Raw genomic sequence first — 56,282 nt, 5'->3', positions numbered from 1 at the left:
CCGGCACATCGAAGAGCGCTTCGCCGATCGCCCCAAATCCTGGCGCCCGCTGATATGCTGCTGGCGCGGCGGCCAGCGCTCCGGCTCCATGGCGCTGATTTTCGCACAGATAGGCTGGCCAGCGCATCAGTTGGAGGGCGGCTACAAAGCCTACCGCCGCCAAGCGCTGCAATGGCTGGATGAGCTCCCGGGACAGCTCAAACTGCGCGTGATCTGCGGCCCCACCGGCTCCGGCAAAAGCCGCTTGCTGCATGCCTTGGCGCGCGCCGGCCACCAAGTGTTGGATCTGGAGCAGTTGGCCAATCACCGCGGCTCGGTGCTCGGCCGCCTGCCGGACTTGCCGCAGCCGTCGCAAAAATGGTTCGACACCTTGCTGCTGCAACAGATTCGCGGCCTGGACCTCATGCGGCCCGTCTTCATCGAGTCGGAAAGCAAGAAAGTGGGCTTCGTCACCCTGCCCGACGCGCTGTATCGTCAGATGCACCAAGGCGACTGCCTGCTGATCGACGTGCCCTTGGCCGAGCGCGTGCGCTTTCTGCTTGAGGATTACGCCTTCTACCTGCAAGACCCAGAGACCTTGATCCGCCAGTTGGGTTTTTTGAAGGGTTTGCACTCAGGGGAGCAAATGGAGGCCTGGAACCAGATGATCCTAGCCGGCCGCTTTGATGCGCTGGTAGCGGATTTGCTGGCCAAACACTACGATCCGCTCTACTACCGTTCGCTGGGCAAGCATTACCCGCAGCTGGCCGAAGCCGTGCCTCTACGGCTGGACAGCCTGGCACCGGAACAGCTGGACCTGGCCGCCTCTCGCATCGCCTGAGGCACAACGCTCCACGAAGCGCAGCAGGCTTTGAACAGGCTCTGAGAGCCGGCTCAGCCGCTGTCTCGAGGAGCGGCGCTGATCGCAGCGCGAAACTACGGTATCATCAGAACATCCTAATTCATCAGCGGCGCCGCGCCGCGCCCCGACTCCGCGCGCATGACCCCACACGCTCAACTTGACTGGCAAGACGGTCAACCGGTTTCCCTCGCATTCGGCGATGTCTATTTCTCCCGCGCCTCCGGCCTGGACGAAACCCGCCATGTTTTCCTGCGGCACAACCGCTTGGCCGAACGTTTCGCCGAACTGCCCTCCGGCGGCCACTTCACCATTGCGGAAACCGGCTTCGGCACCGGACTGAATTTCTTGTGCGCGTGGGAATGTTTCCTGCAATACGCGCCGGTCGACACGCGCCTGCACTTCATCAGCGCGGAGAAATTTCCACTGACCCCGCGCGATCTGACCCAGGCGTTGGCGCTCTGGCCCCAGCTCGCCGGCCTGGCCCAACAATTGCTGGCCCAATACCAGGCCCTGCCCCCTGGCTGGCACCGCCTGCTGCTGAATCAGGGACGCGTCACGCTGACCTTGCTGATCGGCGACGTTCTGGAAGTGCTGCCGGAGGTGGACGCTCGCGTCGACGCCTGGTTCCTTGATGGCTTCGCTCCGTCCAAGAACCCGGACATGTGGCAAGCGGAGCTGTTCCAGGCCATGGCGCGGCTCTCGGCGCCCGGCGCCACCTTCGCCACATTCACCAGCGCAGGTTTTGTGCGCCGCGGTTTGAGCGAAGCCGGCTTCGCCGTCAGCAAAACCGCCGGTTTCGGCCATAAGCGGGAAATGAGCCACGGTCATTTGCAAACCCTGCCCGCCGGAGAGTGGTCGCCGCCGTGGTTCGCGCGCCCGGCGCGGCGTCATGGCGAACGCAGCGCCATTGTCATCGGCGGCGGCATCGCCGGGGCCGCCAGCGCCTACAGCCTGGCTTGCCGCGGCTGGCAAGTCACCGTGGTGGAACGCCTGCCCGAACTGGCCCGCGGCGCCTCCGGCAACCCGCAAGGCGTGCTGTACACCAAGCTGTCTCCACACTTCACCCCGCTGACCCGCCTGATCCTGTCCGGCTACGGCTACAGTCTCCGCACGCTGAAAACCCAGTTGCCGGAAGACGACGCGAACTGGCGCGGATGCGGCGTATTGCAATTGGCCTATGACGCGGCCGAGGCGGAACGCCAGCAAGGCCTGGCCTCAGCCGGTTTTGGCGCCGATTTCCTGCGCCCGGTCGATGCCAGCGAGGCCAGCGAGCTGGCCGGCGTCGAACTGCAGCACGGCGGCCTGTTCTTTCCGGAGGGCGGCTGGATCAACCCGCCCGCCCTGGTGCGCAAACTGGTGGAACATCCCAATATCCAGGTTCGCACCAGCCGCACCATCGTGGAGCTGGATTACAACCCGTTGGACAAAAGCTGGGTCGCCATCGGCGATGAAGGCTCCGTGGCCATCGGCTCCGTGGTCATTCTGGCCGGTGCGGCGGAAACCGGCTCCTTCGACGCCACCCAGCACCTGCCCTTGAAAAAGATTCGCGGCCAAGTCACCGTGGCGCGCGCAACCGAACACAGCGAAGCGCTGCGCACCGTACTGTGCGGCGAGGGCTATATTTCCCCGGCCCGATTTGGCGAGCACTGCCTGGGCGCCACCTTCAAATTCAATACCGAAGATCTCGGCGTCAATCTGTTCGAGCATCAGGAAAATCTGCAAATGCTGGCGGGGCTAGCCCCCAGCCTGTACCAGGCTTTGGGCGGAGAAGGCCTGCTGGACAAAGCCCTGGCCGGGCGCGCCGCGCTGCGCTGCACCAGCCCGGACTACCTGCCCATCGTCGGCCCCGTCGCCCACGCGCAAAGCCTGATCGACGCCTATTTGCCCCTGAGCAAGGACGCCTCGCTGAAACTCAGCGCATCAGCGCCCTGGATAGATGGTCTCTACGTCAATACCGCCCATGGTTCGCGCGGCATGATCACCGCGCCGCTGTCCGGCGAAATCCTCGCCGCTCTGCTGGAGGACGAACCCGCCCCGGTGGCCCGCAGTCTGATGCAGGCCACCCACCCCAGCCGATTCCTGATCCGCGACCTGATGCGCAACAAAGTCCCCTAGCAGGGCTGACGCGGGTCACCAGGCAAAAGCCCCCGACGCATCAGAGCGCCGGGGGCCAAGAACAACGGCGGGAGTCTCAGAGCTTGTTCAAAGTCTGCTGCGCTTCGTGAAGCGTTGTGCGGTGAGTACAAGCTCAAAATGCTCATATACCCCTCGACCATTCCGATTTCTCAGCCGTTTTCGCCGTGTCTCGCCCTTGCTCGCGAGACTTTGAACAGGGACTCAAACGGCGGATTTGGCCGCCGTCTCCACCGCTTCGCGGATGTCGTCGGGAATGGAGACCGACTTGCCCGCCTGGTAGTCCACCCACACCAATGTTACCTCGCCGCTGGCGTACACTACGCCGGGATCGTCGCGCCGATAAAAATGATGGCGCAGCTTCAAACTGCTGCGTCCCAGCTTTTCCAGTTCAATGGTAATGTCGAGCGTGGCCGGATAGGTGATCTCCTTGCGAAACACGCAGGAAGTGCCCGCCAGCACCGGCCCGCAGCCGGAAGGATCGATCCCGTGCCCCAGGCTCTCCAGCCAATCCAGGCGGATCTGTTCCAGATAACGGAAATAATAGGTATTGTTCAAATGCCCGACGGCATCCATATCGCCCCAGCGCATCACGATGCTGCGAGTGTCGATTACCGGGTAATGCTTGTCCACGCTGTTCCCCTTGAAAGACGAGCCGGCGCGGCGTCCATCAAGCGCCGTTCACGGCCGGCGCGCCATGATTGTTTGCACTGCGTCATGATAACGGCCAATCCCTTCCGGGTCACATAGCGTCACATAAAACACAACAAATCCAAATATCCGCCTTCGAAACAAAACGGCATACTGGTTTCCGTCAGCAGCCAGGGCTCGCGAGAGTCCTGATCTGGCATGATCAACGCGCGGGTTCTGTTGGAAATTACCTACCCCTTCTGGCCAGCGCGTTGGTCTCCTGAGCGAAGGTGCAAATTGGGGCCCCATCCGGGGCTCTTTTTTTATGCGCCGCAGCCCCGCATCAATACAAAAGCGCAAATTCATTGCGCAATTGTTAAGCCTACCCCGATTTCATCACAGCCCGTCACACAAGCCCCCAATAATCACTCTATTTGACCCGTTCCGGCAGGCGCATACTGCCTCCATCGAATTCGCTCTCCCCCGAGGGCGGTTTGATACGATCGAAGCGCTGTTCGCTGTGGATACACGCCCTCCGGCAGCTGCGTAGATCACCTGAGCGAAGGTGCAATTCAGAGCCCCCTTACCGGGGCTCTTTTTTTTTACCTTTCCTCCACGGCGGAGTGAACCCACCTCCCCCATGCTTTTGTGATAGACTCCCGGAAGCGAAGCAAAAAAAGAGGCCGCACGAAGGCGGCCCAAACGGGGATCTCAATTCACTAAAGTGTCCAAATACAAGCTTGGCGCGTCAAAACTAAAGCACAGACGGACGACGTCTACATAACACAAGCTCAATCGAAGGTCCTACAAGCGGCTTGAAGCAAGAAGTAAAAACCCGCCTGCCGAACCTTCATGCCAGCCTTGAAGCTGCATGGCTCGTATACTAGCGGCTACGCCGCCGGACAAATATAAGATTTTTCTTAAAATTTCCGTGTTTTATTCCAAAGCCCAGAAGGCGGCCCGCAGCCTTTCTTGACAAGCGCGGCGAACGCTTTTCTAATCGCAAATTTCCCGCCTTTAGGCGCCCCCTCGTTCACTATCACAGGAAACCTCCATGACCATTCGAGTCAACGGCATCGAAATCACCGAAGACATGGTGCAAACGGAACAAGCCCACTACGCTGACGCGCCGAACCCGCACGATGCCGCCGTTCAGGAGCTGATCCTGCGCGAACTGCTGCTGCAGAAAGCCAAATCCATCGGCATCGACACCGCCGATCAAGGCACCGCCATCGGCGCCCTGCTGGAACAGGAGCTGCAGGTTGACGCTGTCGACGAAGCGGCATGCCTGGCGTTCTACAATCAATACCCCGAGCGTTTCAGCAGCGGCGAATCCGCCGTGGCCAGCCACATTCTGTTCCCGCTGGGCGAAGGCCTGGCCGGCAGCCTGGCCAAGGCCAAGGCGGAAGGCGTACTGGAGGAAATCAAAGCCAACCCGGCCCGTTTCTCCGACCTGGCTCGCGAACACTCCACTTGCCCGTCCGGCCAACAAGGCGGCAGCCTGGGCCAGTTCGGCCGCGGCCAGATGGTGCCGGAATTCGAACAGGCGGTATTCAGCACCGACGCCGGCCAGATCGCGCCGGACCTGGTGCAGACCCAGTTCGGCTACCACATCATCCAGGTACAGGAACGCCACGAAGGCGGCAAAGTGAGCTTTGAAGAAATCAAGGACCGCTTGCAGCAATATCTGAACGACATGGCCGGCAACAAGGCGATGCAGGCCTATCTGGGCCAATTGGTAGCCGCCGCCCAAATCGAAGGCTATTCGATGCCCGCGCTGTAACAACCCTCTCGATCCAAGACTTTGAACAGGCTCTCAAGCCCGGCCCAAGTCCATCAAAAACCGAGGCGCAGTCGCGCCTCGGTTTTTTTTCTGCGCCTCAGTTGCGACCACGCAGAGACGCCGCCACCGGCCGCGAGAATGGGAAGCCGTCCTTGCGGTCCCAATTGATCGACTAGCTCATCACCCCACGGAACATCGGGTAGGCCTGATTTGGTTTGACTACGCCGCAGTTCTTCAAGGCCATCAGGCAATCCAGTGATTTGACGACGGTATCCGCGCTGACAAAACCAGAGTTGGCGGAACTACGTCCGGAAGGCACGCCAAAAGCCACTTGATCGGGCCTCAAGCCCTTGAAACTGCCCGAAGCGCCGTAAGCCAGGGGAAAGCCTTCAATCAACATCTTGCTGCCTCCCACCAGCATGTCCACGCTACCTTCCGCCAAGGCGGCGGTGGAATACGGCGTGTTCAGCCCGCCGTTGTTGTAGTACTGGACATGAATCACGCTCAAATCGTCGCGCAAGGCGTCAATGATGGGCAGATAAGCACCCCAGATGCTGCCGTAGGCTACGTAGCCGCCCTGAACATAGGGATGTTCCGGCGCCATAGACAGGTAGAAACCCGCACCCACCTTGGTTTTCAACTGTTTCACGGCGCTGATCAAGTTGCCGATGATGGGCGCACCCTGCGACACCCCGCTTTCCAGATCCAGATCGATGCCGTCGAAACCGTATTTGACGATGATGGCGTGGAGGCTATTGACGAAATTCTGCGCCTGCGCCGAAGTGTTCAGCGTGACCGAGCCATTTTGTCCGCCCAGCGACAGCACCACCTTCTTGCCTTTGGCCTGCTTGGCGCGAACATCCTGGATGAACTGCGCCTCGGACCCGGCCTTGGGATCCAGCGTGAAGCTGAGATTGCCGTTGCCGGCATCGTCGGCAAAGGCGACGACGATCACATCCCAATCGTCGCTAACCTGGCTGAGCGGATAAGTGTCGCCGCTGGGATTGGCGAAATTGTGCCAATACCCGACCAGCGCATGCTTGGCGAACGGCGCGGACGGGCCCGGGGATGGAGATGGCCCTGGGGACGGAGTCGGCTCCGGCGCCGCGCCGCAGCTTCCCCCAGCCTGCCACAGCGTGGGCGTGGTCGGCGGATTCCAATTGGCGCCCACATAGGCGGTATGCGCCGCGCGCGCTGTGTAATTGGCCGCCGCATAGGCCGCCACATCGCCCGCCTGGTAAGTTGAACCCTCTCTCCAATCCGGACACGCGGCGGCCAAGACCGGCCCTGCGCCCAACACCATTGCGCATACCGGCGCCAACAGCACGGCTTTCCCCTTCGAGTACATGCGGCATCCTCCTTTGCGATACGACAACACGCGCTGCCGGCGGGATGCCGGACTGGGCGCAAACTGGTATTTGATTGGTATTACATAAAACACGTAATGTCAAAGGCATTTTTGAAACCGCTCCGGCAGCCGGGTCAATTTTCTACAATACGCCCCTCCCCGGCCCAGCTACTTTGTCCGGGACAGCCAAAGGCGGATATCCGGCCGCCGCGCTGCCCACCGTCAGGAGACATCATGAATCAGACTCTCGCCATGGCCGGCTTCGCTCTGGCCGCCTCCATCACGCCGGGCCCGGTCAACCTCGTCGCGCTCAGTTGCGGCGCCCGCTACGGCGCGCGCGCAGGCATGCGCCATGTCGGCGGCGCCACCGCCGGCTTCACCCTGCTTCTATTGCTGACCGGCCTGGGCCTGGAGCAGACCTTGCGGCAATGGCCGGCGCTCACCCAGGCTTTGCAATGGGCCGGCGTGACCTTCTTGCTCTATATGGCGTATCAATTGGCTCGCAGCGACGGCTCGCTGGATATGGACAAGAACGGCGCCCGGCCAAGCTGGTGGCGCGGCGCGGCGATTCAATGGCTGAACCCCAAGGCCTGGATCGCGGCGCTGGCGGGCTGCGCGGCCTTCACCTCCGGCCAAGACGCGACGGCGTTATGGCGCTTCGCCGGGCTCTACTTTCTGATTTGCTACGCCTCAGTCGGAGCTTGGGTGGTGACCGGAGCCTGGCTAGGGCAAAAGCTGGAGTCGCCCAAGCGGCTTCGGCTCTTTAACCAGACAATGGCTTTATTGCTGGGGCTAAGCGCGCTGGGCTTGCTGAACTGAGCCGGCGCGGTACTGCCCCGGCGTGGCGGCAACGTACTGTTTGAAGATTTTCTGCAAATGGGCCTGGTCGGAAAAACCGGCGGCCTGCGCCACTTGCGCCAAGGGCAGCCCGCCGCGCACCAGCCGACGCGCCAGCTGCACTCGCTGATTCAGTAAAAAGTCGTGAGGCGTGACCCCGTAACGCCGTTTGAACGCGCGAATCAGATAGGAGGCCGACAAGTCGGCCGCAGCGCAGATCTCCTCCAGGCGCAAAGCCTGGTCGCAATGCGCCGCAATATACTCCGCCGCGCGCGCCAAACGCTGGCTAGACTCCGCCGCCGGCTCTACGGCCAAGCCCAAGACTCGGTGCGCGCCTCCGAAAAAGGCCGTAGCCGCCGTGTCCTTCTCCAGAGACTCCCGTCCCTCCGAGCACAGCAAGTCGAACAAAGCGTTGAAACCGGCAAACAAGCGCGGATCCTGGCTCGCCGTGTCGCCAAAAGGACGAAAGCCGCCGCCCTGATCCAGGCCAAGCGTTTGCTGCAAACCCCCGAGCCAGGCTACATCCACATACAACATGCGATAAGACCAAGCCTGTGCCGCCACGGGGTTGCAGGCATGGGTGTCGCCCGGGTTCATCAACACGAGGGAGCCTTGCTCGCTACGGCGCACTTTGCCGTTGAAGTAGTCGCAGGCGCCCGCGGTGATGACGCCAATGGAAAACGTCTCGTGCGCGTGTCTGGCGTAACAGACGCGGCGGCCGTCGGCCACCGAGCGAGCCTCGAACTGCGGCAAAGCCGCATCTCGCCAGAAGCGATGATCCACCTTATGTCTCCCGGCCGGGAATAGGGACGCGGCGAATGGTTCCGGCATCGCTCTACTCTCCTTTCATCCGGTAAAACAAGATGCCCAGCCACTCCCGCAGCGCGGCGTGACATTCCTGCATCGACCGTCCGCTGGGCAGAAACCAGGCCACGCCGCCTCCATCGTAACGGATGAAGGCGGTTGGGGCGGCCGTCACGTCCAGAGCCTGGCGCTGGAAAAACGGCAAGGCCCGGCGCAAATGCCAGCCCTGGCTGACCAACGCAATCCGCTTGATCCCGGCGGCATGCAATAGGCCGGCGGAATATCGAGCGTTTTCCAGCGTGGTGTTGGAGCGCGCCTCCACCCAACGCGGGGCAATGCCGTACTCCTCGCGCAGAACCCTAGCCATCACCTCGGCCTCCGCTTCCCCGCCCATCGGCGCGCCGCCGGTCAGCAGGATCGGCTTGCCGCTTTGTCGCGCCAACCGCGCGGCGTAACGCAGCCGCGCCAACGAATCCGCGCCGGGCTCCATCCCGCCGTACTCGGGCGCCGGCTTCTTGCCGCCGGACAACACCACAATAGCTTCCACCCGGTTCAGTTGCTCGGTGCTGATCACCGGATAACGTTCCAGGCTGCGGTTCAGCCACATCGCGGTTATCGGCGTGCTCAAGGCGTACAGGCCGGCCATGCCCAAAATCAGCAGGCAGGCCCCCAAGCGCCGCCAGCGGCGGCGCAGCCACAGTCCTAGCGACATCAGCAGCAACATGTTCAGCGGCGGCAATAGCAAGGAGCCCAAGACCAAGTGGACCAATACTTGCGTGGAAATCGAGGAAACCATGGGAAATGACAATGCGTTGACTTGGCGCCAGTTAAACATGCGATGCCCGGCAAATCAATGCCGCGGAAACCAGATGGCCGCATAGGCGCGGCGGTAACCGTTGTCCGGGTCGTAACCAATGCTCAGATAACTATCGCGTATCGTCCGTTTGACCAGCAAATGCGGCTGGGTGATGTAAAGACTGGGCGGCTGCCCGGCAAAGGCCCGGTTCAGCTCGTCGGCCATCTGCCAACCATGCAGATGCAGGGGTTCGGCAATGGTCGCCTCCTGCATCAAGCCCGCTCGAATCCGTCTCATCGCACTCAGCGAGCCGTCCCCCAGCGAGATATTCACGACGGAGGCGTTAAGCTTCCCCAGCGGATGGCCGATGGAATCGTAATACAAGTCGTTGATGCCTATGCTGTGGGTCCAGGCCTTGCCGTGGCGCTGATACAGCTCCGCCACCTTATCCGGCAGCAGCAGCTGGACCTGGGCCAGCGAAATGTCCTCCACCGCCAAAACCTTGCAGCGCTGGCACGCTTGCAGTTGCCTCACCGCTTGCCTGGTTTTGGCGGTGGCGATGGCGAAACGGCTATCGGTGAACAACACCACCCCGACCGGACCGCGGCTGCTGGCCACGATGTAGTCGGCGGCGGCTTGCGCCGCGGCCAAGGGGCTGGTTGAGATATTGGTGAACAACACACCGGGCAAGGGGCCGGGCTTCTCGCCGGCATGCCAGCCAAGCACAATCACGCCTTGCGCATGCAAGCGTTGGATCTGCGGCAAAAACTCCTGAGCGTCGAAGCCCCCCAAGGCCACGGCGGCCGGCCGTTCCCGTTGCGCGCTTTCCAGAAACTGGAGCAGCGAACTCCGCTGCCCCTGACCATCCAACAGCGTCAAGCGCCAGCCCAATAAACGTCCGGCCTCGGCCAACCCCCGGTACACCCCAACCACGCCGCCGTTGCGCAGATCCGAGGCCAAAAACCAGACGCTGCGGCCAGGCTCTGCCGCCGGGCCGCTGACCGGACCATCCCACTCGATCCACTCCCGCGCCGGATTTTCCCTCGCTTGTGGAGCGTCAACGCCGGCATCCGTAGAGCCGCCGACGGCGAAGTCCACGCTAAGCAGACACAGAAGCAGCATGAGAAGGCGCAACATGGACCCACTATAGACCACAGCCGGGTCAAAACGGCACGCCATTCCCCGCCAGCAATTGACCGGCCACTTCCGCCGCCACGGCAAACAGCAGCGGCGACAGACGCTGCGCCTGCAAACCCGTCGCGCCATGCCGGCTGATCGCCAACCCGCTCCATGGCATGCGCTCGCCGATCAGGCAGGCGGTTAGCTTGCCGCCCCCTCGCTCAACCGCGGCCTCAATCTCCGGCAGACGCCGACGCAAGGCGCGACACACCTCCCCCTCCGCCACAAAGGCTAGAGCCACCCCGGCCACCACACGCCGGATGCGCAGGCAGAATGCGCCGATTCCCGGCACCGTCAGCCATAGCAGCAGGTCCAATTCGTCCAGCTCCGGCTCGGACTCGCGCTCCAGCGCATCCTCCACGCTCAGCGTCAGCGCCGGTCCGCCCCATAGCCAGAACGGCAGCGTCAACGGCAGGGGCGGCTCGCCGGCGGCATTGCGCACTCCGGCCAAGGCCAGCTCCGGCAATTGTTGCAGCAAGACTCCGGGCAGATGGCTGCCGCCTGCCTGCTGGAATTGCGCCGCCGCCTGCGTCAGCCGTCCCAGCAAAGCCTGCCGCCAGGCCTGGGCCAGCTCCGCGGCGGCCGGCTGCGGCTTCTCCAGCCTGGGCATGGCGGCCTGCTCCAGCTGCCAGGCGCGCGCCGGCGTTTCGCCTTCAGGCGCCGCGCCCTGACGCTCCAACTGCAGCGACAGCTTCAGCTGCGGCTGGGTGGCCAGCACCAGCACTTTCAGCACCGCGCCGGGCGTCAGTTCGGCCGCGCCTTGCGGCCAGGCCGGCAGCGCCAACTGGATGCCGTCGCCGCTCAACAGCGGCCGGCCGTCAGCGGCTCGGCTTAGCACCGCCTGCCACTGCCGGCCCGGCGCAAGCTCCGCGCCCGGCTGCGCGCCGTTCGAAATCGGCGCGCTCGGCGTGACCGGAGCCGCCGCCGTGATCGCTCGGATTGAAATAGCCTTGCTCCTTCAAAAAAACCGCTCACATGACGCAAAAAAGCCAGCCGCATACGCAGCTGGCTTTGGATACGCGCCGGATAATCGACGCGGAGTCGCGATTACTGCAGCAGGGACATGGCCAGGCTGCTCATGCTGCCGCTTTGCTTCAGCATGGAAGTGCCGGCTTGCATCAGCATTTGCTTGGAGGTCATGCTGGCGCTTTCGTTGGCGTAGTCGGTGTCCATGATACGACCCTTGGCGGCCAGAGTGTTGTTGTTCACGTTGGCCAGGTTGTTGTTCACGTGGTCCAGACGGTTGGCGTTGGCGCCCAGGGAGGAGCGAACCGAGCCTACCGAATCCAGAGCGGCCTGGATGGTGTTGATGGTGTCGGCTTTACCGATTTCATCGCCCTTGGCGGCTTTGTCCAGAGCGGCTTGGCCGTCTTGCTGAGCCTTCAGCGCGGTTTCGTAAGCGGTTTTCTTGGCGCCATCGGTCGGATCGGCATCGTAAGCCGTTTTAGCGGTGTCGGTCGCGGTAACCAGAGCCGGCATCGCGTCGGTAGCGGTCTTGACTGCTGCTGCGTAGGCGGTACCTGCGGCGTCATCCTTGAAGAAGGTTTTGGAAACGCTGCCCAGCGCGTTGTTCAACGCGGTCATGCCATCCTTCATGTTCACCGTCATGGACTCGTCGGCCGACGCGCCGATCTGGAACTTCATCTCTTCGGTCAGCTTGCCGCCTTGCAGCAGTTTTTCACCGCCGAAGGACGTGTTCTTCATGATGTTGGTCAGTTCCTTGCCCAGTTCGGCAAATTCGGACTGCATCGCGCTCTTGTCGGCCTTGGTGGAGGTGGCGTTGGCGCCTTCGGTGGACAGGTCCTTCATGCGCTGCAGAATGTTTGACACTTCGTTCAGCGCGCCTTCTGCGGTTTGCAGCATGGAGATGCCGTTCTGGGCGTTCTTCATCGCCACTTGCATGCCGCGGCTTTGCGCGTCCAGACGGGTAGCAATCTGCAGGCCGGCGGCATCGTCCATGGCGGAGTTGATGCGGAAGCCGGTGCCCAGACGGGTCATCGAAGTGGACAGCGCGGTTTGGGTGCCGGTCAGGTTGGACTTGGTATTCAGTGCGGCGATATTGGTGTGCAGGCTCAGCATAGCTTTGTGCTCCAGAAGTCAGGTTGGTTGGTCCGGCATCGCTGCCGTCACCCTCACAAGGCGGCCGCCGCGCGCCAAACTTAAACACACGGCCAGCGTGAAAAATCACATTGCTTGACGAAGGGGCGCGGGCTGTTGAAAGATCAATGTCATAAGCACAGCCTCCACACCGCCATGACCACACTCAACGGCCAACAGGCCCTGGCCCAGCTCTGGGCCGCCGCCGCCCTCGACCCCTCCGCGCTGGAACGCGCCCAGTTGCCGACTGGCCCGGCGCCGTTGCCTTCCTCTTTCGCGGTCGGCGCCTTGGCCCAGGCCAGCATTGCCGCCAGCGCGCTGATGGCGGCGGAGTTCTGGCGTCTGCGCGGCGGCGCGGCTCAAACCGTCACAGTCGACCTGGCTCACGCCGCCGCCGAATTCCGCAGCGAACGCTATCTGCGCGTCGATGGCGCGCCGGCGCCTGAACTATGGGACGCCATTGCCGGCCCCTATCGTTGCGGCGATGGCCGCTGGGTGCGCATCCATACGAATTTCCCTCATCATCGCGATGGGATCCTGCGCTTGCTGGGTTGCCGTCATGACAAGGACAGCGTGGCCGCCGCCTTGCAAGGCTGGCGGGCTTTCGAGTTTGAACAGGCGGTAGCCGAACGCGGCCTGGTGGCCACGGCGATGCGCAGTTTCAACGAGTGGGACCGCCACCCGCAGGGGCAGGCCGTCGCCGCCTTGCCCTTATTTGACATAGAGCGCATCGGCGATGCGCCGCCGCTGGCACGTCCCTTCGCGCCACGCCCCTTGCAAGGCATACGCGTGCTGGACCTGACCCGCATCATCGCCGGCCCGGTAGGCGGCCGGGTGCTGGCAGCGCATGGCGCCGACGTGTTGCGCGTCACTTCGCCGCGACTGCCGTCCATCCCGCCGCTGGACATCGACACCGGCCGCGGCAAGCGCAATGCCGAGCTGGACTTGCGCCAGGCCGCCGATGGCGAACAGCTGCGGCGCCTGCTGGCCGAGGCCGATGTCTTCATCCAAGGCTATCGGCCCGGCGGCCTCGCCGCGCTCGGTTTCGGCCCGGAACAGGCCGCGCGCCTGCGTCCGGGCATCGTCTACGCCTCGCTGTCCGCCTATGGCCACACCGGCCCCTGGGCCGAGCGGCGCGGCTTCGACTCCCTGGTTCAGACCGCCAGCGGCTTCAATCACGCCGAGGCGAAGGCTTTCGACGACGAGCGGCCGCGCGCGCTGCCGGCTCAGGCGCTGGACCATGCCGCCGGCTATCTGCTGGCTTTCGGCGTCATCGCCGCGCTTGCCCGCCAAGCGCAAGAAGGCGGCAGTTGGCAGGTTAGGGTTTCACTAGCGCAAACCGGACACTGGCTGCGACAGCTTGGCGCAGACAGCGCCGGCTGCGCCGCCGCGGACCCCGGCCTTGAGCAGATAGCGCCCTGGCTGGCCGACTACCCGTCCGGCTTCGGCGCCTTGCGCGCCGTCCGCCATGCTGCCCAACTATCCTTAACTCCAGCGCATTGGGTGCTGCCTTCGACGCCGCTGGGCAGCCACGCCGCAGAATGGCTGCCACGCTAAAACGGCGGTGGCGCTCGCCACCGCAACTTGTTATCGTCGGCGCACCAGCCTAAGCGCCAATGGAGCATGCATGGATATCTCGTTCGCCGAACTGATCAGCCGATACTGGTCTACCCCCAAGTGGGAAATCAATCTGCTCATCACGCTTAACTTGCTCGGCGGCCTCCTGCTGGGCTGCTTGGTGGGTTACGAGCGCTGGTTCAACGGCCGCGCCGCCGGCATGCGCACCTACGGCCTGGTGTCCATGGCCTCCGCCGCGGCCATCAGCATCGTCGGGTATTCCGGCTACTGGTACGGCGGGCTCTACCCCGACATGACCCACGGCGACATGACCCGCGTGGCCCAAGGCGTCCTGACCGGCGTCGGCTTCCTGGGCGCAGGTATGATCATGAAGGAAGGCCTGTCCATCAGCGGCCTCACCTCTGCCGCCTCAATCTGGATGTCCTCGGTGATTGGCATCCTGGTCGGCGTCGGTTTCTATGCCGCCGCCATCGCCATTACTTTACTGTGCGTGCTGTGCATGCTCTCCATCAATCAGATGGAAAACCGGCTGCCGCGCCGCTTCAGCCTGTTCATCGTCATCCGCTTCAAGCCGGAATACCAGTGGACGGTGCAAACGCTGAGCGCTGGCCTGCTTCGCTTCGGCGTGCGTCTGCACGAGGACAGCATTGCGCTGAACGCCGGCCCGGACGCCACCGAATGGAGCTTTCTGGTCTCTGCGCAAAACCGGCGGGACCTGGTCAATGTCGTGGACCTGTCGCGCGAGATCATGCAGATCGACCATATCGAAACCCTGAGTATCCAGCCCGCTCGCAATTGAAACCCCTGACCTAGCCGCCCCTCCGCCGGCTAGGTATTTTCACGCCATCAAGTTCCGTTCCGGATTGACGATATCAGTTCACCTACACTTCCGTTCCGGAGCCTGCAATGCGAGTCGCGTCCATGGCGCTGTCGATGAGCAGCCAATACAGTTTCAGCCAAAGCCTCAGCGTTCAACAACAAAGCCGCGCCTGGGCCCAGCTCCCCCCCTCCCCGCCGCCGTCAAAGCCTTCCTCCGATGTCAGCCTGAGCTCCGACGGCGTCAAGGCCAGTTCCCAGGACAAGGCGTTCTCCGATGGCATGACGCCGATGCTGGGGCTGATCAAGGACATTCTGGAAAAAGTGCTTGGCGTTAAATTCAAAGTGGTCGACGGCACTCTGCAAAGAGACGACGGCAAGGACGAGCAATCCGCCGACTCCCGCCCTGTACGCTCCGGCCAATCTTCGACTGCTCCGCAGCAGTTGCTCTCCGGCGGCGAACTCAAACAAACCGTCGACTACCAAGAAAGTGAAAGCCTGGCGTTTTCGGCCAAAGGTTCGATCAAGACCCAAGACGGCCGCGAGTTCAACTTCGCTCTGGACGTGCAAATGAGCCGCAGCTTCGAATACCACAGCAGCAGCACTCTTCAGTTTGGCAACGGCCACGCCACCGACCCCTTGATGTTGAGCCTGGGCAACGACGCCGGCAGCTTCAGCGGCGCCAGCGTCAGCTTCGACCTGCAAAGCAACGGCAAACAAAGCCAACTGCCCTTCATCAACAACGGCGGCTGGCTGGCGCTGGACCGCAATGGCGACGGCAAGATCAACAATGGCAGCGAGTTGTTCGGCACTCAGTCGGGCAACGGTTTCGCCGATCTGGCCAAGTTGGACAGCAATGGCGACGGGGTGCTTGATGACGGCGACGCGGCGTTCGCTCAATTGAAGCTCTGGTCCGGCCGAGACGGCGACAAGGATCAATTGATGGGCTTGAAGGAGTTGGGCATTGGCGCCATTCTGCTGCCCAGCGTGGACAGTCCGTTCAGCATCAAGAACGCAGACAATCAGTCCCAGGCCGACATCCGCCGTTCCGGCGTCTATCTGACTGAAGACGGCCGCGCCGGCCGTGTCAGCCAGGTGGATGTCTACGGTTGAATCCGCCAGCGGAAAATAGCAAAAGGCCGCTTGCGCGGCCTTTGTCGTATCCGGCGGACGCCGGTCAGGAGATATAGTTGAACAGCGAGAGCTGAGTCACCTTGTTATAGGTCAGCTGGCTGTATTTCAACGAAGTCTGCGCCAGGGTGAAATCCGAGATCGCCTGCGGCATGTCCAGATCCTGCAAATCGCCAATACTGCTGGCGTACTGCAGCTTCAGGCTCCCCCCCACATTCTGCATATTGTCGTTCTGCTGACCGCGGGCGCCGATGGACGCCAGGGACAGAGAAAACTGCTGCTGGGCCGAATCGATGGCGTTGATCGCGCTGTTCAGCTGCGTGCCGAAGTTGGCCGGCTTCGGGTTTTGGCCCAGCAGGGTGTTTAGTTGCAGCAAGGCGTCGAAGGCAGCCGTAGGGCTGCCGCTAGGCGTGCCGAACACCGTGCTGCCCGGATCGGAAATCGTCATTTGCTGCGAAGCGCTGATCTGCACGCTGCGCTGGCCGGTATCGCCCTGGTAAGTGGCCGGCGGCACCGCCGACAGGCTCACCACATAAGGCACCGTGTCGGTCTTGTTGCCGCTGAACAAATAGTTGCCGCGGCCGTCGGTGGAGTTGGCGTAGGTGGTCAGCTCGGTGATGCCTTCCTGCAACTGCTTCTGAATCGCCTGCAGTTCGGTTGGGCTCAACGCGCCGCTGCCGGCGGAAATCGCCAGGCTCTTCATGCTGGCCATCAGGTCCGACGAACTTTTGATCGCGGTCTCGGACAGCGACAGCCAAGAGCTGACCGCCTGGGTATTGGTGATGTACTGGCTGTTCTGGCCCTGCGACTGGCTGAGCAGCAGGATACGCGCCGCGGCCACCGGATCGTCGGCCGGCGTCACCACCCGCTGCTGATTGTCGATCTGCATGGTGAGCTTGTAAATGCTGGCCTGCAAGCTCTGCATATTATTCAGGCCGGACTGATAGATGGTGTTGGAGCTGATACGCATCGGTCTCTCCTTAGCCCATCAGGTTCAGAATGCTGGAGAAGGTGGTTTGCGCCACTTGAATCACCTTGCTGCACGCCTGATAGGACTGTTGATACTTGATCAGATTGGCCGCCTCCTGATCCAGGCTCACCCCGGTGACATTGGACAGGCTTTCCGTGGTTTGCTTCAACGTGTTCAGCATGGCCGCGGACTGCAATTGCGCGGTATTGGTCTGATTGCCCACCGAGGCCACCAGAGTCGAATAATAAGAACCGTAAGACTGATTGCCCATCAGTTTAAGGTTCTGCTGCGCCAGCAGCTCGCGCAAATTGGTGTTGTCGCCCGGAGGCGGCTTGGTGCCGGCCGGGGCCGGCCCCACGGTAAAAGTCTGGCCGTTGATCGGCGCGCCGGACAGCTGAAAGCTGACGCCCACGTCCACCGGAGGCACCGCCGTTGTCTGCAACTTGAAGCTGTTGCTGGCCCCGCCGCCCACCGGAACCACATTGTAAGGTCCGCCGCCGTTGGGGCCGGCGATGGTGGCGGTCATCGTCGCCGGAGTGCCGGTGGCGGTAATGGTCATTCCGGTCATGCCGATGGAGGGGTGCGTGCCGGTGCCGGGAAAAACCGGCGGCACGCTATTGAGGCTCCCCGCGTAACCGCCCGGCAGCGTGGCCCACACGCCGCTCATGGTGACGCCGTTGCCACCGGCGCCGCCGGTGGACACCATATTGGACGCGGTGGCCAGTTTATTGGGGTCGCCCATCAATACTTGCAGATTGCTCGCCGCATTCTGCGGATTGGAGGCGTAGCTGCTCAGATCATTGAAAATGGGCTGGCCGGCCCCGCCTGTGTTGTCCACGCCCAGCTGATTTTGATAATTGATTGAAGCGGCAAAATTGATCGCCATCGTGCCCAACTGCTGCCGGGCCTGCAACAGGGGCCCATCGCGAAAGTTCAGCAAACCGCCTAGTTGGCCGCCGGAGACCAGATTGTTCGGAATCGCCGTCACCGTGCCGTTGGGGTTGTTGAACACCAACTGCAAGGTAGTGGGATCGCTGGGCAAGGGCTGCGTGGCCAGGGTGTTGGTCTGGCCGCCTGTCACCAGGGTCTGACCGTTGCCTATGTACACCGAGTAAGTCCCGTCCGCTTGCGGTACAGCCTTGGCGCTGACCAACTTGTTCAGCTCCAGCATGGCCTGATCGCGCTGGTCCATCAGCGTGTTGGGTTGCGCGCTCAGTTGATTGCCGCCGGTCAATGCGGCGATTTCGGTGTTGAGGCTGGCGATCTGCGAGGCCAGCGCGTTGATGCTGTCCACCGTGCTCTTGATCTGACCGTTGGCGCCGGACTGCAGCTGTTGCAACTGTCCGTCGATGGTGGCGAACTTGGTGCTCAAGGCCTGAGCCATGTTCAACACGGTCTGCCGGCTGGGAAGGGCGTCCGGCTGCTGCGACAACGTCTGCATCGCACCAAAGAAATCCTGCAAGGCCGGAATGATGGAAACATCGGTGGACGCCATCAGATTGTTGATCTGATTCAACTGCTTGACCTGGGTGCTGTAATAGCTGCTGTTGGTCTGCGCGGTTTGCACCTGGCCAGACAGGAATTTGTCATAGGTGCGCAGCACATTGGTAACGTCCACGCCCTGCCCCAGAAAGCCGAAGCCCGCATATTGCGGCGCGCGGCCGGCCTGGGTGATGTATTGAACGTTGTAACCCGGCGTGGAGACGTTGGCGATGTTATTGCCGGTTACCGACAAAGCCGCTTGAGCCGCATTCAGTCCGCTCACGCCGATCGAGAAAATATTGGAGCCCATGATTTACCTCTGTTTGCTTTATCGGCCCGGCGCGCGGAAACTTGACCCTAAAACACAAGTTCCGCCGCCGCAGCCTTGTCCTCAACTGCGCGTGGTTTGCTGCGCTAATGTCGCCGCCACGTCCACCAGCTTGCGCGCGTAGCGCGGATCAGTGGCGTAACCGCCGGATTGCAGCGCATGCGCGAAACCATACATGTTCCGCCCCTGGTTCAACGCGCTCTTGTAGCGAGGCGAATCCTTCAGCAGACGGGCATAGTCGCTGAAGGCCTCGGCGTAAGAACCGTAGGCTCGGAATTTTTCCACTCGCTTCTGCGCAACCCCGCCTTCGTATTCGGTAGTCATCACGCTGACCGTGCGCCCCTGCCAATCCCCGCTGGCCTTGATGCCGAACAGGTTATGGCTATTGCTGCCGTCCGGGTGGCGGATCGCCCGCTTGCCCCAGCCGCTTTCCAGCGCCGCATGCGCAACCACGGCTTCAGGCGCCACGCCCAACTGCGCCGCGGCCGTTCGGGCGTGCGGCAACATCTCGGCGGCGAAATCGCGGCCGCCGCCCTTGCCGGCCGCTTCGGCCTTGACCGGAACCGCCGGGGCCGTCAAGGTCAGCGCCGCGCCTGCGATCTGCTGCGCTTCCTGGTAAGCCTGCAAGGCCTTGGCGCCGCCGACCGGACGCGCGGCCAGTTGCGGGCCGGGAGCGGCGTAAATCGTATGCGTGCTTTTGTCGTCCGGATCGAAATTCGACTGTTTGGCGATCTGGCGATACAGCATGTCGCCCAAGCCCAAACCGCCATTAGAACTCAAGGCCTGAGTCAGTTGCTGGTCGTACAAGCCCTGGTAGGTACTCAAGCCGTTGGACTCGCCTTCCGGGTCAAACTTGGTCTCGCGCATGTTCTTGAGCAAGGTATTCATCAATAAGGCCTCGAACTGAGACGCAACTTGCCGCGCCGCGCCCTTCGGGTCCTTGATCGCCTGTGCCCGCAGTTCATTCAGCTGGCTCGGATCCACAGCCAACTGCCGGTTTAGCAAATCGTTGGCGCTCATGGCGCCCGCATTGATGGACTGAATCGTCATTTCTCGCTCCTGGAATTCATCCAAAAGCAAGATTCGGGCCAGAAAAAAAAGACGGCCGCTTGGCCGTCTTTTTCCTTCCCTCCCAAAGCTCAGATGATCTGCAAGTCCGCTTTCAGCGCGCCGGCGGACTTCATCGCCTGCAAAATGGAAATCAGATCTTGGGCATTCGCGCCCAGCGCGTTCAGCGCCGCCACCACTCGCGACAGATTGGCGCCGTTGGGCACGTTGATCAGCTTGCTTCCTGGGGTATTGATGCTGATGTCCGTCTGATTGGTCACCGTGGTCTTTCCTCCGGACAGCGGGTTGGGCTGGCTCACTTGCGGCGTGTTGCTGACGGTCACGGTCAGGTTGCCGTGCGACACCGCGCACGGCGCCAAGGTCACCGCCTGATTCATCACGATGGAGCCGGTACGGGCGTTGATAATGACGGTGGGGGAAACATCTGCCGGGTCGACGGCAATATTTTCCATCTTGGCCAGAAACTGCACGCGCTGGTCCGGATCGAACGGCGCGCGCACTTCGATCAGCCGGCCATCCACCGCTCGCGCAGTGCCCTGCCCAAACGATTTGTTGATGGCCTGCACCACACGGTTGGCGGTAGTGAAGTCGGACTCGCGCAACTCCAGATTGATGAACTCGCCGGAGCCCAGCGCAGTGGGCACTTCGCGCTCCACTGTGGCGCCAGCCGGAATGCGGCCCACGCTAAGCTGATTTATCTGGGCAGAGCTGCCGCCTGCCGAGGCACCGGCGCCGCCGACAACCACGTTGCCCTGCGCCATCGCGTAGATCTGACCGTCCGCGCCTTTGAGCGGTGACAGCAACAAGGTGCCGCCGCGCAGGCTTTTGGCATCGCCGATCGACGAAGCCGTCACGTCTATCGCCTGCCCCTGCCGCGCAAACGGCGGCAAGGTCGCAGTCAGCGTGACCGCGGCGACGTTCTTGGGATCGAGCTTGGTGCCAGGGGGCACTTGCACGCCCAACTGGTTCAGCATATTGGACATCGCCTGACCGGTAAACGGCGACGAGGTGACCTTGTCGCCGCTGCCATCCAGGCCCACCACCAGGCCATAGCCTATCAGTTGGTTGGGACGCACCCCGCCGACATTGGTCAGATCCTTCAAACGTTGCGCCGCCAAGGCCGGGAACAGCGCCAGCGCCAACAACATCCCTAACATCAATCGCTTCATTTTCCGCCCGCTTTCAGCCCGCCGCGCCCGCCAAGCGGCCGCGCCCGGCCGGTAATCCGTTAAATCGGCAATATACTCATGAAAAACTTGGTGAGCCAGCCCGGCTCATTGTACAGCCGGTGCGTGCCCTTGGTCTGCTGTTCGATGCGGGCGTCCGCCACCTTGAGCGAAGACACGCTGCGATCCGCGCTGATATCGCGCGGGTTGACCACGCCGGACAGGCGGATCGACTCGGTATCGCTGTTCACGCGCACGACTTTCTCGCCGCTGATCGACAGATTGCCGTTGGGCAACACCTCCAACACCGTGACAGTGATGGAGCTGACAAAGGAGGTAGCCACCTTGTTGTCGCCCTTGCCGGTATTGTTGGCCGAGCCCGTGCCGCCAAAATTGGCGCCGGCCAAGCCACCGGCGGCGCCGCTTGGCAGGAAGGGAATCTTGATCCCGGCGTTGATGCTGCTGTTCAGACCCGAAGTGCGGGTATTGGTTGTCTGCTCCGATGCCGACGTGGACGAGTTTTCCTGGATGTTCACCGTCAAGGTGTCGCCGACATAAGCGGGCATCCGGTCCTGAAACAACGGCCTGTAGCTGGCCACCTGGAAAATCGACCCATTGGTAGGCATGCTGACCGGCTGCGGTTGCGGACGCGCGCTGGTGGGTTGCTGCACAAGCGGCGGCTCCTGGGTCACGCAAGCGCTTAGTAGTGCGGCCAACATCGCCGCTATCGCCATCGCCTTCATCAAACACCTCGTCAATTCAAATCTCGATCGGCCGCCTTCCACCGGCGGCCCGCTTCCGCTTACAGCTGGCTCAGTTTCTGCAACATCTGGTCCGCAGTGGTGATCGCCCGCGAGTTCATTTCAAACGCGCGCTGCGCAGTGATCATATTGACCAGTTCCTCGGTGACGTTAACGTTGGACGCCTCCACGAAACCAGAGCGCACCGCGCCTCGGGTATCGGTCTGCGGATCCCCATCCTGCGGATCGCCGGAGGATGCGGACTGCAAATACAGGTTGTTGCCCACGCTCTCCAGGCCCTGCGGGTTGATGAAGGTGGTGAGCTGGATGGTGCCCGCGGTTTGCGCCGCCGGGTTATTGGGCAAAAAGTACTGCACCACGCCGGCAGTGGACACCGTAATCTGGTTGGCGGTGCCGGGGATGTTGATATTGGGATTCAGCGGATAGCCGTCCGGATTCACCACGTCGCCGTTGGAGTTGCGCTTGAACTCGCCGTTGCGGGTATAGGCGGTGGTGCCGTCCGGCAGCTGGATGCGGAAGAAGCCCTCGCCGGCGATCGCCATGTCCAGCGGCTGCCCGGTCTGAGTCATATTCCCCTGGGAGTGGATGCGGGCGGTGGCTACCGCCGCCGAGCCGGTCCCCACCTGCAGACCGGTGGGCGTGGTGTTGCCGTTGGCCAACTGCGCGCCGGGCTGACGCAAGGTCTGGTAATACAAGTCCTCGAAAATGCCGCGGCTGCGCTTGAAACCCACGGTGTTGACGTTGGCCAGGTTATTGGACACCACGTCCAGTTGAAACTGGCTGGAATCCATGCCGGTCTTGGCGATGTACAGTGCGCGCATCATGGCTTGTTTACCTCGTCTCCAGAACCGCGCAGCCTCTACCGGGCCGCCGCGGCGAAATCTTGTCTTATTGGTTTAACCGTTGGTGGACAACAACTGAGCCGCCTGCTGATCGCCTTGCTGCGCGGTCTGCATCAATCGGACGTTGAGGTCGTACTGGCGGGCGTGGGAGATCATCTGCACCAGGCTTTCCACCGAATTGACGTTACTGGCCTCTAGCATTTCCGGCACCAGCTTGACGTTGGCGTCGGCTGCCGCGTTGCCGCCGCCGTTGATGCGAAACAGACCGTCCTCGCCCTTGTACACGTCCTTTGGGCCGGGGTTGACCATCTTGATCTGCCCGACCAGCTGCGGCGTGCGCACCACGCCGGACAGCGGAATCGCCATGACCGAGCCATCTTCGCCCAATTGAATGCGGGAACCTGTAGGGACAACGATGGGGCCGCCGTCGCCCATGATGGGCAGGCCGGAGCGGGTGCGCATCATGCCGGTGGCGTCGAGCACATAGCCGCCGTCGCGCGTATAGGCTTCGGCGCCGTCCGGCGCCTGTACCGCGAAGAAGCCCTTGGAACCGATGGCGAAGTCGCTGGCGTTGCCCGTGTGCATCAGGCTGCCCTGGCTCAGGTCGTGGCCCACGGTGTTGTCCACCACATAGGTCCTCGTCGGCGCGCCCTCGCCCACCACCGGCAAGGCGCGGAACGCCACCACGTCGGCCTTGAAGCCGTTGGTGTGCACATTGGCCAGATTGTTGGCGGTGGTGGCTTGCTGCCACATCACGTGCTTGGCGCCGTTCATCGCCAGGTAAAGCATTCTATCCATCGCGCGCGCTCAGCTCATCAGATGTTCAGCAAGGTCTGCACCAGGGTGTCCTGGGTTTTGATGGTCTGCGCATTGGCCTGGTAATAGCGCTGCGCGGTAATCATATTGACCAGCTCCGAGGTCAGGTCGACGTTGGAATCTTCCACCGCGCCGGCCTGAATGGTGCCGGTATTGCCCGCCCCGGGCGCGTTGTAGGAAGCAATGCCGGAATCGTAAGTCTGCGCCCACAGATTATTGCCCTTGGACTGCAAACCTTGCGGATTGATGAAGTTGGCGAGAGCAACCTGACCTATGGTTTTGGTCTGTCCGTTGGTATACGTCGCCTGAATGATGCCCGAGGACGAAATATTGATGCCCTTCAGATTGCCAGGAGCGGAACCGTCGATGATAGGCGGGGTGGTCACGCCGAAGTTCTGCCCCACCTGAGTGGAACCGGTAAAGCTGAAGGCCACGGTCTGCGGCACCGCCGAACCGTTGAGCGGGTTGGGGGAAAAATTGATGTTGAACGGTCCGGGCGTGGTCAGCACGCCGGAGGTGTTGAAAGTCAGCGAGAAATTGTTGCTGTTGGGCGGCGTGTTATTGGCCGGATTGCCGTCGACATAAGCGGTCGCGGTCCAGGTTCGGCCGGTGGCGGTGGGCGCGCCGGCGACATAGTACATGGTCACCTGATGCGGATTACCCAGCGAATCGTATACCGTATTGGTGTTCGACCAGTTATAGGAGGATGAATTGGTCGGGTCCAGCGGCGTAACGGTCGGCACCGTGCTGCGAGAATCCAGATTGACGCCGAGGGTGGCCTTGGTGGTGGCCTGCGGCGACACCAAATTGGAGTTCAGCTGTATTTTGCTCACCGGCCCCTGAGTGATGTTGCCTGCGGCGTCCGCCTGCCAGCCCTGCAGGAAGTTGCCGTTATTGACCACATACCCCTGATTGTTGATCTGGAATTGGCCATTGCGGGTATAGGACAAGGTGCCGTCCGGCTGGGCCACGGTGAAAAAGCCGCCGTTGTTGATCGCCAAGTCAAGGCTGCGGCCGGTGGTGGTCACGTTGCCGTTGCTCATGTTCTGCGTCACCGCGGCCACCTTGACGCCAATGCCCGGCGTAGTGGTGGCGATGCCGTACAAGGTATTGCCGTACATATCGGCAAACTCCGTGCGCGAACTCTTGAAGCCCACGGTGTTGGCGTTGGCTACGTTGTTGCCGATGGTATCCAGTTGGGTGGAGGCGGCGTTCAAGCCGCTCAAACCTTGTTGAAAGCCCATGATGTCAGTCCTTGAAGTCGAATGAGGTCAGCAGGATCAGGCGGTCATTTGCGCCACGTCGCCCAACTGGGCACGGCTGCCATCCGGCAGCACCAGCTCGGGAATGCCCTGATCCCAGGCCACTGCGGTTACTGTCTGCGTGTTGTAGGCCACGGCCTTGGTGCTGCCGTTGGCGCTGGCTTGCGTCACGTCGGCGCTAAAGCTGTATTTGCCGGCCGGCACCACTTCGCCCTTGTCGTTCTTGCCGTCCCAGCTGAAGGTGTTGACGCCGGCCACCGGCTTGTCGATGGTCATGGTGCGGACCACATTGCCGTTGGCGTCCTTTACGCTGACTTTCACCGTCTGCGCCGGGCCGTTCAGCAACACGCCGGCCGGGGTGGTGCCGCCATCCGGCGGCTTGGGCAGGCTGCTGCCGGCCACCAGCACTTTTTTGCCTATCATGCTGGACGCCATCAGCGACTGTGACGCCGCCTGGGCGCCGATCAGCGCCTGCATAGACTGGTTCAGCTGCTGAATGCCGCCCACCTGGCTGATCTGCGCCATCTGGGACGTCATCTGGCTGTTGTCCATCGGATTCATCGGGTCTTGGGAACGCATCTGAGCCACGAACAGTTTCAGAAAAGTGCTCTGAATGTCGTTGGCGCTAGAGCCGACCACGCCGGAATTGCTCTTGCTGCCGTTGACGCTGCTGTTCGGGTTGGTCTGAGTCTGACTATTCAGTACGTCATAAGGATTTGCGCTAGCCATTGCCGTTACTCCTCTCGCCTTACTGGCCCAGCTGCAGCACTTTCTGCTGCAGCGTCTTGGCCGTATTCATGATTTCGACATTGTTCTGATAGGCGCGGGAGGCGGCGATCATGTCGGCCATCTCCTCCACCGGGTTCACATTGGGCATCGTCACGTAGCCGCGCTGGTCGGCCAGCGGATTGCCCGGGTCGTACTTGAGCCGCGGCGGGGTCTGGTCTTCTACCACCGCGGTCACGCGCACGCCGGCCACCTGCGGCTGCGCGGCCGTCACCGGGATCGCGGTGAACACCGCGTGACGCCCCTTGTAGGGTTCGCCGGTGGAGCTGGTCGAACTTTCCGCGTTGGCGATATTGCTCGCCACCAGGCTGAGGCGCATCGACTGCGCCGACATCGCCGAACCGGAAATGGCAAACACATTGGACAAAGACATCAGCTATTGCCTCCCTGGCCCTGGATCGCCGAACTCAGGCCGCTGATCCGCTTGTTCAGAAAAGTCAGCGTCGACTGGAAGCGGACCGCGTTGTCGGCGAAAGCCGCGCGCTCCACGTCCATGTCCACGGTGTTGCCGTCCACGCTGGGCTGCACCGCCGCGCGGTACTGCAGGGCGGCGCCGTTGTTTCCCGCGCCGCCGGCGCCTGCAAGATGCCGGGCATCGGTCAGGTTCATCGCCAAACGACCTTGCGCATCCGTTTGCGCCTGCAAGGCCTTGCCGAAGTCGAAATCCACCGCTTTGTAGTTAGGGGTTTCGTCATTGGCGATATTGCTGGCCAGCACCTCGGTGCGATAGGCCCGCAAATTCAGCGCTCGCTGCTGAAAGTCGAAATGTTTGGCGATTTTGTCTAGCATGTCAGCCTCCTTGAGGCGACGTTAAAGCAGGAAGCGTGCCAAGCCACCGAACCCCGACAGCCCTTTGATTTTCCTGAGCAATACGCCACGCTCTCGGCCGCAGCGGCCCAAACGGCAACAATGAGCGGCAAGATTTGCCGCCTCCGGCCCAAGCGACAGATTTTGCTTGCCGCACCGCGCAATTCGTGCCAAACCAACATAAGAACCATTGAAGACGCGCCCGGGATCGCCGACACTTACGCATTGGCTGGCGGTCGCGGACGGCTTTGACAAAATAGAGAATACAGGCGGGGGAAGAGGCATGCTGGAAGTACAACATTTAATCATCTCGCTGGCTGAGCCTTCGCATGTGCAGGCGCAGATCATCAGCAAGGCGCTGGGGGAGATGGGCATCTCCAAAGTGGAGGTCCACCCCAACGGCGAAGCGCTGCTCAGCCGTGCACGCGAGTCGCGCCCCGACTTAGTGATCAGCGCCTATTACCTGCCGGACATGACGGGCCAGCAGTTACTGCAACAGATGCGCGAAAGCGCCGACCTCAGCGGCATGCCTTTCATTCTGGTTTCCAGCGAAACCAATCCGGAACGGCTGGAACCCATCCGCCAGGCGGGCAGCCTGGGCATCCTGCCCAAGCCCTTCACCAATGGCCAACTGGACGAGGTGCTGGCCAACGCGCTGGACTTCATCAACACCGAGAGCCTGGCCATGGAGGTGGACACGGATCTGGCCAATGTCCAGGTGTTGATCGTAGACGACAGCCATACCTCGCGCCGCCATGTGCGCGCCGTGCTGGAGCGACTGGGCTTCGAACACTTCACCGAAGCCGCCAGCGGGACCGACGCGCTGCCGCTGCTGGAGAGCGAAAGCTTTCAGTTGATCATTGTCGACTACCACATGCCCGGCATGGATGGCTGCGAACTGGCTCGCCACATCCGACAAAACAGCACTCAGGGGCGCACCCCCATCCTGATGATCACCAGCGAGACCGATCACGACCGGCTGGCCGAGGTGGAGGCGGCTGGCGTCTCGGCCTGCTGCGACAAGCCCTTCTCCACCAACAAGCTAAGAGACACCATCCGCGAACTGCTGCAGGAATACTGAGAATCTGTTCAAAGCCCTTGCTCGCGAGACTTTGAACAGACTCTAAGCCGTCCTTCTTACTTGGGCGCCACCCACACCAGCCGCGAATTGGCCTTGGCCTCGCCAAACGCCTGCCGCCGCCAGTAACCCTGAGTCGCGTAAGCCTGCGCGGCGTCCAGCTCGGGAATGCGGCAGAAGCTCACCTCGCTGAAGCCGGCCTTCAGCAATTGGCTGCGGCCGCGCTGCCGAGTTTTGGCGCAAGTCGGCGCGCCGGCCTGCTCCACCCATGACTCCGGCGCACCCGACTGCCAGGACAGCTCTCTCTCCAGCTTGGGCTGAGTCATCATGGCAAGGCCATTGAGCACCGCGGCCAACAAGGCTTGCCAACACTCCGCCACCTCCGTTATCTGCGGCGCCAGTTCACCCGGATAGGTGACCAGCAAAGCTTCCACCGCATCGGACTCATGCAGCCATTGCGCGGCGTCGCGCGAAAACCCCTCCTCCACCAAGGTCAGCAACAAGGCCTTGCGCTCTGGCTGATGCGAGACGAAAGCCCCGCCGCCTCCGGGCACATGCAGAAAGAAAGCGTCGGCCGGCAAATTCAGCGTATCCGGCAATTGCGAGGGCAGCCGAGTGTGGGCCAAGGCCCGCACCAAGCCGTCGTCCAGATGGGAAATCACGCGGCCATGACGGGCGAAACAACCCCAGGACTCCGCCAAAGCCAGTTCAGCGACGATGGTCTGCTGCCTCACTGCAAATACCTGGGCGGCGCGCTCCAGTTCGCGCTTGATCACTTCCTTCATTTCCTTGCGCGCCGCGGACGGCTGCAAGGCCTGAACATACAACTGGCTGACGCGCTTGGCCCAAGGACGGGAGGCCGCATAACGCTGCACGGCATACATCATTCCCTACTCCTTTCCTGAAACAAAAAAGGGCGCATTGTAACAAAGCGCCCCCGCGTCCCCAAGCCGCGAGCCGGCCTCACCCATCGCCGCCCCTCTTGCCCGCCGGGCGGACCCGGCTTTCCGCAATGCCTGAATACAGCCACTGCCGGAAATGATTCAAGGTCATCGGCTTGCCAAAATAAAAGCCCTGTAAATACTCGAAGCCCTTCACATTCAGATAGCTTTGCTGACCCTGGGTCTCGACCCCTTTCACAATGACCTGCACCCCCATTTCATTGGAGGATAAAAGCAGGCCATCCAGAATATTCCCTTTCAGGCTGTCCTGGCCCAAGGCCGACACGTAACCTTTCTCAACCTTCAGATAGTCAAAGCCCCAACGGCTCAGATAAGCCTTGTCGGCATAGCCGGCGCCAAAGTCGTCCAAGGCCAGCCTCACGCCCATCTGCCGTAAGCCGTTGATCACCTTTTGCGCGCCGGAAGCCTCTTGCAATGGAGCCCTCTCCGACACCTCCAGCACCAGTTGAGCCTGCTTTTCACGCAATAGATTAACCAGCGGACGGCAATCTTCCAGCAGTTCGGGCAAAGCCAGGTGATCGGTAGAGATATTGACCCCAACCATAAAACCGGGGGGCAATACGATCTGCTTCAACTCCTCGGCCACCCTCCGCAGCATGTAACGCGTCAGCGGCACAATCATGCCGGCCTCAATCGCGGTCTGAATGAAGAGTTCAGAGCGCACATTGCCCTGCACCGGGTGCCGCCAGCGCGCCAGCACCTCCACTCCGACGCATTCGCCGCTGGCCGCGGTGACGATGGGCTGGTAATGGGCGAAAAACTCTTTTTGCCGAATCCCCTCGGATATCTCCCACCCCGTCGCCTTGCGCCCGCCGGAACCGCGGCGCGCTCCCCAAGCGACGCCGCCCCCCAAGGCTGCAGCCGCCAACAAAGTCAACCATTGAGTTTGCAGCGCCAACAAGGGCGCGGCCGCCCACTGCGGCGCCGCCAGCACGCCTATGCGCGCCGGCGCGGACGGCACCCACGCCACCTCTCCGCCCGTGTCCGCTCCCTGATCCCTCACCTCGCCGTTGGCGGCCAGCGCCCGCCCCCCGGCCAGCAAGCTCACTTTCAAACCATCACGCTCGGCCAACGCCAATTGAGCCACCAAGGGCCCTGCGTCCAACTCAATCACCCCTGCGGCATGCCCCAACCGCAACCCCGGCAACAGCTGGCCATTGCCGGCCGGCAACAAGCTCGCCCCATTCTCAAACCCTGCCGCCCCCTCCGAAACGCCGCGCCGGGAAGCACACTGCGCGCCGCCGGCGCCGCGCGCCAAGGCGAAGCGCGCCAGCGACGTGCGCTGAACCAATTCAGCCAAAGCCTGGGTTTGAGCGCGGCAATCCGGCTCCGGCGGCGGCAGCCCGTCCAATCGCGTCAGCGCGGCGAACGCGGGCGACAACTGCCAGGTCAGCTGCCCGACAACCAACTCGGCCCTCTCCCTGGCCGCCGACTGCATCCGCCACGCCGTCAACGCCAGCGCCAAGACCATCGTCAGCGCCAAGGCCAAACCGACGCAAACGGCATAGGCCGCGCCAGAGGAACTGGACATCAGCCAGGCATGCGTCCGGTCCGTGCTTGCGAATCTGTTCTTTCCACTCATTGCCAGCCCTCAACGAAGGTGTCACGCATGGCCCGTCATCGTTGAAGTGTAGTTAGAACCTCGCAAATCTCCACAAGCCAACGCCTCGCTTCCGGAGCCGAGTCCTCACCCGCCATCGCAGGCGGGCGACAGCTTTTTTGGAAAACCGTCACGGCAAGCGGCAAACAATCAAATACTTAGCCGGCATGTTTTTAAAAAACAGTTGTAAAGCTGTCCGATTTACCGTATAGTCCGGCCTCTTGTGTTTCCACCGGGCATTCCAAACCACGCCTCAGCCCGAGTGAGATTGCTTCATCGTCCCTGACCATTTCCAGGCTTCGTCCACGCTTATAATGTCGCATCAGACTGGACCGCTGTTCGCCGCTTGTCAGGTTAGTGCCGATGATTTACGGCTTAAAGGCGCCGTATAACCGACCGCCACCAACCTGGCTATTAAGTGACGCCGGCAGTAACCGGCCTGAAAGGACATCATGCATTTTTCCGATCTGGGCATCGCCCCGACCATCCTGCGCGCTCTGGAAGCCGCCGGCTATTCTTCCCCTACCGAAGTACAGGCTCAAGCCGTGCCCGCCGCCATCGCTGGCCGCGACCTGCTGGTATCCGCCCAAACCGGTAGCGGCAAGACCGCAGCCTTCCTGCTGCCGGCGCTGACCAAGCTTTCCGAGCGCTCCACCGGCAAGGGCCAGGGCCCGCGCGTGCTGGTATTGTGCCCAACCCGCGAACTGGCTCAGCAAGTAGAAAAGAACGCGCTGGAATACGGCAAGGACCTGCGCTGGATGAAGACCGCCTGCTTGGTAGGCGGCGCATCCTTCGGCTACCAAACCCGAGCGCTGTCGCGCCCCATCGACCTGATCGTGGCTACGCCCGGCCGTCTGATGGATCACATGCGCTCCGGCCGCATCGATTTTTCGCGCCTGGAAATGCTGGTGCTGGACGAAGCCGACCGCATGCTGGACATGGGCTTCATCGAAGACATCGAGACCATTGTCAAAGCCACTCCGGACACCCGCCAGACCGTGCTGTTCTCCGCCACGCTGGACGGCACCGTAGGCCGCATGGCTGAAAAGATGACCCGCGATCCGCAGCGCATCGAAATTGCCCGCACCGAAACCTCGGGCGGCACCATCGAAGAACACCTGCTGTACGCCGACGATCTGAACCACAAGCATCGTCTGCTGGATCACATTCTGAAAGAGTCCGGCTTCGACCAGTGCGTGATTTTCTCCGCCACCAAAGCCTACTCCGAAGAACTGGCCGACAAGTTGTCCGACCAGGGCTATTCCGCCGCCTGCCTGCACGGCGACATGCCACAAAGCTGGCGCAACCGCACGCTGAACGATCTGCGTCGCGGCCGTATCAAGATTCTGGTGGCCACCGATGTGGCCGCCCGCGGCATCGACGTGCCCACCATCACCCACGTGGTGAACTTCGACCTGCCGAAACAAGCTGAAGACTACGTGCACCGCATCGGCCGCACCGGTCGCGCTGGCCGTGACGGCACCGCCATCACTCTGGCGGAGTCCAAGGAGTTCCACAAGGTTCGCCGCATCGAGCAATACCTGAAGCGTCAAATCACCGAAGGCGTGATCGAAGGCATGGAACCGACCCGTCGCCCGCCGAAAGGCCCGCGTCGCAACACCAGCGGCAAAGGCGGCTACGGTGATCGCCGTCCGGGCAGCGGCGGCGGTCGCGGCGGCTACGGCAATCGTCGCGAAGGCGGCTACCAAGGCCAACGCCGCGAAGGCGGTTATCAGGGCAACCGCGGCCCGCGCAGCACCCAACAGCAGTAAACGCAGGCCGCCCCCGGCAACGGGGGCGCCGCAACAGAACGCCATCGGCTTGCCGATGGCGTTTCACATTTCAGCCTTCATTCGCCCGCCGGCGCAAAGCCAGGGCCAGAAACAGCCAGGCGCCATGCGGCAACCATTGTTCCGTCCAACGCCAGGATTGGCCGATATCGGTTTCTTTTGGGCTCAGAAAAGCAATACCTTCATCCGCGCCCGGCGCGGCGGTAATCCCATTGCACACCCCTCCGCAGGCATTGTAATAGCCCGGCTCATAGCGCGGATTATTACGACCCCAGCCCTGCAGCATGCAAACGTCGAAGGGATTGCGTCCCAAAATCCAGTCCAGCGCTCCCTGGGCATAAGCCCGCAGGGGCTCGCCCTCCTCTGGCGACTCCTGTTGCGCCAGGCCGCAGGCCGCCGCCGCCAGCGAGGCCAGCCGCGCATTTTCCCCCTGCCACCAGTAGCCGCTGCCATTCTGCTGCGGCATGAAAAAGCGCGCCACGCCCTCCTCGCCGTTGCGGGCCACCCATTGCCGCGGATAAGCGAAAGGGTTTCCCGCCGCCGCCGTCAGCGTCATTTCCGCCTCCATCCCGCGCCGGACCGCCCGTCGCGCATCGCTTGCCAGCGGCGACGCCGGCAATACCGCGGCGAAGCGCAGCAAGGCCAGATAAGGCAGGCCGGCTTCGACCGCGTGAAAATAGCTATGCCGCCGCTGCGCGTCCATCCAGAAACGACCGGCCTCGTCCTGCTGCGCCAACATGCGCCGCGCGCGGCGGTCGGCGGCATCGGCGAACACCGGCTCGCCGCTAGCCGCGTATAGTTCGCAGGCGGCCAACAGCGCGCAGTAATCGTCGATCAGGTTTTCACAGCCATCGTCCAGATAACGCGCGTTGTATTGCTGTAGATGGGCGAAGCCGCGCCGCGCCGCGGCCAGATAATCGCCACGGCCGAACTCCCCGTCGCGCGGCAGTTCCGCAGCGCGCGCCAGCGCGGCGATCGCCAGGCCTCCCCCCTGGCGAAAACCGGCCTGGAAGGCGCCTGATCTGACACCGCGCTGAGTGGTGAAAGCACACAGCTCGCGCTGCTCCGGCGCCTTGCTCCAGCCATCGAACAAGGTCATGTAGAAAAAGCCGGACGAGTGCTGCATGCGCAACAGAAAATCCGCTCCGTGCAAAGCCTCGTCCACCATGCGCTCGTCGAACCAGCGCGGCTGCGGCGGCAAAGCGTCGCGGCCCGCCATCAGGCACCAGGCCAGCAGCGGCGTCTGCTGAGGATTCATGAAGTTGGCGTAGGATAGATGGGACAGGTATTTGGAACAGTCGCCGGAAGCGTCGAACCAACCGCCGCGCGCATCCCGCCGCGCCTCTCCGCCCCACTCCGGCGCGGTTCGATCCGCCTGGTCGTAAAGACCGGTGCAACGCTGCGACTTAAAATAATGCAACAGATCGGACAGCATCTGGCTGCCCAGGCAATCAGGCCCCACCTCGAACTCGTGACTGATCACCGGCGGCGCGCTGTCCCGTAACCACAGCCGGTAACGTCCCGGCTGCGTCCAGCCGCTGAAATCCGCCAGCCAGTAGTGCCATTCCGGCCAGCCCTCCGCCATGCCCTGCGGCCTCAAGGGAATGTCGGCCGCGATCCGTCCCTCCCCATCCAACAAGGCTAGCGTCGCAGGCCCAGCCCCGGCAGGCGCTTGCAACAAGGCCTGCTTGGGCGCTTGGGGTTCAAAACCAACATGATTCAGCAGAATCTTCATGGCGCGTCTCCCGGCTAATAAGTAAATCGTTTTGCCTTAATGACGGGCAATATTTACGCGCCGAGACGTCCAGGTCAAGCCATTGACATAAAAAGACGCCGCATCAAACCTTGAGCAGCACTTCGTACTGCGGATTGAATTCATCAAAGATGGGCAGCGCCGCCGCGCCCAGCGCCACCGTGTCGCGGCCGGCGCTCCCCAGCAGCACGCGCGGGCCGCAGCTTTGCCGGATAGACCCCGGCAGCGGATGCAGCCGTTGCTCCAGTTGCTCTAGCAAGGCTGGCGGCAGGAAACCGCCTATCACCACCGCCTCAATATCCAACAGGCTCTCCAGGATATTGATCGCCTGGCGTAGCGGCGGCGCGGCGGTGGCCAGCCAGCGTTCCATGCCGTAGCAGATCTCCGGCGTCGGCCGCTCCAGGCTGCGCGCAGCCAGCTCGGCGTCGTCGGCCAGCCCCAAGGTTTCGTACAATGCGCGCAGCGATACATAACGCTCCAGACAGCCATGGTTGCCGCAATCGCAAGGCCTTCCATCCGGCATCACGATCATGTGGCCGATCTCGCCTGCGTTGTGGCGGACGCCCGCGTACAGCCTCCCGTCCAGAAACAAGCCCGCGCCCAGCCCGGCGCCGATGAACAGATAGACGAAATTGCGCAGCGCGGCGGCGCGGCCGTACAGCCGCTCCCCGATGGCCGCGGCGGTAGCGTCCTTTTCAAGCAAGACCGGCAGATCCAGCCTGCGCTCCAGTTGCGCCGCCGCATCCACCTCTTCCCAGCCCGGCAAGGTGGTAGGGCCCACCGAACTCATGCCCTCAACGCCGAACGGACCCGGCATCACCAGTCCCAAGCCCAATACCCGCCCCCAGTCTATTCCGGAGTCCGCGCGCAACCGGCCCACCACCTCTTCGATCAAGGGCAGGGCCAGCTGCGGATCCGGCCGCTGCACCGGCGCCTCCACCCGCGCGCGGCATTGCCCGGCCAGGTCCACCGCTACCGCGATCAGCGACTGGGTATCCAACTGAATGCCCAGCGAGTAGGCGCCGTCGGGATTGATGCTCAGCGGTATCGCCGGCTGGCCGCGCGCGCCTTCGCGCATCGGCTCCCCCGCCAACAGCATGCCGCCGTCCAGCAATTCCGCCGCGATATTGGACACCGTTTGCGGCGTCAACGCGGTCAGCCGAGCCACCTCGGCGCGGGTCAGCTGCCCGTTCAGGCGTATGGTTTCTATCACCGCGCGGCGGTTGTGCGCGCGGGCGTGTTCCAGATTGGTCCCCGCCACCGTGCGCGAGTCCCGACCTGCGGGAATGGATTTCATGGAGGCAGTATGGCGACCCGGCGCAGGGCGGACAAGCGCGCCGGCAAGGCCTGTTGCATCGGCGGCGACTGCCGGGCCGTGTCGTCGACACAATTAAATAAATCAACTTGACGAAATGCCATTGTAATGATTGAATTTCCAAAAACGCCAATGGCATCGCATCGCGACAATGCAAATCACTGATGTTTCAGTGATTTGCGCCGAACGCACGCATTTGACCAAGGACAGCATCGTGACTGAAGCTTTTGAATATCGCTTGGGCGTCGATGGCGGCGGCAGCGGCACCCGCGTCTGTTTGAGCGACGCGCGCGCCCGCCCGCTGGCCCACGCGGAAGGCGGCCCCTCCGCCTTGTCGCGCGGCGTGCCGCAAGCCTGGGCCGCCGTGAACGAAGTCATCGCTCGCGCCTTCGAGCAGGCCGGCCTGCCGCTGGCGCCGCCGGCGCAATGCGCGATCGGCCTTGGTCTGTCCGGCGTGCACAACGCAGGCTGGGCCGACGCCTTCCGCGCCGCCGATCCCGGCTACGCCCGCTTGCGCCTGGCCACCGATGGCTACACCACTTTGCTGGGCGCCCATGGCGGCCGCCCCGGCGTGATCGTGGCGCTGGGCACCGGCAGCATAGGCGAAGCGCTGTATCCGGGCGGCGGCCACCGCGAAGTCGGCGGCTGGGGCTACCCCAGCGGCGACGAGGCCAGCGGCGCCTGGCTGGGCCAGCGTGCCGCCCAGTACGCGCAGATGGCGCTGGACGGCCGCATGGAGCCGACGCCGCTGACGCGGGCGGTGCTGGAGCATGTGGGCGGCGACTGGCAGGCGATGATGGCCTGGAACGGCCGCGCCACCCCGACGCTCTTCGCACAGCTGGCGCCGCTGGTGGTGGCCAACGGCCGCCGGGATTCGCTGGCGGCCGAACTGCTGCGTCAGGCCGGTCGCGACGCCTGGTCCATCGCCAAGGCGCTGGACCCGGATGAAAGCTTGCCGGTGGCGCTGTGCGGCGGCCTGGGCCAAGCGCTGCGCGACTGGCTGCCGCCGGAATTCGCCGCCCGGCTCAGCCCGCCGCAGGGCGACGCCTGCGCAGGCGCGCTGCTCTTGCTGGCTGCCTGATCTCCCTCTCTCCGAAAAGGACTCCCCATGCGCCTTTCCCCGCTGCTGCTCGCCGGCTTGCTGGCCCTGGCCGGCCCGGCCCGCGCCGACAAAATCGTGGTCGAATACTGGACCGACTCGCTCAAGCCGCAATTCGACGCCTATTTCGCCGCCGCCAAGAAACAGTACGAGGCGCAAAATCCCAATGTCGAACTGCGCTGGGTGGATGTGTTCAACGAGGGCTTCGAGACCAAGCTCAACGCCGCCATCGCCGCCGGCCGGCCGCCGGCGCTGATTAACCACGACGTGCCCCGCTTGTATAAATACGCGCAGAAAGGCGCACTCTTGCCGCTGGACAGCGCACTGGCAGCGGACAAGGCCGCTTATCTGCCCAATGCGCTGGCCGACCTCAGCGTGGGCGGCAAGCTCTACGCCTACCCTTGGTACAACAACGTCAATGTGCTGGTGCTCAACGGCGAGCTGTTCCGCAAGGCCGGCCTGGATCCGGCGCGCAAGCTGGCCAGCCTGGAGCAGCAACTGGCCGCCGCCAAAGCCATCCGCGTCAAGACCGGCGTGCCCGGCCTGCTGCCGCAGTTGGGCCAGATCGACGGCATCATGCTTGGCCGCGGCTTGCCTCTGCTGCAAAACGGCAAGGCGGTCTTCAACAGCCCGGCGCATGTGGCCTTGCTGCGCCAGTACGCCGACGCTTACAAAGCCGGCGCGCTGGCCAAGGAGAACCTGTTCGCCGATGACAACTACCAGGCCAGCGTCAAGCTCTACAACAGCGGCCGGCTGGCAATGATGGAAACCGCGCCCACCGCGGTGAGGCGCACCCAGACCGACGCCCGCGCCATCTTCGAGGTCAGCCGGGTCCAACCGGCGCCGCTGGGGCCCACTGGCGTGACACAGGGCGGCTACCAGTTCGGCTGGGCAGTATCCAAAGGGCTGCCTGCGTCCACTCAAGCCGAAGCGATCAAGTTCGCTCGCTTCCTGACCAGCGACGCTCAGCAGCTGGCGTTCTCCAAAGTCACCGGAGCCACCTTCCCCTCCACTCGCGCAGCGCTGCGTGATCCTTATTTCACCCAGGCCGGTGGCAGCCTGGTCGACATCGCCCGCGCCCAGGGCGCCAAGGCTGCGCCGGACATCCGCACCTTCAGCCTGAGCGGGGTGCCGCGGCTGGCGGACCTGAAGAAAAAACTGGTGGACAGCGTGGAAGCCGCGGTCACCGGCCGCAAGGACGCCCAGCTGGCGCTGGACGAGGCGGTCGTGTTCTGGAACCGGCAGTTGAAGTAAGCGCGCAACAATGAAATCCAGCGCCCGCAACGCTTGGCTGTTCCTGGCTCCGGCTCTATCGCTAATGGCGGTGTTCACCTTCTGGCCCTTGCTGTTCGGAGCTTACCTGGCCTTTACCCGCTATGACCTGCTGTCGCCACCGCAGTGGGCGGGCCTGGAAAACTTCGAATTCCTGCTGCAGGACGAGGTGTTCTGGCGCGCGATGCGCAACTCCCTACTCTATCTGCTGGTGGTGCCGGCGATCCAGCTGGCCGCCATTGCGCTGGCGCTGCTGGCCAACCGGCCCTTGCGCGGCATCAAGTTGTTCCGCGCCGCCGTCTACCTGCCGGTGATCACCACCGTAGCCGTGGTCGGCATCATGTGGAACTGGATGTACGCCGATTACGGCGTGCTCAACAGCGCGCTGCGCTGGCTGCGGCTTTTGACCGCGCAACAGGAGATCGGCTTTCTCAGCGATGAGGACATCGCCCTGTTCTCGGTGATGTTCGTCACCTTCTGGCGCGGGATCGGCTACTACATGGTGCTCTACCTCGCCGGCCTGCAGGCGATTCCGGCGGAGATGCAGGAAGCGGCCGTGCTGGACGGCGCCAATGCCTGGCAGCGTTTCTGGCGCATCACGCTGCCGATGCTAAGGCCCACCATCTTGTTCTGCAGCCTGATTTCCACGCTGGACGCATTGAAAGCCTTCGAAGAAGTGTTGGTGATGACGCGCGGCGGCCCGCTGAACTCCACCTACACTGTGTTGTATTACATGTTCCATCAAGGCTTCGATCAGTTGGACTTTGGCCGCGGCGCCGCCGCCGGCTTACTGCTGACCGGCGTGTGCTTATTGCTGGCCGGCCTCAACTTCCGCCTGCTGCGCCCCGCCCACCGCTAGCTTTCAGGACACTCACCATGACCGCAGCCTCAAGCCTACTCGCCCGCCCCGCCCGGCAAGCCCGCGCGCGCGCACTCCGGCGCTTGCCGGACTACCTGTTGCTGCTAGCGCTGGCCTGCGCCGCCTGTTATCCGTTTGGGTGGACGCTGATGATCGCTTTGGGCAACGGCGAACAGGTGTTCGACTTCCCTCCGCGCTGGCCGGAGCCCTTGTCGCTAACCCACTTCCGCGAAGTATGGGATCAGATCCCGATGGGACGGTTTTTATGGAACTCCGCTTTGATCTCTGGCCTCTCCACTGCCGGCACGCTGCTGGTTTCCAGCTGCGCGGGCTTCGCACTGGCGCAGCTGCGCTTTCGCGGCCGGCAATGGGTGTTTTACGCCATCATCGCCACCTTGCTGCTGCCCAGCGAAACCAATGTGCTCAGCAATTACGTGACCCTGTCCTGGCTGGGGCTGGACGACAGCCGCGTCGGAGTAGCGCTTCCAACATTGGCCGGGGCTTTCGGGATTTTCCTGATGAAGCACGCCTTCGAGGAAATTCCCGAAGAAATCATTGCCGCCGCGCGCATGGACGGCGCCGGCGACTGGCAACTGTTCTGGCGCATATGCCTGCCGCTGAGCCGGCCCTATCTGGCCACCTTGGCCATCTTCACCCTGGTATGGTCCTGGAACAGCTATGTCTGGCCCAGCGTGGTGCTGAAGAACCCTGACCTCTACCCGCTGTCCGTGGGCGTGCAGTACTTGAAAGGCGCTTTCGCCACCTCCACGCGGATGGTGGCCGCCGGCGCGGTGCTGACCATCGCGCCGGTATTGCTGGTATTTCTATTTTGTCAGCGCTATTTCATGCGCGGCATGGACGGCGCGGTCAAATAACGCCGCCCGGCCGCGGCGCTCAAGCTCCGCACAGCTCTGCCAAGCGCTGCGGCTCCGTCACCAGAAAATTGCCCTCGCCCTGCAGTTGGACGATGCGCGCGTCGCGACGTCGCTCCCAGGCGTTCACCGGGTACTGGCGCGCCCAAGCGCACATGAGTTGCTGGTCCTGCCGGCTCATGCGCAGCTGATAGCGCGCATGCATGTAAAGCGTGATGCGCGCCGCCACACCGCGCACTTCTTCACGCGGCTGGAAGCGTTTGTTGCCGAAATCCGTTACCGATTGGCATTGACCGTACATCGTCGTCGGCTTGCGACTCCACGCGCCGTAGGCGAAGTTGGCTCGATCGCCGTTGACCTCGCCCACCGCCGGCACCAGATTGTTCAAATCGCCTTCCGCCATGCGGAAGACCGGATCGCTGGCCGCGCAGTTCTTGCGGCCGCCTTGCTGCCAGCATTGACGCTGATGGCCCAGATTCCAGGCCGGCACCACGTGCTCCCACTCGATGCGGCTGGCGCGGGTTTCCGATTTCCGCGGCACATAGCCGCAGGAGGCCCAATCCACCGCCTTGCCGCGGTAGTCGCAGCCGCAATAGAAATCCTGCTCCATGCCGGCAAACACCCGCGGCAATACTTTCTTGGCGTTGGAAAAATCACGGTGTCCTACTTGCTTGACGCCGCTCACCAACTGCGCGGCCTGTACCCGGCCCGGCGCGCCCGTGTCGGCGGCTGGCCGCGTCACCTGTTCCAGCTGGCGCACCACGGCTGCTCCGGCCTTGGCCAGGATTTTGACTTCCGCTGATTGACTGATTTTGGAAAATTCGGCCGCATCGCAAGCGGCCAGCAACAAAATAACGGGGAGGAGGATGGGATAACGCATGGCGGGCAGTGTAAGTACCCGCCGTGTTCACGACAATAAGATCCAAAAAATATTACAAATGATAATCCATATAAATTTCAACAAAAACAACAATGTCATTAACCGGGACGCAAGGGCTGCCGGTGCAGCCGGACGATGGCCTCGCCGGTAGGCGCGGCCATCATATCGCGCAGCGTATATTGGTCCAGCGTCCGGAAAAACGCCGCCAAGGCTTCGTCCAGCGCGCCCTTGAGTCTACAGCCTTGCCGAAGCGCGCACGGCGGATCCGCACAGTCTATCAACTGCGATAGCCCTTCCAGCTCGCGCACCACCTCGCCCACCCGGTACTGCTCCGGCGCGCGCGCCAGCGCCAGGCCGCCGCCCTTGCCGCGGCTGGTCTGCAGCCAGCCCTGCTGCGCCATGAAATGGACAACTTTGACCAAGTGGTTGCGCGACACCTCGAAACGGGCGGCGATTTCCGGAATGGTGGCCAACTGCCCCTCTTCCTGCCAGGTCAGATACATCAGCACGCGGAGGCCGAGGTCGGTAAAACGGGTCAATTGCATGGTCTTAAAACCTGTTCCAAGCCTAGCGATCAAGCACGAGACAAGGCAAAAAATGACTGAAGACGCGAAGTGTACACATGGTACACGAGCATTCTGAAACTGTTTTAAACGTCGTATCGTCGACGCGCAGCAGACATTGAACAGGTTCTGAGGCGGAGCCCGGCGGCAAGCGCCGCCGGCTCAATGGCTTAAGCGCCGACGGCGTTGGAGCCGAACACTTCGAAATGAATCCGCTCCACCGCCACGCCCAGGTCCAACAAGCTGGAGCGCTGCGCCAGCATGAAGCCCACCGGGCCGCACAGATAGTAGTCAGCATCCGGCAACAGCGTCATTTCACGCAGTTGGTTCAGCTGTAGACGGCCTTGTTGCTGATAGTCCCGGCCTAGTTCATCCTCCGCGCGCGGCGCTTCATAGCAAACATGGGCGCGCAGCTGCGCGTAGCGTTCCTGCATCTCTCGCAAACCGTTGCGCATCGCATGCACGCCGCCGTGGCGAGCCGCGTGCAGGTAGCGGATTTCCCGGCGGCTGCCGGTTTTCAGCAGGTGCCGCAGCATGGACAACATCGGCGTCTGGCCGACGCCGGCGCTGATCAGCACCACCGGACCGCTACGCTCTTCATGCAGGAAAAAATCGCCCTGCGGCGCGCTTAGCTCCAGAATGTCGCCCTCCCGCTTTTCCGCATGCAACAGATTGGACACTCGTCCCGCTGGCTTGCCGTCACCGCCCGCTTCTCGTTTGACCGAAATCCGCAGATGTTCGCGATTGGGCGCGTCAGACAGGCTGTACTGGCGCGGCTGAGCCAGCCCCCATTCCGCAACAAAGCACTTGACCGAAACATACTGACCGGGACGGAAACCCGGCACCGCGCCGCCGTCGGCCGGCACCAGATAGAAGGATGTGATTTCCTCGCTCTCGTCCACCTTGCGCGCAATGCGGAACGGCCGCCAGCCGGCCCAGCCGCCCTCGTTGTTGGCGGCGGCAAGATACAGCTCGCGCTCCTCGGCGATCAAGATATCCGCCAGTTGGCCGTAAGCGGCGGCCCAGGCGTCTATCAACTCAGGCGTTGCCGCCTCGCCCAGCACCTCCTGGATGGAGGCCAGCAAATGCTTGCCGACGATGGGGTAGTGCTCGGCCCGAATGCCCAGGCTGACATGTTTGTGCGCCACTCGGGTCAGCACAGGCGCCAACGGCGATGGGTCGTCGATGTGCTGGGCGTAGGCCAATACCGCCATCGCCAGCGCCTGCTGCTGTTGACCGGAATGCTGATGCCCTTGATTGAAGATGTTTTTCAACTCCGGATTGTATGTGAACATGCGGCGATAGAAATGGCTGGTCAAAGCCAGGCCGTGTTGCTGCAACACCGGAACAGTGGCTTTGACAAGGGCGCGGATTTCGGGATTCAGCATGGAAGGCTCCTAAAGATGTGTTTTACATACATTTTAAAGCGGGTAAAAAATGCCGGTTGATCCCCGGCCTCCTTTAAAGATGTAAAAACTATACATCTTTATCGCGGTATTGTCATCGTCCTGGGCAAACATTCGCTCTGGGCAGTCTTGACCCAAGTCAACACCCCAACCATACCGCTTGCATAGAATCTTCACATTCTTACGGCATAACCTGGCGGCGGCGCTTCCATTGCGCAGCCGGCTTGATGAGGCGGCTTATGGCATTGGTGCTTTACGACGACGGCAATCACAAATGCGTCGCCTTCACCGAACTGGTGCAAGGCGAAGGCATACAATCCAACCAGTTCGCCATCATCGACCAAGGCGAGGGCATTTTGCTGGATCCGGGCGGCAACCTCACTTACAAGCACCTGATCGCGGAACTGGCCGACTACTTCCTGCCCTCGCACACTCGCTACATATTCGCCTCTCATCAGGACCCGGACATCATCGCCTCGGTGGGCGGCTGGCTGCTCATCACCGACGCTCAGGTGATCATCGCCGAAGAATGGACCCGCTTCTTGCCCCACTTCTGCATGCGCGGGGCCACAGCCGGCCGGCTGGTGGCGATTCCGCCGCGCGGCATGTGGCTGAGGCTGGGCGGCGCGGAACTGCAAATCGTCCCGGCCCATTACTTGCACACCGTCGGTTTTTTTCAGATCTACGATCCAATCAGCAAAATCCTGTTTTCCGGCGATATCGGCGCCTCGCTGATGGACGGGCACGCCGCCGGCTTGCCGGTCAGCGATTTCGATGCTCATCTGCATGACAGCCACATGCTCGCCTTTCATCGGCGTTATATGTCCAATAACAAGGCTTGCAGGCTATGGGTGGAAATGGTCCGTCAGTTGGACATTGAGTGGATCGTGCCGCAGCACGGCGCTTCCTTTCAGGGCAAGCCCATGGTGAAGCGCTTTCTGGACTGGTTCGAAACCCTGGAGTGCGGCACCGACCTGATCAGCCCCGCCGATTTCACGCCGCCGCCTCGCGAGGTGCCCTCTCATGACTGACTGGCTGCCGCAGAGCAATTTCGACCTTGTCGCCGGCCTGGCGCTGATCATGGGCCTACTGAGCTTGCTGGCCGCGCTGCGCTGGCAAGCGCGCCGCGACCGCGCCGCGCAAGCGCGGAACGCCGACATACAGATGGCGGAACCGGAGCCTGCGGACACCGGCGACGCCGAGCTGCCCTATCAGGTGGATGAGCTCGATTCGCTCGCCGAAGTCGACATCTTCATCGAGTTCGGCTATCTGGAACAGGCCGCGCAAGCCTTGCGTCACTACGTGGACCGGCTGGCGCCGCACTCCGGCAAGCAGCTTAAAAGGCTGGCCGGCCTATACCTGCAAACCGGGGCGCTGGACGACTACGCCTTGATGCTGGAACGCCAGCACGATCTGGCGCTGATAGGACGGGAAGCCCTGGAGCAGGCGGTGGAGGCCGGGCTGCGCGTCGAGCGCAACCACCTGTCCCTGCGAGTATTGGCGGAGCAGGGACTGGGCTGGGGGCCGGAGGAGATCGGCCTGCGTCTGGGCGACGACGCGCCGGACCTGTCGGAAGAGGCCACGGAGGAGACAACGGCGGCCATCCACCCCTCCCGCCCGTCGCCGTCGCCATCCATCGATGCCAAACGGCCCCAAGCCTTGCTGCATGGCTGCGCCCCGCTGTTCCCGCTGAACGAAAGAGAGAAAGACGTCATCGCCGCGCTCTTGCCAGCCGAACGCCGGGCCAAAGTCTGGCTGCGCTGGCAAGAATACGCTGCCGCAACCACGGCGTTAGAGCAGACGCTGGCCTTGCGGCCTCACTCGCTGACGCATCTACTGGACCTGCTGTATGTGCATTACCGACAGCGCCAATTACCGCGTTACGCGCGGACGCTCTGGCGCTTCCACTTGGCGCTGGGCGAGCATGGCGTAAGCCTCAAAGAACAATTGATCCACGCGGGTTGGCTGCTCGGTGCCCACCCGGTGCTGGATCTGCTGGCGCAACGCCCCGAACGGCCGGAGCTGGAGCGAATCGGCCGCAGTTTCGGCTTCAGCGGCGCGCCGCCCGCCTCCGCGCCTCTGCGCCGGCCGCTGGTCACGCGCCAAACCGTCAAGATGCCGACTGAGAGCGTCGACGCGCGCGGCGAGGCGGACGCCTACCTCAGCGAAGGTCAGGTCGATATGGCTATCCAAACCTTGGAACAGGCTGTGCTAAGCCAGCCGGAGGACGCCGCCAACTATCCGCCTTTGCTGCAGCTTTACCGTCGGCAAGACGACCGTGCTCGCTTCCATTGGCTTTTACAGCAGCTGCGCTCGCATGTGACGCGGCTGCCGCTGGAGGTCAGCGCGCAACTGGCCGGTTTCGATGCCGACGCCGACGCCGCCCATCGGCGCATGCTGGCCGCCTGAGCAAAACGCCCATGCCGCGCCCCACCCCGCCCGCCTCCGATATCGCCGTGCTCGCCGTCGGCATGGACGACCGCAAGCTGGCCCTGCTTCGCATGGCTTTTCGTTTGCACCACAGCATACGCTACCGCTTGCTGGAGTCCTCGTCCGGCGAACACCTGCCGGACCTGGCCATCGTCGATATCGACAGTCCAATCGGCTGGCAAGCCTGGGAAGAATTCCGCCTCCGCCACCCAGAGCTGCCCGCCTTGATCGTCGCCTCTACGCCGCCGGAACACGCCCCGGCTCCGACGCTGACCAAACCGCTGCGGGTGGAATCCCTGTTTCCCCAACTGCAAGCGGCGCTGGGGCCCGCACCTATTCCGACACGCGCTCCGGCGACGGACCCGCTTCCGGCTACGGCGCCCCGGTCCGAACCGGCCGCCGCGCCGGCTCCTCCGTCTTCCATGCCGCCGATCTCCATCGCCCGTTTCGACCCGCGCCGCGGCCTGCTCGGCGCGACCACGCGGCTGGCCCGCCAACCGCGGCCGGCGCTATTGCTGGTGGATGGCAGGCCGCTGCTATGGCTGCGTCCGGACCGCGCACAAGCGCAATGCCTGCAGCCCGCGGAGCAATTGCGCGAGCTGTGTCGGCAGGATACGCCCGCATTGCAGGCGCAGGCCGCCGGCGCCAGCGCCGGCGTCGTCACCCAGCCGTTACCGGCGCTGCTATGGCAACTGGCGATTTGGAGCAGCCAGGGGCGGCTGCCCGCCGGCATCGGCGCCGACACCCCCCTGCGGCTGAGGCAATGGCCCAATCTGACCCGGTTGGAGGCGCTGCCGGATGCGACGCGCCTGAGCGCGCTGCTGACCAAAACGCCGGCCACGCTGCGCATCATCATCCGGCTGCTTCGCGTGGACCCCGAACACGCCTGCACCTTCCTGGCCGCGGCCCATGCTTTGGGCCTGCTGGACTGGCGCAGCGATGCGCCGCCTCTGAAAGTGATATCCAGCGCGCCGGTGCGGCCCGGCTCGACGCCGACCGGCCCCCTGCGCCCAGACGGCGCCGGCTTCTTGTCCCGACTCCTGCAAAAAGTGACCCGCTTGTGAGCCTCTCGACCTTCCATCATGCGCAGCCCCGATAACAAAATCCTCTTCGCCGGCCCCGTGGGCGCTGGCAAGACCACCGCCATCGCCGCCATCAGCGACATCGCCCCGATCCGCACCGACGCCAAGGCCAGCGACATGACCCTGCATCGCAAGGACCACACCACGGTAGCCCTGGACTACGGCATGCTGCGCCTGGACGCCGACACCAAGGTCCACCTCTACGGCACCCCCGGCCAGGAACGCTTCGACTTCATGTGGGACATCGTCAGCCGCGGCAGCATCGGTCTGATCCTGCTGTTGGACCACAGCCGCGCCAACCCTCTGCAGGATCTCAGCTTCTTCCTGCGCGCCTTCGAACCGCTGCTGCGCCGCGCGCCGCTGGCGCTGGGCGTCAGCAAGACCGATCTCGCGCCGCTGTCCGCCACCGACGTCTACGCCGAAGCCCTCGCCGCGCGCGGCTTGAACGCGCCGGTGTTCGAAGTGGACTGCCGCCGCCGCGAAGACATCAAACAACTGCTGCTGGCGCTGCTGTACTCGATAGACCCTGGTCTGGGAGAACCGCAATGAACGAAGAACTGCGGCTGAGCGGGCCGCTCTACCCGATGGCCACGCCGGCCGGGGCCTTTTACGCCGTAGCGGGAGCCGAAGCCGACCTGACCCGTCGCCTGCTGTTCAACATCCTGCGGCTTGGCCATGCGGTGCCGCTGAGCGAACCCTTGCTCAGCGAATGGTGCGACGACGAGTTGGAACAGGCGCTGGCCACCCTTTATCGATTGCAACGATTGGAATTCGTGCACGGCACCGCGGAACCGCGGCCAGCCCTCGCCGGCAACCTGGAAAGCCAGCTGCCGGAGCTTCTGGAGGCTTTGTCCGGCAGCGGTCAGGCCTTGCTGGCCGACGATAACGGCCTCTATTACGCCACCGCAGGCTTCCACCACGAAACCGCCGAGGAAATCGCCGCGCTGGCCGGCGATTTGATGTCATTGAGCCGTCGGCATCATCTATTGCTCAAGAACCATCTCAATCTGGGCAGCGCCGCCTGGGCCGCGGTGGACCCGGCCGGCCGCAGCCAACTGGCTTTTTACCCCCTGCACGTGGCGCAGCAGGCCTTCGCGTTGATCATAGGCGGCGAACCTCGGCTGCAAAGCGAAGCCTTTGTGGGCTTGGTGGAGTTGCTGGCGCGCCGCTACGCCTGAACCCCGGCCGCGCTACGGCCGGCGCATTGAACAAAACCCTGGAGAACACCATGCGTGAACAGATGCTCAAATCCATCCTGAGCGACCTCAACGGCGCAACCGCCGACATAGAAGCATCCGCCATCATTTCCGCCGACGGCCTAACCATGGCGGCGCTGCTGCCGCAGGAGGTTGACGAAGACCGGGTCGGCGCGATGGCCGCTGCGATGCTCTCGCTGGGCGAGCGCACCGCGCGAGAACTGGCGCGTGGCGGGCTGGAACAAGTGATGGTCAAGGGAGAGCACGGCTACATTCTGATGAGCCACGCCAGCCCGGACGCGGTGCTGACCGTGATCGCACGGCGCGAGGCCAAGCTGGGTCTGATTTTTCTCGACGCCAAACGCGCGGCGCGCAGCATTGCCGAAATTCTCTGAGAACCTCGCGAGCAGGGTCGAGACAAGGCGAAAACCAGCGAAAAAACGGAATGGTCGGGTGGTACATGCGCATTTTGAGCTTGTACTCACCGTGCAACGCACCACGAAGCGCAACAGACTTTGAACAGGTTCTAACAAGCAGGCCTATGCTTGGCGGCACATGGCCGGCACAATACGGTTTTGCTTCCGCGCAAGACTCGACTCCATGTGGAAAACCATACTCGCCATCTCCGTCGGCGCAGCGTTGGGCGCCTTGTTGCGCTGGGCGCTGGGCGTCAAGCTGAACAGTCTATGGCCCAGCCTGCCGCCAGGCACGCTGGCCGCCAATCTGATCGGCGGCTACATCATCGGACTAGCCGTCGCCTTCTTCGCCAGCGCGCCGGGGGTGTCGCCGCTATGGCGGCTACTGGTCATCACCGGCTTTTGCGGCGGCCTGACCACCTTCTCCACCTTCTCCGCCGAAGTCATCGCCTTGCTGCAGCAACAACGGCTGTTGCCGGCGCTGGCCGCCGTCGCCGTTCACGTCGGCGGCTCGCTGCTGGCCACCCTGACCGGCATCGCCAGCTGGCACTGGCTGCGCGCGCTCAAGGGATGATGCCGTCTAGTGCGTCGCCCCGCCCGTCTCGACAATGTCCTCCGTCGCGGTCAAAGCCGTTTCCAAGGCCAGCCGCAGACCGGCGACTATCATCTCTAGGCTCATGCTGGGCGCGCCCGGATGCGCGGCGGCCTGCTCCGGCAAATAGGGAATGTGGATGAAACCGCCGCGCGCGGGCGCGCCGGTCAAGGCGTGCATCAGGCCGTAGAACACATGGTTGCAGACAAAGGTCCCCGCGCTTTGCGACACGGCCGCTGGAATGCCGGCGGCGCGCAAGGCCGCCGCCTGCGCCTTGATCGGCAAAGTGGAAAAATAAGCGGCTGGCCCCCCCGGCACCACCGGCCGGTCTATCGGCCGATGGCCGGCATTATCCGCGATGCGGGCATCGTCCACATTGATCGCCACCCGCTCCAAGGATAGCTCCGGGCGTCCGCCCGCCTGACCCACCGCCACGACCAGCGCCGGCCGTAATTCGGCCATTTCTCCGCGCAAAACGCTCAAGGCCTCGCCGAACACGCATGGCAGCCGCCTCGCAGCCACCACCGCGCCCATCAACGACTCTCCATCCAGCCGGCTCGCAGCCTCCCATGACGGATTCACGCTCTCGCCGCCAAACGGTTCGAAACCCGTCAACAACACGATCTTGCTCATTCAAGCTCTCCCTCGTCCAAAGCCAGCAAGGCGAAAGTCCCCAGCCAATGCTCCCCAGTGTAATGACCACTGACCACGTGCGGCAGGCCCGCGTCCAGATGCGCCCGCGCGCCTTGGCCCAACAAAGCCCCCCAAGCGTCGTCCGCCGGCAGCGCCGCCGTCAACTGGCGCAAACACCAGGCGCGGCTCAAATTCAAGCCGATGAGATGGCCGATCTTGGGGTCCGAGCCGTTACTGACCTTTACCGGACTCAGCAAGACAGCGTTTCGCGGCAAATCGGGCAAGAAAGCGCGCAGCCAATCGCGAAACGGCTCGGCCGGCAACAGCCGGCTAAGCAACAAAGCCTGGCATAAGCAGGGCGACAGGAAATCATCGCCGCTTGGCTCCAAGCGCGCCGGATAATCCGCATCGGACAGGAAATAACGCCGGGCTGCCGCCTCCAGCGCCTGCGCCAGCTCGGCATCGTCGGCGGCGCGTGCATAGTCCAGGCTCAGCAACAAGGCAAAGGCAGTGTTGGCGTGCCCGCCGCTGCGGATCGGATAATCCTGCAAAGGGAGAAACGTAAGCCAGCGCTGACGGATCAAAGTCAGCAGCGGCCGCATCGCCTCGCGCCATTGACCGGATTGAGGCGCCTCCCAGGCCTCAAGCTCTTGCGCCAAGGCCAGCAACCAGGCCCAGCCATAAGGCCGCTCATAGCTTGTACGGCCCGGGGCGGCGAAGTAGTCCGCCTCTGCCTGGAAAGCCTGCGGCGAAAAATGGCTGGCGAATAGAGCGGCGATATCAGCCTGCTCCGGCAAACGTGGAAAACGACGCGCCAGGCGCGCCAACAGCCAGAAGCCATGCACGGCCGAGTGCCAGTCGTAGCAGCCGTAGAACACGGGATGCAGGCTGCGCGGCGGGCGCGCATCATCCGGCCCGTTCAGCAAGTGGCTCAGAAAGTTCGGATACTCCCGAACCAGGCCGGCCAGCGGCAGCGCCGCCAGCGCGGAAGCTTGTTGCGGATTCATTCAGCCTCCTTTAGGCCTGTTCACGATCTCGCGAGACAAGGCGAAAACAGCTGAGAAAGCGGAATGCACACATGGCACATGAGCATTTCTAAGGGGTTTTCAACGCCGTATCGCCACCGCGCAGCAGATCGTGAACAGGTTCTTAGCGAAACACGATGAAATACATCAACAGAATATTCACGCCCAGCAAGGCCAGCGCGGTGGGAATCTGAGTCTTGATCACCAGGTATCTGTCCTTCAGTTCCAGCAAGGCCGCTGGCACGATATTGTAATTGGCGGCCATGGGCGTCATCAGCGTGCCGCAATAGCCGGAATACATGCCGATGGCCACCAACGGAGCGGCGTCGGCATGCTGGCCGACGATCAGGAAAGGCAGCGCGATGCCGGCTGTCATCACCGGAAACGCTGCAAAGGCGTTGCCCATGATCATGGTGAACAGCGCCATGCCGATACAGTAGATCGCCACCAGCAGAAAACGGTTGTCCGGATCGACAAACAGGCCCACCACCTCTTGCACCGCCTGGCCGGTCTTGGCGGCGACGAACACCCCTCCCAGCATCGCCAGCATTTGCGGCAGGATGGCGGCCCAACCAATGGAGTCCACCAGACGACGCGATTCGCGCACCGCCTGCAGCGGGGTGCCTCCAGTCAGCTTCCATCCCAGCAACAGCGCGCAGACGCAGGACACCGCCAAGGCGGCCAAGGTCAAATGCTTCTGATCCAACAAGGCCGCGCCGCCAATCCCGACATCCTTCAGCAACACCGTGCAAGCCACAGTCAACAGCGGAATCAACAAGGCGGGCAGGAAAATCTTGTTGCCCAGGCGGCTGGCGGCCTCCCGTCGCTGCTGATCGCTGCTTTGGCTATAACTGCCGGACGCCAAACAGCCGGCTCCGGCCAACAGGGCAAGCGCGATCACAATGAGGCCCACCAGGCGATAGGCCATCGCCTTGCCCAGAACCGCCGTTATCAAGTCGCCGAACAAAAAGGTGGAACCGAACAAGAACCAGAACAAGGCGGTGGTATAGCGCTTGGGATTGCCGCGGTCGCGCAGCGTCATGCCCACCAAGAGCATCACCACAATGCCGATCAGATAATAAATGTCATTGATGCTGAACCATGCCTTCATGCCGCAGCCTCCTGTTGAGCGCGCCAAGCGGCGATATCGCTTTGCAATCTGGCGTCAAGCCGCGCCAAGCGCGCCATATGGATGATCAACGCGCTGACGGCGGTGGGAATCGCCCACAGGCCGATGTGCAGCGGTTCGATATTGGCGATGCCGTTTTCCTTGAGGAAGGCATCCATCAACAACAACGCGCCAAAGGCGATGAAGATGTCCTCGCCGAAAAACACCGCGATATTGTCGCAGGCGGCGGCATGGGCGCGGATGCGGTCGCGCAAGACCGGCGGCAGCTCCCCCAGCTGATTGGCCGCGGCGCCCTCGGCCATCGGCGCCAGCAAGGGGCGCACGGTTTGGGCGTGTCCGCCCAGATTGATCAGACCCAGCGCGGCGGTCAGCTCGCGCACCACGAAGTACAGCATCAGGATGCGCGCGGTGGTGGCGCTGCGAATGCCGGCTATCCATTGCTGTGCGCGTTCTTTCAGGCCATAACGCTCCAACAGGCCGATCACCGGCAGGATCAGAATAAAGGTGGCCAATTGACGGCTATTGAGGAGTTTTTCGCCGAAGGTTTCCAACAGCGCGCCCAGATCCATGCCGACCGCCAGGCCGGTGCTCAGACCTGCGGCGGTGACCACCAGCAGCGGATTGAAGCGCAACGCGAAGCCCGCCACAACCACGGGAATGCCCACCAGGGGCAGGTAGGATGCAAGATCCATGCAGTTTCTCCTTTGTATGATGGAAATGGCCGCCTGCGGACGGCTCTAGTTTCCGGATAAGGCTCACAAAGCCATGATGCCCACGCCCTCCTGTTCCAAGCGCCGACGCAACAACCTCGCGAACTCCAGCGCGTGCGCGCCATCTCCGTGCAGGCAAACGCTGTCGGCGCGAATCTCCAACTCCCCGCCGTCCAGCGTGGCGACTCGTCCTCGCAACACCAGCTCCAGGGTCTGGCGCAAAGCCTGCTCCGCATCCTCGATCACCGCGCCCGGCATTCCGCGCGGCGCCAGACTGCCGTCGGCCAGATAAGCGCGGTCGGCGAACACTTCTTCTATCGCTTGCAAGCCGTGACGCCTCGCGGCGCGGCCGGACTCTCCGCCGGCCAAACCCACCAGCCGCAGTTCGGGATCGAAATCCCTCACCGCGCGGGCGATGGCGTCGGCCAGCGCCGGATCGCGCGCCGCCTGGTTGTACAGCGCGCCGTGCGGCTTGACGTGGCGCAGCCGCGTTCCGGCTGCCCGGGCCATCGCTTCCAGCGCGCCCACTTGGTACAGCACGTCCTGATATACCCGTTCCGGCGCGCGCTGCATCATCTTGCGGCCAAAATGCTCGCGGTCGGGAAAGCCTGGGTGAGCACCCAGCGCCACCCCGCGTCGCGTCGCGTCCCGCACCGCCCGCCACATGGTTTCGGCGTCGCCCGCATGCCAGCCGCAGGCGATGTTCACCGAGCTGACCTGGTCCATGATCGCCGCGTCGTCGCCGCAACCCTCGCCGATGTCGGCGTTCAAATCGATCTGCATGCCTGACTCCAATCCTGTCCCTGCAACCACTGCCGCAGGCGTAAGCGCGCCGCCGCCGCCTGTTGCGCGTCCACCATCTCGAAACGCATCTTGGCCCCCGGCCGCGCTTGCGCCAGCTTCCACAAATCCGCTTCAATCACGCAGGCGATGCGCGGATAGCCTCCCGTCGCCTGCGCGTCCGCCAGCAAAACAATGGGCTGACCGCCCGGCGGCGCTTGTACTACGCCGGGGAGAACCCCGTGGGACGGCAAATCTCCGGCGGCCTCCCGCGCCAAGGCCTCGCCCTGTAAGCGATAGCCCATGCGATTGCTCTGCGCGGACACCGTCCACTCGCCTTCGCTGAACGCCTGCCGCGCCGCGCGGGAGAACTGCTGCCACTCCGGGCCCGGCAAGGCGCGCAATAACGGCGTCCAGCCAAGATTGCGCCGGCCCAGCCGGCCAGACAGCGCAAGCGCCGGCCCCAAGGGCAATTGGTCCCCGGCCTCCAGCGCCCGCCCCATCCAGCCGCCAAAACCCGCTTGCAGATCGGTGGCGCGCGCGCCCAGAGCCAGAGGCGCGTCAATGCCTCCGGCCAAGGCGAGATAAGCGCGCATGCCGTGACGGCAGCCGCGCAAGAGCAAATGCTGACCCGCGCGGGCCGGATAGCGCCAGCCGCTCCACACCGGCTCGCCGTCCAGCTCCGCGCCGAAGTCCGCCCCCATCAACGCGAACCAGCCATCGCGCAGAAAGCGGACGCCAAACGGCCCTAAAGCCACCTCGATGCCAGCCGCGTCCGCGGCGTTGCCCAACAGACGGTTGGCCATGATCAGCGCCGGCGCGTCCAGCGCTCCGCTCTGCGCGACGCCGAGGTGACGCAAGCCACGCCGGCCCAGGTCCTGCACCGTGCTTTGAATGCCGGCCTGCGTAACTTCAATCATCTCCGTCCTCCCACGGCACAAAACGCACGCAGTCGCCTGGCAGCAACAGAGACGGCTCCGCGCGTCGCGAATCGAATAATGTCAGGTGAGTCCGGCCTATGATCTGCCAGCCGCCGGGACTGGTCGCCGGATAGATGCCGGTCTGCCCGCCGCCAATGCCCACCGAGCCGGCCGGCACCGCCAGCCTGGGCTCAGCGCGCCGCGGCGTGGCCAACCGCTCGGGCAGTCCCCCCATATAGGCGAAGCCGGGCTGAAAACCGAGGAAGTACACCACGTAGTTCGCCGAAGCATGAGCGGCCACCGCTTCCGCCTCGCTCAAGCCGGCATGCGCCGCCACCACCGCCAGATCCGGACCGTGGCGACCGCCGTAGCACACCGGCACATCCACCCGCCGCACACGCGGCGCGGCCTCTTGCGCTTCCGCCCAGCCGCGGCGCAAGCGCCCCAGCCAAGCCTCGCCGTCGCCGGCGTCCGGGTCGAAGATCAGGGTGAGATTGTTCATGCCGGGCACCACGTCGATCAGCCCAGACGCACCCGTCAAGGTTTGCGCCAGCCACCAAATGCGTCGCTGACACGCCAGATCGGCCGGCTTAACGCTTTCCAATACAGCGGCCCGCTCGCCCAGCAGGTAATAGCGCATTGAGTTCGATGCCAAACCATTCTCCATTTGCAGCCGCCCGTCTCGCGGTGCGTGTATTTGTTATTTTGCAGATAAAACATCTATAAATTATTTGTATTTATTGGCTATGTCCAGCGCAAATGACGTTTTGTTATACTGGCCGGCCAAGCCACTTCGTCTCCGGACCCGTCCATGAACGCTCAACGCAACATCGTCTCCTCATCGCATCTGGTCTCCGAGCGTTGCGCCGAGCTATCCGAGTTCGAATTCGGCTTGATCGTGGCCAACAACGCTTTCAATCGCTGGATGACCCGCTGCATGGCGGCCGCTGGAGAGAGCGATATGACCGCGATGGAAGTGTCCCTGCTGCATCACGTCAACCACCGCGGCCGCAGCAAGAAATTGGCGGACATCTGCTTCGTGCTGAACATCGAGGACACTCATGTGGTGTCCTACGCGCTGAAGAAGCTGGTGAAAATGGGCTATGTCGGCAGCGAAAAAGTGGGGAAGGAAGCCTTGTTCGCCACGACCCAGGCCGGCATTGAACTGTGTCAGCGCTACCGCGACGTGCGCGAGCAATGCCTGATCAACGCGCTGATCGACAATGGCGGCCAACAGGCCGATATCGGCGACAACGCGCAATTGCTGCGCATGCTGGCCAGCTTGTACGACCAGGCCTCGCGCGACGCGGCCTCTATGTAAGCGCTGGTTGATCTGCGAACCGCCGCGCCTGGAGAAAAACTCGCGCGGCAAGCGCGGCACATGCTTGCCCCGCCATTTTGGGCGAACGCCGCCCTTGCCGCCGGCCTCGCCATGTCGCGCCGGCGCAGACTCTTCCCGTTCCCAGATACCAATCCAATCAAGCCAACGGCAAGCCCAGAGAAATTAGGCTATTCATTTATTATCAAACCTTCTCATCTAAAATAAACATTCGATATAGTTGTAAAAAATATTGAATAATTTCGAATGGGATGATAAAAACGCCATACACCAGCACTTAGACCGGTGAAATACCGCCCGTTGGCGGGTGCGCCGCGACAGGCAGACTCCGAATTCAACTGCGGCGTCGGCTCGCCGCTCGGGCCAGAGACGTCGGCGTCGGCGCTTGATGGGGACCATTTAGCCGCATAGTTACCATATTCATCAGCCGGAACCGCCATGAGGTCGAATACCGCCAACCGACAGCTGCTCTTTGTCGTGCTGCCCTTCTTGCTCATCGTCGTCATGCAGGTGGCGCTAAGCGCGTTCAGCCTCTATGTGGTTTCCACCGCCCGAGCCTACGTGGCGGGGGAAGGCTTATGGTCGAAAGCGCAGAAGGACTCCATCTACCATTTGACCCGCTACGCCCAGACCGGGTCCGACCACGATTTCCAACGCTACCGGCTGGCGATCTCCATCCAGCTGGGCGACCACCGGGCCCGGCTGGCGCTGGATCGCAAACCGCCGGATCTGGACACCGCGCGCCAAGGCTTCCTGGACGGCGGCAACCATCCAGACGACATTGAAAACATCATCCGCGCCTATCTGTGGTTTCACCGCATCAGCTACCTGGCCGAAGCCATCCGCTATTGGAAAATAGGCGATTACTACCTGCAGGAAATTCAGACCATCGGCGAGCAGTTGCGCCAAGGCTACGCCGACGGCTCCTTGAGCCAGGCAGACAAAGCCGCTCTTACCTCTCAGATCGTCGAAATCAACGAAGCGGTGAAAGCGCCGGCCCAGGGCTTTTCCCGCGTGCTGGGCAACGCCTCCCGCGAAGTCAGCCAGGCGGTCTGGAGCGCCAATCTGATGGCGGGGATGCTGCTGGTGCTGCTGACCATTTTGCAGATCCGCCGACTGATTCAGGCCTCGGACAATTACAAAGCCGCCTTGCAAGCGGAGCAGCAACGCGCCGAGATCACGCTGCAATCGATAGGCGACGCGGTGATCACGCTGAACATGCAGGGCGAGGTGATCTATCTGAACAACAGCGCCAAGCACATGCTGAGCCACGTAGAGACGGAAAGCCTGGGCCTGCACTTCGACCAATTGCTCAGCCTGATCAAACAAGGGCAAGAAACCGACAGCACGCTGCGCTTCGCCGAGCTTTGCCGCCAGGACGAAACCAGCCGCACCTATCCCAAGCTGAACATGCTGCGCCACAACGCGATTCCGCTGCAGGTCAGCCTGGTGGCCGCGCCGATTCGCGACCGCCACGGCGAGCAATACGGCATCGTGCTGGTGCTGCATGACAACACCGCGGAGCAGCAATACATCAACGAATTGTCCTGGCAGGCCAGCCACGACGCCCTGACCGGCCTGGTCAACCGCAGGGAGTTCGAAACCCGCGCCATCAAGGCGATCAAACAACTGGACCAAGCCGAGGCGTCGCTGGCGCTGATGTTCATCGACCTGGATCAATTCAAACTGATCAACGACACCTACGGCCACGCCGCCGGCGACGAACTCCTGTGTCAGATCAGCCGCTCGGTGGCGCGGCGACTGCGCGCCTCGGACACGCTGGCGCGGCTGGGCGGCGACGAGTTCGGCGTCTTGCTCGGCAACAGCTCGGTGGAATCCGCCATCGCCAAGGCCAACAATCTGCGCCAGGCCATCATGGAATGCAGCTTCCAGTGGGAAGGCAACCAATTTTCCATCAGCGCCAGCATCGGCTTGGTCTGCGTGTCCGACGCCGACACCTCGCTGGCCGAGGTGATGCGTTCGGCTGACATCGCCTGCTATATGGCCAAGGAAAAAGGCCGCAATCGCATCCAACTGCACATTCCTCACAATTCCGAAGTGTCGGCGCGCTTTCACGAGATGGACTGGGTGCAGCGGCTGCGCCAGGCCCTGCGCGACGACAGCTTCACCCTGTACGCTCAGGACATCGTCCCGCTGGCCGCCCATCCGGAGCGCGGACGCTATGTCGAGGTGCTGCTGCGCCTCAACGCCGACGACGGCAGCCAGGTGCCCCCGGGCTTGTTCGTGCCAATCGCCGAGCGCTATGGCCTGATGACCGAAATCGATCGCATCGTGGTGGAAAAAGTGTTTCAGGAGCTGG

The 56,282-nt window shown here is 63.0% G+C and carries 54 protein-coding genes (2 of these 54 running past the window's edge); 22 read left to right on the top strand and 32 right to left on the bottom strand.

Going from position 1 to position 56,282, the window contains the following annotated elements; translation table 11 throughout:
• Together mnmH and mnmC are read left to right on the top strand one after the other, a co-directional pair.
• Window positions 1-820 carry the 3' portion of a tRNA 2-selenouridine(34) synthase MnmH gene (gene mnmH / locus BR71_RS00535; RefSeq protein WP_043631162.1) on the top strand. Its footprint begins 218 nt before the window's first position, so the window shows 820 of its 1,038 coding nt (coding positions 219-1,038); its start codon lies off the left edge, out of view; it ends in the stop codon at window positions 818-820.
• A 159-nt stretch (window positions 821-979) separates the two neighbouring features.
• Complete coding sequence (mnmC, locus tag BR71_RS00530) at window positions 980-2,956, top strand: bifunctional tRNA (5-methylaminomethyl-2-thiouridine)(34)-methyltransferase MnmC2/FAD-dependent 5-carboxymethylaminomethyl-2-thiouridine(34) oxidoreductase MnmC1 (protein ID WP_043631158.1); 1,977 nt, start codon at window positions 980-982, stop codon at window positions 2,954-2,956.
• Between the two features lie 222 nt (window positions 2,957-3,178).
• Here mnmC and BR71_RS00525 read toward each other — a convergent pair whose 3' ends face one another.
• Window positions 3,179-3,607, bottom strand: coding sequence for an acyl-CoA thioesterase (locus BR71_RS00525; protein ID WP_019104189.1), 429 nt, complete (start codon window positions 3,605-3,607; stop codon window positions 3,179-3,181).
• A gap of 1,051 nt (window positions 3,608-4,658) precedes the next feature.
• Here BR71_RS00525 and BR71_RS00520 point away from each other — a divergent pair.
• The gene (locus BR71_RS00520; RefSeq protein ID WP_043631156.1) at window positions 4,659-5,387 is read left to right on the top strand and encodes a peptidylprolyl isomerase; all 729 of its coding nucleotides are present in this window, start codon (window positions 4,659-4,661) and stop codon (window positions 5,385-5,387) included.
• Window positions 5,388-5,559: 172 nt separating this feature from the next.
• Here the strand turns inward: BR71_RS00520 and BR71_RS00515 are convergent, their stop codons facing one another.
• Entirely contained in the window at window positions 5,560-6,735 is a 1,176-nt protein-coding gene (locus tag BR71_RS00515) for a chitinase (RefSeq protein WP_244269574.1), read from the bottom strand.
• A gap of 234 nt (window positions 6,736-6,969) precedes the next feature.
• Here BR71_RS00515 and BR71_RS00510 point away from each other — a divergent pair, with 234 nt between their 5' ends.
• On the top strand, window positions 6,970-7,554 hold the full coding sequence (locus tag BR71_RS00510; RefSeq protein WP_043631153.1) for a LysE family translocator: 585 nt from the start codon (window positions 6,970-6,972) through the stop codon (window positions 7,552-7,554).
• On the opposite strand, the gene BR71_RS00505 is transcribed toward BR71_RS00510, so the two are convergent.
• The 5 genes from BR71_RS00505 to BR71_RS00485 all read right to left on the bottom strand — a co-directional run bounded on the left by BR71_RS00505 (window position 7,528) and on the right by BR71_RS00485 (window position 12,430).
• On the bottom strand, window positions 7,528-8,403 hold the full coding sequence (locus BR71_RS00505; RefSeq protein WP_052370217.1) for an AraC family transcriptional regulator: 876 nt from the start codon (window positions 8,401-8,403) through the stop codon (window positions 7,528-7,530). The genes BR71_RS00510 and BR71_RS00505 overlap by 27 nt on opposite strands.
• 4 nt (window positions 8,404-8,407) lie before the next feature.
• Window positions 8,408-9,172 (bottom strand): YdcF family protein, encoded by a 765-nt coding sequence (locus BR71_RS00500; RefSeq protein ID WP_043631867.1) that lies wholly within the window; start codon window positions 9,170-9,172, stop codon window positions 8,408-8,410.
• Between the two features lie 54 nt (window positions 9,173-9,226).
• Window positions 9,227-10,294 (bottom strand): type 1 periplasmic-binding domain-containing protein, encoded by a 1,068-nt coding sequence (locus tag BR71_RS00495; RefSeq protein ID WP_052370216.1) that lies wholly within the window; start codon window positions 10,292-10,294, stop codon window positions 9,227-9,229.
• 40 nt (window positions 10,295-10,334) lie between these two features.
• Entirely contained in the window at window positions 10,335-11,189 is an 855-nt protein-coding gene (locus BR71_RS00490) for a hypothetical protein (RefSeq protein ID WP_052370215.1), read from the bottom strand.
• A 209-nt stretch (window positions 11,190-11,398) separates the two neighbouring features.
• Complete coding sequence (locus BR71_RS00485; protein WP_043631147.1) at window positions 11,399-12,430, bottom strand: flagellin N-terminal helical domain-containing protein; 1,032 nt, start codon at window positions 12,428-12,430, stop codon at window positions 11,399-11,401.
• 174 nt (window positions 12,431-12,604) lie between these two features.
• Here BR71_RS00485 and BR71_RS00480 point away from each other — a divergent pair, with 174 nt between their 5' ends.
• The 3 genes from BR71_RS00480 to BR71_RS00470 all read left to right on the top strand — a co-directional run bounded on the left by BR71_RS00480 (window position 12,605) and on the right by BR71_RS00470 (window position 15,955).
• On the top strand, window positions 12,605-14,005 hold the full coding sequence (locus BR71_RS00480; RefSeq protein ID WP_043631144.1) for a CoA transferase: 1,401 nt from the start codon (window positions 12,605-12,607) through the stop codon (window positions 14,003-14,005).
• 70 nt (window positions 14,006-14,075) lie between these two features.
• Window positions 14,076-14,825 (top strand): MgtC/SapB family protein, encoded by a 750-nt coding sequence (locus tag BR71_RS00475; protein WP_043631142.1) that lies wholly within the window; start codon window positions 14,076-14,078, stop codon window positions 14,823-14,825.
• Between the two features lie 107 nt (window positions 14,826-14,932).
• Entirely contained in the window at window positions 14,933-15,955 is a 1,023-nt protein-coding gene (locus BR71_RS00470) for a hypothetical protein (RefSeq protein ID WP_156038748.1), read from the top strand.
• A gap of 64 nt (window positions 15,956-16,019) precedes the next feature.
• On the opposite strand, the gene flgL is transcribed toward BR71_RS00470, so the two are convergent.
• The 11 genes from flgL to flgB form a co-directional block, all read right to left on the bottom strand.
• On the bottom strand, window positions 16,020-16,943 hold the full coding sequence (gene flgL / locus BR71_RS00465; protein WP_043631139.1) for a flagellar hook-associated protein FlgL: 924 nt from the start codon (window positions 16,941-16,943) through the stop codon (window positions 16,020-16,022).
• A gap of 10 nt (window positions 16,944-16,953) precedes the next feature.
• The gene (flgK, locus tag BR71_RS00460) at window positions 16,954-18,735 is read right to left on the bottom strand and encodes a flagellar hook-associated protein FlgK (protein ID WP_043631136.1); all 1,782 of its coding nucleotides are present in this window, start codon (window positions 18,733-18,735) and stop codon (window positions 16,954-16,956) included.
• Between the two features lie 81 nt (window positions 18,736-18,816).
• The gene (flgJ, locus tag BR71_RS00455; RefSeq protein ID WP_043631134.1) at window positions 18,817-19,803 is read right to left on the bottom strand and encodes a flagellar assembly peptidoglycan hydrolase FlgJ; all 987 of its coding nucleotides are present in this window, start codon (window positions 19,801-19,803) and stop codon (window positions 18,817-18,819) included.
• An 89-nt stretch (window positions 19,804-19,892) separates the two neighbouring features.
• Entirely contained in the window at window positions 19,893-20,990 is a 1,098-nt protein-coding gene (locus BR71_RS00450; RefSeq protein WP_043631131.1) for a flagellar basal body P-ring protein FlgI, read from the bottom strand.
• Between the two features lie 59 nt (window positions 20,991-21,049).
• Entirely contained in the window at window positions 21,050-21,745 is a 696-nt protein-coding gene (locus BR71_RS00445) for a flagellar basal body L-ring protein FlgH (RefSeq protein ID WP_233423349.1), read from the bottom strand.
• A gap of 44 nt (window positions 21,746-21,789) precedes the next feature.
• On the bottom strand, window positions 21,790-22,572 hold the full coding sequence (gene flgG, locus BR71_RS00440; protein ID WP_043593001.1) for a flagellar basal-body rod protein FlgG: 783 nt from the start codon (window positions 22,570-22,572) through the stop codon (window positions 21,790-21,792).
• A 72-nt stretch (window positions 22,573-22,644) separates the two neighbouring features.
• Entirely contained in the window at window positions 22,645-23,388 is a 744-nt protein-coding gene (locus BR71_RS00435) for a flagellar basal body rod protein FlgF (RefSeq protein ID WP_039754246.1), read from the bottom strand.
• A 17-nt stretch (window positions 23,389-23,405) separates the two neighbouring features.
• Window positions 23,406-24,650, bottom strand: a complete 1,245-nt coding sequence (gene flgE / locus BR71_RS00430; RefSeq protein ID WP_043631129.1) for a flagellar hook protein FlgE — start codon at window positions 24,648-24,650, stop codon at window positions 23,406-23,408.
• A gap of 36 nt (window positions 24,651-24,686) precedes the next feature.
• Window positions 24,687-25,397, bottom strand: coding sequence for a flagellar hook assembly protein FlgD (locus tag BR71_RS00425; protein WP_019102823.1), 711 nt, complete (start codon window positions 25,395-25,397; stop codon window positions 24,687-24,689).
• A 19-nt stretch (window positions 25,398-25,416) separates the two neighbouring features.
• Complete coding sequence (gene flgC / locus BR71_RS00420) at window positions 25,417-25,827, bottom strand: flagellar basal body rod protein FlgC (protein WP_043631128.1); 411 nt, start codon at window positions 25,825-25,827, stop codon at window positions 25,417-25,419.
• Window positions 25,827-26,243 carry a flagellar basal body rod protein FlgB gene (gene flgB, locus BR71_RS00415; RefSeq protein ID WP_043631126.1) on the bottom strand — a complete coding sequence of 139 codons (417 nt, stop codon included), beginning with the start codon at window positions 26,241-26,243 and terminating at the stop codon, window positions 25,827-25,829. Before flgB ends, flgC begins: the two co-directional genes overlap by 1 nt.
• Before the next feature lie 301 nt (window positions 26,244-26,544).
• Here flgB and BR71_RS00410 point away from each other — a divergent pair, with 301 nt between their 5' ends.
• Window positions 26,545-27,342 carry a response regulator gene (locus tag BR71_RS00410; RefSeq protein ID WP_043631123.1) on the top strand — a complete coding sequence of 266 codons (798 nt, stop codon included), beginning with the start codon at window positions 26,545-26,547 and terminating at the stop codon, window positions 27,340-27,342.
• Window positions 27,343-27,398: 56 nt separating this feature from the next.
• Here the strand turns inward: BR71_RS00410 and BR71_RS00405 are convergent, their stop codons facing one another.
• Together BR71_RS00405 and BR71_RS22620 are read right to left on the bottom strand one after the other, a co-directional pair.
• Window positions 27,399-28,226 (bottom strand): AcrVA2 family anti-CRISPR protein, encoded by an 828-nt coding sequence (locus BR71_RS00405; protein ID WP_043631120.1) that lies wholly within the window; start codon window positions 28,224-28,226, stop codon window positions 27,399-27,401.
• 76 nt (window positions 28,227-28,302) lie between these two features.
• Complete coding sequence (locus BR71_RS22620; protein ID WP_052370213.1) at window positions 28,303-29,832, bottom strand: EAL domain-containing protein; 1,530 nt, start codon at window positions 29,830-29,832, stop codon at window positions 28,303-28,305.
• Window positions 29,833-30,353: 521 nt separating this feature from the next.
• Between BR71_RS22620 and BR71_RS00395 the strand changes: the two genes are divergently transcribed.
• Window positions 30,354-31,673: a DEAD/DEAH box helicase gene (locus tag BR71_RS00395; RefSeq protein WP_043631116.1), complete on the top strand. Its 1,320-nt coding sequence runs from the start codon at window positions 30,354-30,356 to the stop codon at window positions 31,671-31,673.
• Between the two features lie 70 nt (window positions 31,674-31,743).
• Here BR71_RS00395 and BR71_RS00390 read toward each other — a convergent pair whose 3' ends face one another.
• Both BR71_RS00390 and BR71_RS00385 read right to left on the bottom strand, forming a co-directional pair.
• Window positions 31,744-33,426 carry a glycoside hydrolase family 9 protein gene (locus BR71_RS00390; protein WP_043631114.1) on the bottom strand — a complete coding sequence of 561 codons (1,683 nt, stop codon included), beginning with the start codon at window positions 33,424-33,426 and terminating at the stop codon, window positions 31,744-31,746.
• A gap of 103 nt (window positions 33,427-33,529) precedes the next feature.
• Window positions 33,530-34,741, bottom strand: a complete 1,212-nt coding sequence (locus BR71_RS00385; RefSeq protein WP_043631112.1) for an ROK family transcriptional regulator — start codon at window positions 34,739-34,741, stop codon at window positions 33,530-33,532.
• 232 nt (window positions 34,742-34,973) lie between these two features.
• On the opposite strand from BR71_RS00385, the gene BR71_RS00380 reads away from it, so the two are divergent.
• From BR71_RS00380 to BR71_RS00365, 4 genes are read left to right on the top strand one after another with little or no spacing between them, the layout of a single operon-like run.
• Window positions 34,974-35,840 carry a glucosamine kinase nucleotide-binding domain-containing protein gene (locus tag BR71_RS00380; RefSeq protein ID WP_043631859.1) on the top strand — a complete coding sequence of 289 codons (867 nt, stop codon included), beginning with the start codon at window positions 34,974-34,976 and terminating at the stop codon, window positions 35,838-35,840.
• Window positions 35,841-35,867: 27 nt separating this feature from the next.
• Window positions 35,868-37,112 carry an ABC transporter substrate-binding protein gene (locus BR71_RS00375; protein ID WP_043631110.1) on the top strand — a complete coding sequence of 415 codons (1,245 nt, stop codon included), beginning with the start codon at window positions 35,868-35,870 and terminating at the stop codon, window positions 37,110-37,112.
• Between the two features lie 10 nt (window positions 37,113-37,122).
• A complete protein-coding gene (locus BR71_RS00370; RefSeq protein WP_043631108.1) occupies window positions 37,123-37,989 on the top strand; it encodes a carbohydrate ABC transporter permease in 867 nt (288 codons plus the stop codon).
• Between the two features lie 17 nt (window positions 37,990-38,006).
• Window positions 38,007-38,864 (top strand): carbohydrate ABC transporter permease, encoded by an 858-nt coding sequence (locus BR71_RS00365; protein WP_043631106.1) that lies wholly within the window; start codon window positions 38,007-38,009, stop codon window positions 38,862-38,864.
• A 19-nt stretch (window positions 38,865-38,883) separates the two neighbouring features.
• Here the strand turns inward: BR71_RS00365 and BR71_RS00360 are convergent, their stop codons facing one another.
• From BR71_RS00360 to hmpA, 3 genes are all read right to left on the bottom strand, one after another.
• A complete protein-coding gene (locus BR71_RS00360; RefSeq protein ID WP_043631105.1) occupies window positions 38,884-39,741 on the bottom strand; it encodes an endonuclease in 858 nt (285 codons plus the stop codon).
• A gap of 98 nt (window positions 39,742-39,839) precedes the next feature.
• On the bottom strand, window positions 39,840-40,286 hold the full coding sequence (locus BR71_RS00355) for an Rrf2 family transcriptional regulator (protein WP_043592979.1): 447 nt from the start codon (window positions 40,284-40,286) through the stop codon (window positions 39,840-39,842).
• A 188-nt stretch (window positions 40,287-40,474) separates the two neighbouring features.
• Complete coding sequence (gene hmpA, locus BR71_RS00350; protein ID WP_043631103.1) at window positions 40,475-41,692, bottom strand: NO-inducible flavohemoprotein; 1,218 nt, start codon at window positions 41,690-41,692, stop codon at window positions 40,475-40,477.
• Between the two features lie 257 nt (window positions 41,693-41,949).
• On the opposite strand from hmpA, the gene BR71_RS00345 reads away from it, so the two are divergent.
• The 7 genes from BR71_RS00345 to crcB all read left to right on the top strand — a co-directional run bounded on the left by BR71_RS00345 (window position 41,950) and on the right by crcB (window position 47,408).
• Complete coding sequence (locus tag BR71_RS00345) at window positions 41,950-42,741, top strand: oxygen-binding di-iron domain-containing protein (RefSeq protein ID WP_043631101.1); 792 nt, start codon at window positions 41,950-41,952, stop codon at window positions 42,739-42,741.
• Window positions 42,734-44,119: a type IV pilus assembly protein FimV gene (locus BR71_RS00340; RefSeq protein ID WP_043631099.1), complete on the top strand. Its 1,386-nt coding sequence runs from the start codon at window positions 42,734-42,736 to the stop codon at window positions 44,117-44,119. Before BR71_RS00345 ends, BR71_RS00340 begins: the two co-directional genes overlap by 8 nt.
• Before the next feature lie 11 nt (window positions 44,120-44,130).
• Complete coding sequence (locus BR71_RS00335) at window positions 44,131-45,204, top strand: hypothetical protein (protein ID WP_043631098.1); 1,074 nt, start codon at window positions 44,131-44,133, stop codon at window positions 45,202-45,204.
• An 18-nt stretch (window positions 45,205-45,222) separates the two neighbouring features.
• Window positions 45,223-45,771, top strand: coding sequence for a GTP-binding protein (locus BR71_RS00330; protein WP_019100998.1), 549 nt, complete (start codon window positions 45,223-45,225; stop codon window positions 45,769-45,771).
• Complete coding sequence (locus BR71_RS00325; protein ID WP_019100999.1) at window positions 45,768-46,400, top strand: hypothetical protein; 633 nt, start codon at window positions 45,768-45,770, stop codon at window positions 46,398-46,400. Before BR71_RS00330 ends, BR71_RS00325 begins: the two co-directional genes overlap by 4 nt.
• Window positions 46,401-46,450: 50 nt before the next feature.
• Complete coding sequence (locus BR71_RS00320) at window positions 46,451-46,813, top strand: roadblock/LC7 domain-containing protein (protein WP_019101000.1); 363 nt, start codon at window positions 46,451-46,453, stop codon at window positions 46,811-46,813.
• Window positions 46,814-47,018: 205 nt separating this feature from the next.
• Entirely contained in the window at window positions 47,019-47,408 is a 390-nt protein-coding gene (gene crcB, locus BR71_RS00315) for a fluoride efflux transporter CrcB (protein ID WP_043592972.1), read from the top strand.
• A 6-nt stretch (window positions 47,409-47,414) separates the two neighbouring features.
• On the opposite strand, the gene pcp is transcribed toward crcB, so the two are convergent.
• From pcp to pxpB, 7 genes are all read right to left on the bottom strand, one after another.
• The gene (gene pcp, locus BR71_RS00310) at window positions 47,415-48,059 is read right to left on the bottom strand and encodes a pyroglutamyl-peptidase I (protein WP_043631096.1); all 645 of its coding nucleotides are present in this window, start codon (window positions 48,057-48,059) and stop codon (window positions 47,415-47,417) included.
• Window positions 48,056-49,066 carry a DUF2891 domain-containing protein gene (locus BR71_RS00305; RefSeq protein ID WP_043631094.1) on the bottom strand — a complete coding sequence of 337 codons (1,011 nt, stop codon included), beginning with the start codon at window positions 49,064-49,066 and terminating at the stop codon, window positions 48,056-48,058. The genes pcp and BR71_RS00305 overlap by 4 nt, the downstream gene beginning before the upstream one ends.
• Before the next feature lie 142 nt (window positions 49,067-49,208).
• Entirely contained in the window at window positions 49,209-50,195 is a 987-nt protein-coding gene (locus BR71_RS00300) for a DUF979 domain-containing protein (RefSeq protein WP_043631093.1), read from the bottom strand.
• The gene (locus BR71_RS00295; RefSeq protein ID WP_043631091.1) at window positions 50,192-50,905 is read right to left on the bottom strand and encodes a DUF969 domain-containing protein; all 714 of its coding nucleotides are present in this window, start codon (window positions 50,903-50,905) and stop codon (window positions 50,192-50,194) included. Before BR71_RS00295 ends, BR71_RS00300 begins: the two co-directional genes overlap by 4 nt.
• Before the next feature lie 63 nt (window positions 50,906-50,968).
• Window positions 50,969-51,706, bottom strand: coding sequence for a 5-oxoprolinase subunit PxpA (gene pxpA, locus BR71_RS00290; protein WP_043631089.1), 738 nt, complete (start codon window positions 51,704-51,706; stop codon window positions 50,969-50,971).
• Window positions 51,691-52,623 (bottom strand): 5-oxoprolinase subunit C family protein, encoded by a 933-nt coding sequence (locus BR71_RS00285; protein WP_043631087.1) that lies wholly within the window; start codon window positions 52,621-52,623, stop codon window positions 51,691-51,693. The genes pxpA and BR71_RS00285 overlap by 16 nt, the downstream gene beginning before the upstream one ends.
• Window positions 52,616-53,278, bottom strand: a complete 663-nt coding sequence (gene pxpB / locus BR71_RS00280) for a 5-oxoprolinase subunit PxpB (protein ID WP_425265904.1) — start codon at window positions 53,276-53,278, stop codon at window positions 52,616-52,618. The genes BR71_RS00285 and pxpB overlap by 8 nt, the downstream gene beginning before the upstream one ends.
• Window positions 53,279-53,434: 156 nt before the next feature.
• Between pxpB and BR71_RS00275 the strand changes: the two genes are divergently transcribed.
• Window positions 53,435-53,944: a winged helix DNA-binding protein gene (locus BR71_RS00275; RefSeq protein WP_043631083.1), complete on the top strand. Its 510-nt coding sequence runs from the start codon at window positions 53,435-53,437 to the stop codon at window positions 53,942-53,944.
• 456 nt (window positions 53,945-54,400) lie between these two features.
• Window positions 54,401-56,282 carry the 5' portion of a putative bifunctional diguanylate cyclase/phosphodiesterase gene (locus BR71_RS00270; protein ID WP_052370212.1) on the top strand. The gene runs 542 nt beyond the window's last position, so 1,882 of the gene's 2,424 nt are visible here — the first part of the coding sequence; the start codon lies at window positions 54,401-54,403; its stop codon lies off the right edge, out of view.

This window comes from Chromobacterium haemolyticum DSM 19808 (assembly GCF_000711885.1).
In the GTDB taxonomy this organism is placed as follows: domain Bacteria; phylum Pseudomonadota; class Gammaproteobacteria; order Burkholderiales; family Chromobacteriaceae; genus Chromobacterium; species Chromobacterium haemolyticum.
This window is presented reverse-complemented; position numbering and strand designations above follow the sequence as displayed.

Coding starts and splice junctions, on each gene's coding strand:
- mnmC (WP_043631158.1), top strand. CDS start 980: ATGACCCCACACGCTCAACTTGACTGGCAAGACGGTCAACCGGTTTCC.
- BR71_RS00520 (WP_043631156.1), top strand. CDS start 4,659: ATGACCATTCGAGTCAACGGCATCGAAATCACCGAAGACATGGTGCAA.
- BR71_RS00515 (WP_244269574.1), bottom strand. CDS start 6,735: ATGTACTCGAAGGGGAAAGCCGTGCTGTTGGCGCCGGTATGCGCAATG.
- BR71_RS00510 (WP_043631153.1), top strand. CDS start 6,970: ATGAATCAGACTCTCGCCATGGCCGGCTTCGCTCTGGCCGCCTCCATC.
- BR71_RS00505 (WP_052370217.1), bottom strand. CDS start 8,403: ATGCCGGAACCATTCGCCGCGTCCCTATTCCCGGCCGGGAGACATAAG.
- BR71_RS00500 (WP_043631867.1), bottom strand. CDS start 9,172: ATGGTTTCCTCGATTTCCACGCAAGTATTGGTCCACTTGGTCTTGGGC.
- BR71_RS00495 (WP_052370216.1), bottom strand. CDS start 10,294: ATGCTGCTTCTGTGTCTGCTTAGCGTGGACTTCGCCGTCGGCGGCTCT.
- BR71_RS00485 (WP_043631147.1), bottom strand. CDS start 12,430: ATGCTGAGCCTGCACACCAATATCGCCGCACTGAATACCAAGTCCAAC.
- BR71_RS00480 (WP_043631144.1), top strand. CDS start 12,605: ATGACCACACTCAACGGCCAACAGGCCCTGGCCCAGCTCTGGGCCGCC.
- BR71_RS00475 (WP_043631142.1), top strand. CDS start 14,076: ATGGATATCTCGTTCGCCGAACTGATCAGCCGATACTGGTCTACCCCC.
- BR71_RS00470 (WP_156038748.1), top strand. CDS start 14,933: ATGCGAGTCGCGTCCATGGCGCTGTCGATGAGCAGCCAATACAGTTTC.
- flgL (WP_043631139.1), bottom strand. CDS start 16,943: ATGCGTATCAGCTCCAACACCATCTATCAGTCCGGCCTGAATAATATG.
- flgK (WP_043631136.1), bottom strand. CDS start 18,735: ATGGGCTCCAATATTTTCTCGATCGGCGTGAGCGGACTGAATGCGGCT.
- flgJ (WP_043631134.1), bottom strand. CDS start 19,803: ATGACGATTCAGTCCATCAATGCGGGCGCCATGAGCGCCAACGATTTG.
- BR71_RS00450 (WP_043631131.1), bottom strand. CDS start 20,990: ATGAAGCGATTGATGTTAGGGATGTTGTTGGCGCTGGCGCTGTTCCCG.
- flgG (WP_043593001.1), bottom strand. CDS start 22,572: ATGATGCGCGCACTGTACATCGCCAAGACCGGCATGGATTCCAGCCAG.
- BR71_RS00435 (WP_039754246.1), bottom strand. CDS start 23,388: ATGGATAGAATGCTTTACCTGGCGATGAACGGCGCCAAGCACGTGATG.
- flgE (WP_043631129.1), bottom strand. CDS start 24,650: ATGGGCTTTCAACAAGGTTTGAGCGGCTTGAACGCCGCCTCCACCCAA.
- BR71_RS00425 (WP_019102823.1), bottom strand. CDS start 25,397: ATGGCTAGCGCAAATCCTTATGACGTACTGAATAGTCAGACTCAGACC.
- flgC (WP_043631128.1), bottom strand. CDS start 25,827: ATGTCTTTGTCCAATGTGTTTGCCATTTCCGGTTCGGCGATGTCGGCG.
- flgB (WP_043631126.1), bottom strand. CDS start 26,243: ATGCTAGACAAAATCGCCAAACATTTCGACTTTCAGCAGCGAGCGCTG.
- BR71_RS00410 (WP_043631123.1), top strand. CDS start 26,545: ATGCTGGAAGTACAACATTTAATCATCTCGCTGGCTGAGCCTTCGCAT.
- BR71_RS00405 (WP_043631120.1), bottom strand. CDS start 28,226: ATGATGTATGCCGTGCAGCGTTATGCGGCCTCCCGTCCTTGGGCCAAG.
- BR71_RS22620 (WP_052370213.1), bottom strand. CDS start 29,832: ATGTCCAGTTCCTCTGGCGCGGCCTATGCCGTTTGCGTCGGTTTGGCC.
- BR71_RS00395 (WP_043631116.1), top strand. CDS start 30,354: ATGCATTTTTCCGATCTGGGCATCGCCCCGACCATCCTGCGCGCTCTG.
- BR71_RS00390 (WP_043631114.1), bottom strand. CDS start 33,426: ATGAAGATTCTGCTGAATCATGTTGGTTTTGAACCCCAAGCGCCCAAG.
- BR71_RS00385 (WP_043631112.1), bottom strand. CDS start 34,741: ATGAAATCCATTCCCGCAGGTCGGGACTCGCGCACGGTGGCGGGGACC.
- BR71_RS00375 (WP_043631110.1), top strand. CDS start 35,868: ATGCGCCTTTCCCCGCTGCTGCTCGCCGGCTTGCTGGCCCTGGCCGGC.
- BR71_RS00370 (WP_043631108.1), top strand. CDS start 37,123: ATGAAATCCAGCGCCCGCAACGCTTGGCTGTTCCTGGCTCCGGCTCTA.
- BR71_RS00365 (WP_043631106.1), top strand. CDS start 38,007: ATGACCGCAGCCTCAAGCCTACTCGCCCGCCCCGCCCGGCAAGCCCGC.
- BR71_RS00360 (WP_043631105.1), bottom strand. CDS start 39,741: ATGCGTTATCCCATCCTCCTCCCCGTTATTTTGTTGCTGGCCGCTTGC.
- BR71_RS00355 (WP_043592979.1), bottom strand. CDS start 40,286: ATGCAATTGACCCGTTTTACCGACCTCGGCCTCCGCGTGCTGATGTAT.
- hmpA (WP_043631103.1), bottom strand. CDS start 41,692: ATGCTGAATCCCGAAATCCGCGCCCTTGTCAAAGCCACTGTTCCGGTG.
- BR71_RS00345 (WP_043631101.1), top strand. CDS start 41,950: ATGGCATTGGTGCTTTACGACGACGGCAATCACAAATGCGTCGCCTTC.
- BR71_RS00340 (WP_043631099.1), top strand. CDS start 42,734: ATGACTGACTGGCTGCCGCAGAGCAATTTCGACCTTGTCGCCGGCCTG.
- BR71_RS00335 (WP_043631098.1), top strand. CDS start 44,131: ATGCCGCGCCCCACCCCGCCCGCCTCCGATATCGCCGTGCTCGCCGTC.
- BR71_RS00330 (WP_019100998.1), top strand. CDS start 45,223: ATGCGCAGCCCCGATAACAAAATCCTCTTCGCCGGCCCCGTGGGCGCT.
- BR71_RS00325 (WP_019100999.1), top strand. CDS start 45,768: ATGAACGAAGAACTGCGGCTGAGCGGGCCGCTCTACCCGATGGCCACG.
- BR71_RS00320 (WP_019101000.1), top strand. CDS start 46,451: ATGCGTGAACAGATGCTCAAATCCATCCTGAGCGACCTCAACGGCGCA.
- crcB (WP_043592972.1), top strand. CDS start 47,019: ATGTGGAAAACCATACTCGCCATCTCCGTCGGCGCAGCGTTGGGCGCC.
- pcp (WP_043631096.1), bottom strand. CDS start 48,059: ATGAGCAAGATCGTGTTGTTGACGGGTTTCGAACCGTTTGGCGGCGAG.
- BR71_RS00305 (WP_043631094.1), bottom strand. CDS start 49,066: ATGAATCCGCAACAAGCTTCCGCGCTGGCGGCGCTGCCGCTGGCCGGC.
- BR71_RS00300 (WP_043631093.1), bottom strand. CDS start 50,195: ATGAAGGCATGGTTCAGCATCAATGACATTTATTATCTGATCGGCATT.
- BR71_RS00295 (WP_043631091.1), bottom strand. CDS start 50,905: ATGGATCTTGCATCCTACCTGCCCCTGGTGGGCATTCCCGTGGTTGTG.
- pxpA (WP_043631089.1), bottom strand. CDS start 51,706: ATGCAGATCGATTTGAACGCCGACATCGGCGAGGGTTGCGGCGACGAC.
- BR71_RS00285 (WP_043631087.1), bottom strand. CDS start 52,623: ATGATTGAAGTTACGCAGGCCGGCATTCAAAGCACGGTGCAGGACCTG.
- BR71_RS00275 (WP_043631083.1), top strand. CDS start 53,435: ATGAACGCTCAACGCAACATCGTCTCCTCATCGCATCTGGTCTCCGAG.